Genomic DNA, 57,671 nt, shown 5'->3' with positions numbered 1-57,671 from the left:
TTTTCAGCGCGGAGGTTGGCCGGTGTTTGTGCATAAATATCAGGACCAGCCAGTGGTAATAGCAATTCAGCAATCTTATCGCCATTCACTTCTTTGTTGTATTCCAAGACATACGGCAAGAATAAGTTCATGCATAAGCCGTGGGGCAGGTGAGCGACTGCACCTAGCGCATGGCCTAATGAATGCACCAATCCAACCATTGAGTTTGAAAAAGCAATTCCTGCCATCGTAGAGGCTTGTGCAAGTTCTAAGCGTCCATGTGCATCGCTGGTATTATCTAATACACCAAATAAGCTATTGCTGATTTTCTTGATTGCGGCAGTTGCATAGGCATCTGAAATCGGGTTCGCCGCCATGCATGTATAGGCTTCAATGGCATGCGTCATCGCATCCATCGCTGTCATAGCCGTAAGATGAGATGGCAAAGTTTGCGTCATACGTGGGTCAAGAATTGCCGCATGTGGCATCAAATAATTCGATGCAAAGGCCATTTTTACATTCTTTTCAGGGTCAGAAACCACAGCGACCATAGTCACTTCTGAACCTGTCCCTGAGGTTGTTGGAATCACAAAAAATGGTTTTAAAGGTTTTGGTAAGTTGTGCGCACCTGAGTATTTCAGTAAGTCATCACCACCTTCAGATACCAAGATGTTGGTTGCTTTAGAGGTATCAATCACTGAACCGCCACCGACGGCAATAATGGCATCACATTGGTTGTCGCGGTAAAGTTGAGCCGCTTTACGTACGGTTTCTAGACTTGAGTCTGGCGGAACATCATCAAAAATATAGCCAATTACTGTCTCGGTACTTTCAAATGCCGCTTCAATCGGTGCAAGTAATTGATTACTGCGAACACCTTTGTCGGTAATGATCATGGGGCGTTTAGCACCCAAAGTAGACAGTTCGAATGGGATGTGTTCTAAAGCAGCATGGCCAGCAATCACTTTTACAGGACAGAAAAATTCGTAATATGGTTTAGCCATGTGTTATGCGCTCCGTTTTAAATAAGACTGGGCTACTTTTAAATAAATATTTGCAGCACCGCTCAGTTTTTCTTTTAGGCTTAAATGTGTTGGATATTCTTTGACAGCCAATTCAGCCACCAATTTAGGTAAAATTAACGCTTCCATTTTGTTGAGACAACGCACCAGTCGGATGGCATAAGACAAATCACCATCAGCGATCATGCGGTCATTGGCAAAGGCTTGTGCGGTACTTTCTTGAAATGAGAAGACCAAAAAGGCATGATTCAAATGCTTAAACGTAATGGTTAAGTCAGGCTTTTGAGTGCCGGGTGTGAGGAGTTTGAGTTGATGGTCTTCCGTGACTTGCGCGACAAATGCAGCACCATTAGGAAAAACATTCATAGATAAAATAAAATTAACTGGAAATTTAGCAACTTCTTGTTTAATTTCTTCATCGACCTGGCTCGCCATGACCAGACCTCTGCCAATCACATCCATCATGAGTTTGACATAGGCCTGCTGGAGCGCGGGTTTAACGGATTTAGTTGCAATCACGTGTACATCCCTTATCTATAATTATTAATTTAGAGCTTTTACTCTAAATTATTTTATTTGAGAAAGCAAAGTCTTTTATAGTTGTTTGACTGTTACGTCTTTAAAGTAACCACTGTTTTTCAAAGTATCAATGATATCGACGCATAAGTTTTCAAATTTAGGGTAATCTTGCACCAAATCTTGTATACGAACCATTTCTAATCCAGCATAGCCACATGGATTAATAGTATGAAAACCAAATAGATCACAATCGATATTCAGTGCCAAACCGTGATAACTGCGGCCTTTACGAATTTTAAAACCGAGAGAACCAATTTTGCGTTCTGCAACATAAACACCGGGTGCATCAGGCTTGGCATAAGCGTCGATGCCGTACTTTTTCAGCAGTTCGATCATCAAGTTTTCTGCATAGGAAACCAGCGTACGCACGTTCCAACCTAAGCGATTTAAGTCAAACATGAAATAAGCGACCAACTGACCCGGTCCATGCCAAGTGACTTGTCCACCACGGTCTGTTTGTACCACAGGGATGTTACTTTGCACCAAAATATGTTCAGGTTTGCCAGCTTGCCCCTGAGTTAATACATCGGGATGTTGCAATATCCACAGCTCATCGGGTGAGTATTCATCTCGCTGTTCAGTGAGAGTTTTCATCTCTAAAAAGCGGTCTGCATAAGGGGTAAGGTGGTTATATTGACGAATGATTAATTCGGGTTTTTGAACAGTTTCAGTCACGCGTGTTGCGTCCTTTATGGTCAAACATAGAGTTTTATTATAATGAATTGGCAGAATAATGGGGGCGTTGAACGGTTTGAGTTGTAATTTAATGCTCTATTTTCACATAAAAAAACACGCTCGAAAGCGTGTTTTTCAGTACTTACAGTGCTGTCTTAATTAATGGACAAGCTGCAAGGTCTGCATAAACTGCGTGAACTTGTTCAAGCTCTTCAAAACGAAGATTTGCTGTTACTGAATGGTATTTACCTGTACGTGAAGGCGTTACAGTCATTTCACTGCCGTCAAATTCAGGAAAATGTTTAACGAAAATATCATTTACTGCCTGACGGAGTTCCGCGCCTGCAAGACCAATCAGTTTAATTGGATAATCCATCGGGAACACCCAAAGATGCTCTTGCAATTCACGTGAAGGAGCGCGATTAGTCATATCAGTCATGGGACACCTCATTAGTAAAAATACCTGCAATGAGCAGGTATTTTGTATTGTTTTGCTACATGCTCATATTATGGGGGAGAACCCCCCATATTCAAGCCTGCATTATCCTATAGATAGATTAGTCATTCTCAAGGAAAGAACGTAAGTGTTCAGAACGAGAAGGATGACGTAATTTACGTAAAGCTTTTGCTTCAATCTGACGAATACGTTCACGTGTTACGTCAAACTGTTTACCCACTTCTTCCAAGGTATGGTCGGTTGGCATATCGATACCGAATCGCATTTTCAAGACTTTCGCTTCACGTTCAGTCAAGTTTTCAAGAACTTCACGTGTTGCTTCTTTTAAGCCTTCTGACGTTGCAGCGTCAATAGGAGAGGTGATATTACCGTCTTCAATGAAGTCACCAAGATGCGAATCTTCATCATCACCAATTGGTGTTTCCATTGAAATTGGTTCTTTCGCAATTTTAAGCACTTTACGAACTTTCACTTCGTCCATTTCTAAACGTTCACCTAATTCTTCTGGTGTCGGTTCACGACCCATTTCTTGAAGAAGTTGACGAGATACACGGTTGATCTTGTTAATCGTTTCGATCATGTGTACAGGAATACGAATGGTACGTGCTTGATCGGCGATCGAACGGGTAATTGCCTGACGAATCCACCAAGTTGCATAAGTAGAGAACTTATAACCACGACGATATTCGAATTTATCCACCGCTTTCATCAAGCCGATGTTACCTTCTTGGATCAAGTCGAGGAATTGCAAACCACGGTTGGTGTATTTTTTCGCAATCGAAATTACCAAACGTAAGTTGGCTTCAACCATTTCCTTTTTCGCACGGCGAGCTTTCGCTTCACCAATCGACATACGTTTAGAAATGTCTTTGATGCCTTTAACATCTAAACCAAGTTCTTTCTCGATGTCAGCGATTTTTTGTTGAAATGCAAGAACGTCAGGGCGGACTTTTTCAAGATAGCCTTTCATTTCTGCAGGTGCTTTAGCAATTTGTTCATCTAACCAAGCAAAGTTAGATTCTTGGCCTGGGAATGACGTACGGAATTGAGTACGGTCCATACGACCACGACGTACTGCATAGCGCATAACTTCACGTTCAGAAGTACGGATTTGGTCATGGGTATTACGAATCAAATCAGAGATGATGTCGAATAAACGTGGTGTGAATTTGAACATCATGAACACAGTTGCAAGTGCTTCAAGTGCAGCAGCAGCTTCTTTACTGTTACGACCATGTTTTTCAATTGCAGCTTTAGTCACTAACCATGCTTGTTCAAGCTCAGTGAAACGTGCTTTAGCAATTTCAGGATCTGGACCAGATTCGCCTTCAGAATCATCATCACCTTCAGACTCTTCTTCTTCATCGTCATCATCAAGTTTGACATCTTTAGTTGGCTTGCTGGTTGACGCTTCATCTTCATCGATCTCAGAATCATCTTCGTCGATCACTTCAGGGATGGCTTCGTCAGATTCTGGATCTAAATAACCAGAAAGAATATCAGCTAAACGGCGTTCACCCGCTTCATAATCTTTATATTCTTGCAATACAACTTCGACTGCATTTGGCCAATAAGCAATAGAATGTAAAACATCACGAATACCTTCTTCGATGCGTTTTGCAATGCTAATTTCGCCTTCACGTGTCAAAAGCTCAACTGTACCCATTTCGCGCATATACATACGCACAGGGTCAGTGGTACGACCGGGTTCATTTTCAACAGATGCAAGTACAGCAGCGGCTTCTTCTTCAGCAACTTCGTCAGTCGCTTCGCTGCCACCTTCAAACATTGTATCGTCAGTTTCTGGTGCACGATCATGTACCGGAATACCCACGTCATTCAACATCTGAATGATGTCTTCAATCTGTTCACTTTCAGTGATTGAGTCCGGGAGATGATCGTTAACCTCGGCGAAAGTTAGGTAACCTTGCTCTTTGCCTCGGCTAATCAGAGCCGCTACTTGAGAAGTAGGGGAAGTCATATCGCTCATCTTTGCTTACTCTTCGTTGAATCTGTGGCAGTAAAAAACCGTGCATTTTAGCACGATCGTCTCATTAAATCTTGTTAATAGCTGGCTTATCCCATTTGGACGGTACAGCATCAAGCTGTCCAATGAGATATTAAAAATTTAAATTCAGTAATTTAGGTGGGGCTGAAATTGTTGTTTTCAAGTTCATCCCATGCATCGATTATTTTACGAGTCATCTTTGACTGTCATAAAAATGAAGGACGCAGGGTGGATTATATCATGCCACAGGTTTTGGTAAGAAAAAAAGACCTATTTTTAAAGTTTAGTTGTTAAAAAAACAAATAAAACTTGACAATATTTTATATCCCATATAAATAGCGGCTAGACCCCTTCAATTTTTTTCATTATGAGGTAGTTTTGGTGTCTTCTACAGATTTTGAACTAGATGATAACTACGGTGATGATGATGTGAATTTCGATGAGGCCAGTGCAAAAACTAGCGCGAAAGAATCGTTAGAAAAGCGCCGACTTATTGATGACCTTCTGGCTCAGCGCCGTCTTGAACGTGAGCTTAAAGATTTTGATTACGACATCGACGATGACGATGATTTTGATGACGAAGAAGACTAAATAGCGATTTAGCATAGCGCTTGAAAATGCTATGCTTACGCATTAAGTTTCTAACTCTGGATTTGAAATGAGTGCTTTAGATTTAGACCTTTTGAGTGACTATCTAGACGGCGATGACAACGAGCATGGTCTAGATTTTGCAGCGACTCATGGTTTTTTATGTGCAATTGCAGTAGGCCCAGCTTTTGATAAATGGCTAGACGAACTTTTTGATAACAATCAGAAAAAAGTACCTGCTGAAATTATTGCACAAGTAAAAGCATGGCTCGAATCGATTCGTCAGAATCTTGCCAATGAAGATGGTATTGAATTTCCATTTGAAATTGAAGAAGCCGATGTTGAATCAAGTCTTGGTGACTGGAGTGTTGGCTTTGTGGATGCTATGTTCCTAAACGAAGATGCATGGTTCACCGACGAGTTTGAAGAACAATTGGTTGATTTAACTTTGCCAATCATGGTGTTCAGCGGCATTGATGAAGAAGATCCACAAATGGAATCTTTCCGTCGCAATGGTCAGTTGATGGATGAACTTGCAGAAGAAATCCCAACCAATTTGAACGAATTATATTTGATGTATCACACACCAAATTAATTTCGACGAAATTTAAAAAAAGCACCTTGGGGTGCTTTTTTTAGCGCTATACCTTTTCAATTCAAAGTTAGTCTAAATGCTTAACTACGTTTGGCTTTTAAGAAGCTCTTTGCCATCCATCCAAAAGATAAAGCCAACATGAGGTAATGGATGAATAAGGTAAAGCTGATAGCAAGCAGCCAGACCCAAGCGGGTAATTGCGTTAGCGCCATTTGAATAAAGGCTTGGGTTTCAGGGAAGATCAAGAGACAAATGACTGTAGCAATGACACTGATGAGAACCGAAGCTAAAATACAGCTCCAAATCAAAGTTCGCTTTTCTAACTTATTTGGCACTCGCTGATGGTCTTTAACAAAGCTGGATGCCGCAGCAAAACCGCCCACGATGAGACAGGTAATGGATGAACCACCGGGTAAATCAAAGAAAGATTCGATGGCTGCGACAGCAACCATGGCAAGGGCATAAGCAATGCTAAATGTGATGATGTATTTTTTCATTATTTAATGTTCATGTTTTCATTATATAAAGTGCGAGTATAACTTACCTGAAGTGTCTTCACTGAATTTTAACTTTCATTGAAGTGGTGATGATTTAAATTTTAACGCAATACATTGAAAAAATTTATAATTTTTTAGCGCAGTAGTCTGCATACCAACCGTAGGCAATATGAAATATCGTGCCATGAATGGCGACCAAACAAAGCATAATTACAGCAGTTAGCCCAATGCCTGCATTATCCACAGACTTCATAATGCTTTCGGCATTGGGATTCATCAGCACCAAGAACAGCACAAAAAAGCTACCAATGATGATTGCAACGGCACTGGAGCCCCAAACCAGTTGGATCTTTTCATGGTTGCTAGGCACACGTTGTTCTTTCTTTACAAAATGCCCAACGCTGATTAATGCACATGCCACCAATGTAGGAATTAATGTAATACCACCAAGATTTAATCCAAAAATTAATACGGTAATCAAAAGCACCAAGGCGATGCTATAAACAGCAGCAAAGTGTAGGAGATAGTGTTTCATTTAAGCCCCAAAAACAAAAAATTAACGAGGTCGACGTTGATGTCGACGGTACAAAATCCAAGCAATAATGATGACTGTGATTAGAATAATCACATGGCCAACTTTACTAAATATTTGCTGCATTAACTGCTGATTTTCACCTAAATAAAAACCCATACAAGCTAAAAAAGTGGTCCAAATAATCGTACCTAAACCACTATAAAACATAAACTTCCAAAATGGCATGCGGCTCATTCCAGCAGGAATACTAATGAGAGAACGCACAGCTGGAATCATTCGTCCGAAAAATACAATGCGGTGACCGTATTGCTCAAACCATGCTAGAGATTTTTTTACATCTGCCGATTTGATAAATAAATACTTTCCATAGCGATCGACGAAGTGAAAGATGGATTCATGCTTAAATTTATAACCAATCCAATATAGCAATGCAGCCGCCAGTAAAGAACCGACACAACCTGAAATAATGACACCAATGAGGAGTAGTTGACCTTGGGAGGCAGAATAGCCAGCCGAGGGCATGATGATTTCTGAGGGGATTGGGGGGAAGACATTGTCAAGGAACATGAGTAGGGCAATACCGAGATAACCCAATTGTTCCATGATTGAAATGATCCATTCAGTTAAAGTCATGGTAGCTAAGGCAGAGAAAAGGTGTATTTATCCTATGTTGAAAAGCGCAGTGGGTAAAGTTCCGTTTTAAATATTCCTGAAACCACCTAAGTAAAACAACAAATATTGAGTTCATCTTGTCTTAAGTAGCACGTAGGCCCAATGAGAAGGAAAAGTATGAATACGTGATGGCATTAAGCAATGCTGAATGATATAAGGTTGAATAATTGAAAGGCTTGGATCATAGTTTTTATAGTATTGAGTGTACGCTGTTCAGTTTGGATTTTATTTAGATTTCGGAGCTTTAGCAGCTTTAAAAATCGTTTTATGTACTGAACAGCGTAGGACAAAGTTGCAATAAGTAGCGTTGCAAGGTGCATAAATTAATCATCATGTTCCATATTTAATAGTGTGTGAATATAGACTTGGCGTAAGCTCAGAGATAAAGCAAATGGAATCACACAAAGTCCAAGAATGTTGAGCATAGTGGGTTGTAAGTGCAATGTATAAGCAATAAATAAGGCAAAAATTGCACCAATGCATGTAGCAACACTGACTATCAAAATATGCGACTGTTGGTTAAGGAGGTGTTTTAATTCTCCTACACTTTCTTTTACACGGGGAGCGGGTAAAGCAAGGCGCCTTGAGGTTGCAATTGGAGAGTTGATTAATTTTGGCATAATGCTTTCCTTTTCAATTATCTATAATGATTTTCTCGGATCAATTGATCAGAATAAGCATAAATGCGCGAACTGATTCTCGTAAATAACCAGATATAGTTATTTTGTCAAAAAAATTAAGTCACTGTTGAGAATGCGTAAAAAAAGCCCTAAAAATAGGGCTTTTATTTATATATCGTTACAACAAATTTTCCTTAGAGACGCTTACGTTTTGCTGCCACAATTTGTGATTGACGCATACGGAAGCCTGCTTTTTGCTGTTCAGTAGTTTTGTCGATACAGTATTTGCATGATACGCCGTGTTCGTAGCTCGGAAGTTCAACTTCAGCAGGAGCCAGTGGCCAACCGCATGCGTGACATTTGATATTTTCGCCTTCTTCCATACCGTGAGTGACAGCAGTACGACCGTCAAATACGAAACATTCACCTTCCCACATGCTTTCTTCAACAGGGGTTTCTTCTAAATATTTTAAGATACCGCCTTTAAGGTGATAAACCTCATTAAAGCCTTCTTGAAGTAAAAGTGAGGTTGATTTTTCACAGCGAATACCGCCTGTACAGAACATGGCAATTTTCTTATCTTTATGCTGCTCAAGCTCTTTTTTCACGTATTCAGGGAATTCACGGAAAGTCTCAGTTTTCGGGTCAATCGCACCCTTAAATGTACCTGCTTTGTACTCATAGTCGTTACGTGTATCAATTAGGATTACGTCATCACGTGTAATTAGTTCATTCCATTCTTTAGGATCAAGATAGTGACCGACTAAATCACGTGGTTTCACTTCCACACCTAAAGTCACGATTTCTTTTTTCAGTTTGATCTTCATTTTACGGAATGGTTTATCCGTACTATGCGATTCTTTGTATTCCATCGCATTGAAGCCTTCATTGAGAAGGAATTGATGGATGATATCTACAGATTTACGGTCACCGGCAACAGTACCGTTAATACCTTCACCTGCCACAATTAGAGTACCGCAAAGGTTGATGGTTTTTACCAAGTCTAAAAGACGTTGTTGAAGATCGGCAGGATCTTGAACTTCTTTGAATTGATAAAGTGCGGCAACAACCCAACCAGAGGTCGCTTGCTGTTCTACAGGTGCAAGCTGTTCTACAGTAGCGTTCATGGAGTACTCCAAATGAATAAACAGGATAAAAATTAAGGCGCACATTCTACCGTGATTTGGATGAATAAGCGAGTAAAGCGATGGCTTTTAACCACACATTTGATCATAACTTCATTTCAGTAGTTTTAGCGTGTATAGTCATGCCGAGTTGTTTTTATCCCATAAATATTGATTGAATGGAGCCGGTTTTGAGTACTGATCGTCGAATTGCCTCGTTAACCCCATGTGCAGGGCGTTGTTCTACGGTATTTGGTGATTCAGTCTGTCGTGGTTGCCGCCGCTTTAACCATGAAGTCATAAAATGGAATACCTATACAGCAGAGCAACACACGGCCATTTGGTGTCGTTTAGATGCACAATTAGATCAAATTTTAATACCGATGTTGCCGCAAGCAGATATCATCCATGTCGAAGGCTTTGTCTTGTCTAAGCGAGTTCGCTTACGTCCAGATGCAAGTAAAGGCCGTAAACTGTATCACGCACTCAAGCTCTGCGAAAAAAACCGTCATTTCACAGATGAAAGTGGACTCGGGATACATTACAAACAGGTGCGACCGTTGTGGGATGAATTTGAGCGTCGTGTTTTAGCACTCGCCACAGCCAGCTATGATTTGGCATTTTTAAGAGCAGATGCCATTCGCTTGCATTTATTGCAAAACATGGATGAAGAGGACTAAGTCCTCTTTTTTTATTTATGAAATTTATCGTGATGTAAAAAAATAAGTGAAGGAATCTCAGCGTGAATTATTCGGAGTACTTTTTATATTGTGTTGCAGTCATCGTGATGATTGCAACACCTGGACCTGTGATGCTGTTGGTCGCAAGTGCAGGTTTACAAGGCGGCTATAAAAAGGCATTTCAAACCATTGTCGGGACGAATTTTGCTTCACTGATTTTGATTGTGCTGTCAGTGTGTATTTTAAAAGGCATTTTAAATGTTAATGCGGATTGGCTCGATGGCATCAAAATACTGGGTTGTTTATATATTGCTTATATTGGTTTTGATATTTTAAAAGAAGTAACTATACAGCCCACTGCACAATCTCTGCAGTTAAAAGCAGCACAAGGGGGCTTTAAGAAAGGATTGATCGTGGGAATTTCAAATCCTAAGGATATTATTTTTTTCGCATCATTTTTTCCGCAGTTTGTAGGAATTACTCCTCATCTTAATCTGAGTTTAATTGTGTTGACCCTGAGTTGGATCGTTTTAGATTTCGCAACTTTGTCTTTGGTGTATTTGTCTTTTCATCGATTGTCGAAATCACGCTGGTATAAAAAATTGTTGGCACTGTGTGGGCTGATTTTAGTGGTAGTTGCTATCTACGGGATCTATAGCATATTCACGGTTTAATTCTTAACTTGAAATGTGCAGTAAAAAATAAAAAAGGCTGATTCAATCAGCCTTTTTATGAATGTGTAGAGCTTTAATTAATTCGCACTAGAGATTGTGCTGTAAACGATATTGCACAATCTCTTCAATGGTGAGTACAGTCAAATTATGGGTTTGTGCATACGCTAAAACTTGTACGCCATTGGCCATTGTGCCGTCTGGGTTGGTTAATTCACACAAAACACCTGCAGGTTTTAAACCGGCCAGACGTGCCAAATCAATAGTCCCTTCAGTATGTCCACGACGGGTCAATACGCCGCCTTCACGCGCACGTAAAGGAAAAACATGACCCGGACGGTTTAAGTCACTAGCCACAGCACCATCTTTAATTGCGGCTTTGACTGTAGTTGTTCGGTCTTTTGCTGAAACGCCAGTAGTAACACCTTCCGCAGCTTCAATGGTGACAGTAAAGGCAGTTTTAAAATGGCTAGAGTTATCAGACACCATGGGTGGAAGTTCTAAATGATTGGCTTGAGCATCGGTTAAACACAGGCAGACAATTCCTGAACCGTCACGAATCATACGTGCCATGGTTTCTACAGTGAGTGTTTCTGCAGCAACAATCAGGTCGGCTTCATTTTCACGGTCAAAATCGTCCATGACTAAAACAGGCTTGCCTTGACGAATGTCTTCTAAGGCTTGCAGCATGCGCTGTTCTGCAGGTGGAAGGGCAGAAAAGAAAATTTCGGGTTGAATTAAACTAGACATTGAAACGCTCGCGTAAATTTTAGATACGGTTGAACATTTCAGGACATGTGAAATAGTGGCGTTACGATATATATTGAAAATGATCAATGATATAGAGATGTGACGTCGTCTTCTTTCATCCGGACTATACCGTCGGCTCAGGTATTGCACCTGATCTGCGAATCGAGTTTAAACGATTGGCTCGTGGGCTTTTTGCAGGGCGTTCAACCCAGCAAATTTACCACCGGTGGGGAATTACACCCCGCCCTGAAGCGATGTGAAATGATTATAGACCTGTTCTAGGCTGAATAGGATGTTAATACTCGGAATCTTTTGCAAAATTTTAGATAAGTAAAGTTATAAGATTGGATTTGTAAGCATTTATATAAAGTGTGTCAAAGCATGCTATCGTGCCGATAAATCAACCATGATTGCATAATGATAAAAAATGACCGCTCCTCAGCATTCTCAGCAGCAGAATATAAAGCTGCATCGTTCACAGTTAGATCAAGAGTTTTCAACAGATCTGTTCCAAGATGTACAGGTCATTCGGTATCTGCAAGTGATTGGTGTTGCACTGATAGCTGCCAGTTTCGTGTATTTGATCGCGGCAAACTGGTTGATGTTGCCAAAATTCATTCAATTGGCAATTCCAATGTTGCTGTTGCTGCTGAGTGCTGTGACGAGTGTATATGTTGTAAGTCGTGTTTGGATTCAGCAAAGTTTAGATGCTTTAAGTGCTTTGTTGCTCGGATTGAGTTTGGCTGTGATTGGGCAGGTCTATCAAACAGGTGCAGACAGTTATCTGTTATTTTTAGTCTGGGCTTTGCTGCTTTTACCTTGGTTATATCGATCGAATATCGGAGTCTTTGCGTTACTGTGTTTGATCAGTCAATTGGCATTATTTTTATATTTTAAACAAAGCTATTTAATCGTTGATCATTCATGGTGGTATTTACTTTGCATGAATATATTGACGGCAATTTGTGTGACGTTTTGTTTGAAATATTATGCTGCGCTGCGCTTTGTATTTATTGCATTCATTACACTAATGTCGATGTATTGCATGTTTTTATACTGTGGAAATGGGGTAGAGCAGTATCAATGGCAATATTTAATTTTTGCATTGTTGCTTCCAATTTATCTGATTATCTATTTTTATCGACAACATCGTGCATTAGAAACCAGTTTACAAGCTGCAGGTCTCGCCGCGAGTTTCAGTATTTTGATTTTCCAATGGGCAGAACATATTTTATCTGACTCGAGTGCAGGATTGTTGGTTTTTGCCTTGCTGATATTTGCTTGGTTTGCGGTGATCAGTTGGGCACTGATGAAATTTCTGCCACAGACTAAATTTGCGGTTATTCCTTTAGCTATTGGGGCATGGTTGGCAGGCATTATTTTATCGAGCTTATTGCTGACCTATTGGAAAGCGTTTTCGATCGTCATGGGCTTAGTTTTTGTGGCTGTGGCTTGGTGGTTGATTCGAAGTGCTAAAAGTATCTTTAGTCGCCAATTTGCTTACTGCTTATGGGTATGTGGCCAATCTGCGGTCTTCATTCATACAGAGAGCTTAACCAATAGCATTTCGTTTATTTTAGTGCTGCAAATTGGCGTTATATTGCTCTGTTTATTTAGTCGAATGCATTGGTTTATTGTTTTTATTCAACTCATTGCAGGATACGGCCTTGCAGTGGTCACACTATTTGATGCCGATCTTTTTATGAGCGATGAACATGTCATCTTAGCTGTGACTGGATTGAATTATATTCTACTGATTTTCTTGCTCGGGAGTGCAACAGCTTGGTTGCACTCGATGTATCGAAAAAGTGTTGTGTTATGGATGTTATGCATCGTATTAGCGGGTGTGGTATTGCAAACTTTGTCAAATAACGTTCTACAGTTTGAACAGACCCAACATGGCGTTCTTGACCTGTTTATCGTTTATCTACTGCCTGTGGTTTGGCTTGGCCTTTACATCGCAAATCAGAAAAAACAGGCGGGGAGCGAAAAATGGCCGTTACTGCTATTGGGCCTTGTACTCATTGCGATGGGTTATTTTGAAATTTTCTTGTTATTGGTTTTATTGGCATGGGCGCAGGTTTATCAGCAATCTTTGGTTAAAGCCCTTTGCATCGTGTTGATCATTTTTAGCTTATGGATGCTGTATTACAATTTAGGTCTGAGTTTTTTATTAAAAAGTTTAACGATTTTGATCTCTGGTCTTTTGCTGCTTGGCATTACCAAGATGTTATCTACGATACAGCTTAAACAAGGGGGAGATGTGTGATGAACATACTCAATAAAAAAATACTTCCTATTGGTTTGGCTGTACTCAGTATTCTTTTATTTGTGCTGATGATTGCACGTCATGAATGGCATCTGGCAAACAGTCAGAGTATTTATGTAAAGCTGCAACCTGTCGATCCGCGCTCTTTAATTCAAGGGGATTATATGGCCTTGAATTATCAGCTCTATTTTGGTGGTCAGCCATCAAAAGAGCAATCTGCCAATGGGCAGGCTGCCAAAGCAAATACAGAAGAAAATGTACACCGTGACTATTTTGTCGATCAAAAAAGTATTGTGAGTTATGTGCAGCTTGATGCACAGCGTAGAGTGATTCGAACCAGTTTCAACCCAGAGTTATTAACGCAGTATTCAGGTTCATCCACAAAACTGGTGCTCAAAAATCCTGACAATAGATTTGAGGGTTTATATCCCGCTGCGAGCAGCTTTTTATTTGCTGAAGGCTTGGAGTCGTGCTATCGCGATGCGCAATATGCAGAGCTAAAGGTACAAGAAAATGGTCAGCCTTTGTTGGTGGGTTTGGTCGGAGAGCATTTACAGCCCTTTGATTGTAAACAAAACCAAGCATGGTGGAAGGGCCCGAGAGCAGGGGAGATAAGTTGAGCTGTTGAGTTATATGTAGTGATATGCGTCTAATACTGAATTTTTGCAGTCAATAATGCATAGTTCAGCCATAAAAAAGCCCGCAAATTTTGCGGGCTTTTTAGAATCTTTAAATGCTTGAATTAAGCGACTTGAACTGGAATACAGTTCGCTGTGTGGTTCACCGTGTTGTTTGGGTTCGCGTAGACTAAGCGTGGCTTATGTGCATTTGCTTCAGCTTCTGTGAAATCACCAAAAGTTGCGATAATCAACAAGTCGCCAATATCTGCTTGGTGAGCAGCACCGCCATTTACAGAGATAATGCCAGAACCTTCTTCACCACGAATGGCATAAGTGGTAAAACGCTTACCATTAGTCACGTTCCACATATGAATTTCTTCATACTCACGGATACCGGCTAAATCTAGAAGAATACCGTCAATTGCACAAGAACCTTCATAATGTAATTCTGCTTGTGTAACGACGCAACGGTGGATTTTAGCTTTTAATAAACGAGATAGCATGGCTAGCGTCTCCTTGGTAGACCTAAGATCGTATCTTATGGTGGAACAATCTCTTGAATGCTGGGTGAGCAGTCAAATGCAAGCGCATTTTGCTCTGAAATCATTCAGATGGCAATAAGTATTGTTCAACAATTTGTGGAATTGTCAGTTCTATTTGTAAGCGTTGATCTGGTTCATGGCTTGCTGAATCTCACCACTTACCAACAATTTAGTACGGGATAAGGCATGTGCAATAGCATCATCCATTAAGCCTTGTTCGCTACTTGGTGCTTTACCTAAGACATGGCCAGAGACACGTTCTTTAGAACCAGGATGACCAATACCAATACGTAAACGATGGAAATTTGGACCAATATGCGGGACGATATCGCGTAAACCATTATGACCACCATGACCACCGCCAGTTTTCAGGCGAATGACACCAGGGTTCATATCAAGTTCATCGTGTGCGATAAGCATTGCTTCGGGAGCAATTTGATAGAATTTGGCGAAGGGAACAACACTTTGACCAGAGAGGTTCATAAAGGTTGTAGGTAACAGCAGACGAACGTCTTGACCTTCGATATTACCACGACCACTGATGCCTTTATATTTAGGATCAGCTTTGAGTTGGATGCCATATTGTTCTGCAAGGCGTTCTACAAACCAGAAGCCTGCATTATGGCGGGTTTGGGCATACTCAGAACCTGGGTTACCCAAACCAACAATCAGTGAAAGTTTACTCACTCATTTACACCATTTGACACTTATGCGCGTTTGAAGTCAGCGTGCATAGGAGTGTTTTTAGCTGGGTGACGTTGTAAAGCTTGGATTTTAACGCTTTCAGCTTTACCGTCGATGTTGATTTCAACAACTTCTTCAAAGAAAGCGTTGTTTTCTAAAGCTTTAACAAGTTCGCGAAGCTCTAAAGTAACTGCTACAGGTTCAGCTGCACCACCGTAGATGATTGCTGGTACTTTATTTTGAAGACGAAGGCGGCGGCTCGAACCTTTCCCTTGTACTGCTTCTTCACGTGCTACTGCATTTAATACGAAGTTTGCCATGATAGACATTCCTATTTAAGTTTAATTGACTAGACCTTCGACCAGTCTAGTGATAGAAAGCCCCACCAAAAGGCAGGGCTTTTAAATTTAGCGCTATATTATAGATAAGAATCGAACATTGCGCTAATAGATTCTTCGTTGTTAATACGACGAATTGTTTCAGCAACCATACTTGCAACTGAAACTTGGCGAATCTTACCAAGAGCTTGAGCTTCTTCTGAAAGCGGAATGGTGTCTGTTACAACCAATTCGTCAATCACAGAGTTTTTCAAGTTTTCTAAAGCTTTACCAGAAAGTACTGGGTGAGTTGCGTAAGCAACAACTTTGCGAGCACCAAAAGTTTTTAGTGCGTCAGCAGCTTTACACAATGTACCTGCTGTATCCACCATATCATCAACGATGACACAGTCACGGCCTTTAACGTCACCGATCAAGTGCATTACTTGAGATTCATTCGCTTTTTGACGGCGTTTGTCGATGATCGCAAGATCGATATCACCCATTTGCTTAGCAACAGCACGCGCACGTACTACACCACCAACGTCAGGAGAAACAACCATTAAGTTGTCGTGTGACTGTTGACGAAGATCTGCTAAAAGCGCAGGAGTACCGTAGATGTTGTCTACAGGAATATCGAAGAAACCTTGGATTTGGTCAGCATGAAGGTCGATCATGACAACGCGGTCAATACCAACAGTTGTGAGCATATCTGCAACAACTTTTGCTGTAATTGGCACACGGCTTGAACGTGGACGACGGTCTTGACGAGCATAACCAAAATAAGGAATGACAGCAGTGATACGACCAGCACTTGCTCGACGCAAAGCATCAGCCATAACTAAGATTTCCATAAGGTTATCGTTAGTTGGAGCACAAGTTGGTTGTACGATGAATACGTCTTTACCACGAACATTTTCAGTAATTTCGACAGCGATTTCACCGTCAGAAAATTGACCTACAGATGCAGCACCTAGAGGGATGTGAAGGTGGCTAACGACTTTTTGGGCGAATTGTGGATGTGCAGATCCACTAAAAACGACAAGATTGGGCATGAAGCACCCTTGGCGGTTGGCAAATTGGAGAATTAGATGGCAGGGGCGGCTGGATTCGAACCAACGGATGCCGAGATCAAAACCCGGTGCCTTACCACTTGGCGACGCCCCTAATGCGGCAGAACTTTAATATTTTTACGGTATTTTGTCAAGTTGAAATAACAAAGATACTGCAAATTATGCTCTGTCTTTTTTGAAGTAAATGGCAGGGGCGGCTGGATTCGAACCAACGGATGCCGAGATCAAAACCCGGTGCCTTACCACTTGGCGACGCCCCTAAATTGATGAAATAGCGAATAAAGTAAATGGCAGGGGCGGCTGGATTCGAACCAACGGATGCCGAGATCAAAACCCGGTGCCTTACCACTTGGCGACGCCCCTAATACTTTACAGCAATTACATCTACAGGTGAAAAATGATGGCAGGGGCGGCTGGATTCGAACCAACGGATGCCGAGATCAAAACCCGGTGCCTTACCACTTGGCGACGCCCCTATATCAAACCTCAAAATGACGTAATGGTGATTCTTGCAAACTGCGAACCAAGTAAGATTTACATGGTGCATTTTTCAATATGTCATCAATATTCATATTTTCAGTCACTTCAGTAAATACACAAGCACCTGTACCTGTAAGCTTTGCTGTACCGAACTGATCTAAGTACCGCATTGCTTCATCGACTTCGGGATATAAGCTTCGTGCCACAGGCTCAAAGTTATTTCCAAAATCAGATGGCGTTTCCTGATAGCCGCAAAATTTAGTGGGCTTTGAGTCTCTTGTCAACGTTTTTTGTGAAAAAAGCAGTTGAGTGCTGATAAAACAGTCAGGTTTTAACACAATGTACTGTTTTTGAGCTAAATCTATGAATGTTAAGTGTTCACCGATACCTTCTGCCCATGCATTTAGACCATGTACAAACACGGGAACATCTGCCCCAAGTTGTAAGCCGAGTTCTGCAAGTTGTTCGGTATTTAGACCACATTTCCATAGTTGATTGAGCACGATTAGGGTGGTGGCTGCATTGGATGAACCACCACCGAGCCCTGCACCCATGGGAATATTTTTTTCAATGTAGATTTTTTGTGCAGTTAGTGCTTTAGCAAACGGTTTGAGTATTTGAGCAGCACGATAAATTAAATTTTGCTCTAGATTAACGCTGTTTAAGCCCTCAATTTGAATAAAATTTTCATCAGCAGAATTTGCAAGTGGGTGAAATTCCATCCAATCCGATAAATCGATGAGCTGAAAAATCGTTTGTAATTCGTGATATCCATTAGGACGTCGGCCAGTAATGTGCAAAAACAAATTGAGTTTTGCAGGAGAAGGTACACGAATCATGGAAGTCATAGTTCAGCTTTTAGGCAAATTAACGATTTTGAATCACCATTGTAATACGATTTTCCTGACCGGATTCAAGTGCTTGTTTTAAAATTAACTTGTTCGGTACCGTCGCAGTCTCGTTATAACTGAGGTCTACGGTCCAACCATCTTCAATAATCTGTTGTGGGCGCTGCGCAGTATCGCGTTGAATTTTTGCTTGTGTGGTTGCAGGGCGCGCCTGTACCCAGTCGATGAGGTGGGTAATGGGAGCTTGCCAACCGGTAGCACGCTCGAGTAATTCTTCTGGTGTTGCTGCTTCAATCAAACCGGTTTTTGCACTATTGAGTTGAACTTGACCGGGTTTACCGCTGATTTGAGTTTTTCCAACACCTAATATGCCACTCAGTTCAATGTCATATTCATTGCGGTCTTGAACCCAAGTAAAAAAAGCACTTCCTGACTGTTTTGGCGTGCGCACACCAATCTTACCTTGTAAGTTGAATTGATTTGCAGCGACCTCTTCAGGGCTAGGTTGAGCGGGTGTTTTAACATATTGCTGACAACCGGTGAAAAATAAAGCGCAGCAGGTCAGGGCAGATACCCCAAATTTTGAAGATACTTGCATAAAGTCTTTTTAACTCTTTTTCATGGGTTGGGGTAACAATAACGAATGTAGTTGCTCTAATTGCGGATCATTCGGATGTTTTTGTTGGAGTTGTTGTAACAATGCGTCAAATTTATTCATATCACCTTGCATGAAGACTGATCGTGCGTAGCGAATGCCAATTTTTAAACTATTACTCAGTTCATACGCTTTGGCCAAAACAGATGCAGATGTACTAAAATCATTTTGCAAATAACAAATATAACCGAACGTATCTAAAATTGAGGCTTGCTCAGGAGCATATTCTAAGGCATGTTCGACGTATTTTCGGGCTTCATCTAAGCGTCTATTTTGTACCGCCAAGGTATAGGCATATGCATTTAAATAGGTCGGGCTATTGGGTTCAATTTCAAGTAATTGTTTTAGTAATTGGTCGAGTCTATCTTTATCTTGATGGGCGTCGAGCAGAAGAACTTCGGCATAAATGAGCTCAGGATCTTCGGGCAAGTTTTTTACCGCTTCATCAAGCAAACGGACTGCTGCTTTTTTATTGTTCATGCGTTTTAAAATATCTGCCTGAGCAAGATATAAGAAACTGGCATGTTGAGGATAATTAACCCGCTCTTGGGTTAAAAAGCGCAGTGCATCATGCAGCTTATTTTGCTGGCTAAAAATGCTGATCATATTGCGCCGTGAAACTGTATAAAGACTGCCATCAACAAGGCGATAATAGGCTTTTGCCGTTTCATAATGCTGTTTGCGTTCAGCATTTACTGCGAGATAGTAATACGCTTCATTTTGGTATTTGCTCGAATAACGTAACTCCACCAAATACTTTTCGGCTTTTTCATAAAGCTCTAAGTCAATACTGGTCAAACCTGCCATAAATAGCGGTTCTTCAGCAGATGGCCATTTCTTTAGTATATCTTCGAGTTTTTCTAGACCTAATTCTGACTGATTGATTTTAATTAAATATTTTGCTTCTGCTAAGCGAACTTCCATATTTTTGCGGTGTTTACGGCTGGATTTTTCGAACCATTTTAAGGTTTCTTCTTCATCGCCTAACGACATAAGTAAATTGGCTTTCATTAAGATATAGCCAGTCACTTTCGGGCGTTTTTTCAGTGCTAAATTAATGGTGTCTAAGGCATCAGCAAAGGCACCATTTTGAGCTTGTAAACCTGCGACTAAGACCAAAATAGAAGGGTTGGTTTTTTCCTTGCTAGCGGTCAGTGCTTGAATCAGATAAGCGCGATCTTCCTCTGATTCAGGGGAAATACCCGCCAAAATTTGTTCTAAATCTGCATTTGGGTCAATGGTTAAAATTTTATCAAGTGTTTCGGCAGCAAGCTCATATTCATGGGCTTTCAAAGCAATATGTGATAAATAAAATAATGCTGGTACATCTTCAGGTTCTTGCACAACCCAATGTGTAGCAATATCTAAGGCTGCTTGTAAATCATTTTGCTCAATAGCAACGTTTAAAGCACGCTGTTTGACCATGGTGGATTTACTTTTGATTGCAAGCACGGTGTAATTATGAAGCGCGGTTGGGATGTCGTTATAAGCTAAGGCAAATTCTGCAATCATACTTTGTTTAATTGCATCATATCCTGAATTTGCATGGTAAACTTCTCCCACGGCCCGAATTGGGGCAGTAGAAGCCATGCTACCAACAAGTAAGAATGTGGTAGAATACTGCTTTATTGTCTGGCCGTTCAGTCGGCTATTTGTTAGACGCAATTTTTCTTGATCCAAGTAATGCTTTTTATGACGCCGATAATGCACAATAGCATAAATTTAGCGAAATGATGATCTGATATGTCTTTCTTTGCATTGGGTGTCAACCATCAAACCGCCTCTGTAGAACTGCGCGAACAGATTGCATTTAACCCTGAAAAGTTAACAGCGCTGCTTGAACAGCAAAGCCATGCACCTGAACTCAATGACATGGTGGTGGTATCTACATGTAATCGTACTGAAGTCTATGCGATGTCTGAAAATGCAGACATGGTATTGAATTGGCTTGCCCAATCAAATGGTATTGATGTAAAGCAATTGTCAAATCATGTGTATCGTTATGAAAATGCACAGGCGGTGACACACCTCATGCGTGTGGCTAGCGGTTTGGATTCGCTCATGCTTGGTGAGCCTCAAATCTTAGGTCAAGTTAAGACGGCTTTGTCCTTAGCCAAAGATGCCGAAACTGTCTCCCCAAATTTAAACCGTATTTTTGAATATGCCTTTTATGCGGCAAAACGAGTGCGTTCTGAAACAGCCGTAGGAAGTCATGCAGTGTCGATGGGCTATGCCGTTGCTCAGCTAGCTTTACAGGTTTTTAGTCAGCCTGAAAAATTGACGGTCATGATTGTTGCTGCTGGTGAAATGAATAGCTTGGTTGCAAAGCATTTGGCCGAAATGGGTGTGGGCAGAATTATTATCTGTAACCGTACACGTGCCCGTGCCGAAGCTTTATCCCAAGAGATTGCTCATCGTGTAGAAGTTGAAATAATTGATTTTGCAGATTTGGCAGACAATTTACATCGCGCAGATGTAATTTCAAGTTGTACCGGAAGCTTACATCAAGTGATTTATTTTGCGGATGTTAAAGCAGCACTGAAAAAACGTCGTTATAAACAAATGCTGTTGGTTGATTTGGCTGTACCACGAGATATTGAAGCCAAAGTTGAAAGTTTAGATGGTGTTTATTTATATGGTGTCGATGATCTGCAAACAGTCATAGAAGAAAACTTGGCTCAGCGTCGTCAGGCGGCAGTTGAAGCCGAAGTGATGGTTAATCAGCTTGCGACAGATTTAATCACACAGCAAAAAGTGAATTTGGCTGGCTCGACAATTCATGCATACCGTGAACATGGGGAGTCATTGCGTCAAGAAGAGCTGGCTTTGGCCTTGAATCGTCTACAAAAGGGCGAAGATGCTGCGAAGATTATGCAAGAAATGTCACATCGTTTAACCCAAAAGCTGTTGCATCCAACCTCTATCGTGCTGCGCAATGCTGCGATGGCGGAAGATCCGGCTTATTTTGAAATGTTAGAACAAGATTTAGTAAATGTGGCTGAAAATCGCCGTAAACCAAAGAAATAAATAAAGCTATTCATTGAATAACGGTCATTCACAGTTTGAACTTGAAATTAAAACTTAATCTTCAAGGAGCGTGAGTGATCTTTTTTTATCAATATCATAAATACGTTGTTTTAAATTACGCATTTCTGCAAGGCTAGAAAACTTATTCGACTTGATCTTGAGTTGTAAGAATTGATATTGCAATTTTGTCGATAAATCTGCTGCAAGTTTATCTGCCTGTTCAGGTGATGACGTATAATCGCTGATATTGGCATGCTCTAAAATATGTTGTAATTCATGATGATGAGCTGCACAAGCACCGAGTACATAATAGGTCGATAACTCTGGGTCATCAGGCAATTCATCAAAAATCATATTGAAAATATTTAACACATGATAAAGCAAGAGATCTTGTGAAACTAAGGCGCGTAAAGGCTCAAAATGAATGTAAAGATAAGGATGATTGATCAAAATCGCAATCACATATTCTTCAGCATCAATTTTTGTACTAAAGCTCAGAGACGCATCATTATTGACTTGAGGCTGCCACTTTCGGCTGAACCCTAATTTTTCACGGAAATATTGTTGTAGCAAATAACGATATGAACCACCTTTCGGCAACAGTTCAGTGAGCTGTCTGAGTTCACCCATCACCTGACTTTTACCTTCAGGTGAACTGACATCATGATTTTGCGTTAAATGTGCAAAAACAAATTCAGAAAGAAGCGGTGAGGTGTGCAGTAACCGTCGAAAATTTTCAATACCTTCACGACGGATCAATGAATCTGGGTCATGGTCATTCGGCAATACAAAGAATTTAAGTTCACGTCCATCATTCAGTAATGGCAGTGCAATTTCGAGCGTACGTCGAGCTGCTTTTTGACCTGCGGCATCTCCATCAAATGCAATGGTAATACGGCTATTTTGCTTAAATAAAATGTTTAAATGTTCAGTATTACTGGCTGTCCCTAAAGTCGCTACAGCGCCATGAATGCCATATTGCTGTAGGGCAATCACATCCATGTAGCCTTCGACCATTAACCAGTCTTGTGCTTTTTGTTTACGGCCTTCATATAAACCATAAAGTAACTGGTTTTTATGGAAAACTTCAGAGTCTGGAGAGTTGATGTATTTTGGTTTGATTTCATCATTTAAGGCACGACCACCAAAACCGACCACACGACCTTTCGCATCTCGAATCGGGAAAATCACCCGCTCGCGCAGTAGGTCAAAGTCACGACCACTGTCACTGGTTCGAATCAAACCGAGAAGTTTGAGTCCTTCGATATCTTGTGGAAAGGCTTTTTCCAGATGTTGCCAATCTTCGGGAGCATAGCCTAAACGCCAATAGGCAATGGTGTCTGCACTGAGACCCCGTTGTTTAAAATAAGCTTGACCAATTGGACTGAGCGGCAGTTGTTGCTCATAAAACTGTGCGACATTTTCCAGCAAGTCATATAAGTTTCCGTCTTGCGGCACATCTTCAAAACCACTTGTAACTTGGTCAAAGTGAGCAAAGGGATCGTTCCCATAAAAGGCATCTTCGTTATTTTGAAACTCAGCAAATGGGTCGTGTTCGAAATTTACTGCAGCAGGATTTGTATCGGTTTCGCCTGTTTTGGGTGGCAGAGCTTTTGCTTCGATTGGAGGTTTTTGTACAGGTTTGGGTTTAGATTCGCGTTTATATTTGAGTTTATTAGAATCGTTATTGTCTTTCGGTAGTTCAATCCCTGTTTGGCTTGATAAATCCTTCATCACTTCGATGAAGTTACGGCTACCAATATCCATTAAAAAACGGATGGCATTACCATTGGCCTGACAACCAAAGCAGTGAAAATATTGTTTATCACGATAGACATGGAAAGATGGCGATTTTTCCTGATGGAATGGGCAGCATCCTGAGTAGGTGCGTCCAGTCTTTTTCAATTTCACAAATTGACCAATCACATCGACAATATCGGTGCGATCTAAAATTTGATCAATTGTATGTTGAGGAATGGCCATGCTGTTTTATCTGTCTATCTATTGAATTTGGGCAGTTCGTGAAATATGTTGAAATCAGCAATGCTGTAAGTTCAGGTGGAGATGCAGTACAGCATCGTCCATCGAACTATTGTATACCTTTTAATCTAACCGAATCTGTAGATCCTGAAAAGATAAAAGGGCAAGTATTCTAACTTGCCCTTTGTGAAAAATCGACCTTCGTTGCGACTATATTATTCAGCTTATTCTGACGACTCAGTTTTTTCGCTATGAGGACGATCCAATAAGCCAAAGCTTAAACGATTGGTTAAACTGCGTTTTTCTTCATCGGTTTCAACTACGTCTGTAGAGGTTTGCTCAGACATCGTCTGTGCTTCTTTACCGAAAATACCCAAAGTTGCACGGTTAAGGAAGCTGCCTTCACTACGTGCAGCACGCATATTGACCGTACCGTCTGACTTCACAAGTTTTGGATAGTTCAGTTTAAGTACTTCAATGTATTGCTGAGACGTGGTTTTATCACCAAGTTTGTCGTAACCATAGGCTACAGTCGCTAGAGCTTCTGGAACTTGCGGTGCTTGCGGATAATGTTCGATCACCCAAAGTGAACGTTCAACAGCAGCTAACCATGCTTTACGCTTCACATTAAAACGCGCCGCATTCATTTCGCTTTCAGCCAATTCTTGACTGATGAACTTCATACGTTGTGCGGCATCGACTGCATATTCGCTCGATGGATAGCGACGGATAAAGTCGACAAAGTTTTGATAAGCCACTTTGAGATAGCTCACATCACGATGCGATTGCTTTAAAGAAGTATAGCGAAGCAAACCATTGTAGTTTTGCTCCATGTTTGAAACACCACGCACGTAGTACGCATAATCAACTTGCGGATGTTGTGGGTTCATACGAATAAAACGGTCTGCAAGAGCAATCGCACCTTCATAGTCTTTTTGCTGAAACTTTACATACAATAGTTCAAGTTGTGCTTGCTGCGCATAGTTACCTGTAGGGTAGTAGGTCTCTAGAGCTTCAAGGTGTTTTGCTGCATCTGTATATTGGTTACGTTCAAGCGCTTTTTGTGCTTTTTCGATATAAATCTGTTCGCTTGATTGTGGACCTGTGTCGACCACTTCTTTCTTTGGATTACTGCTACAGCCTACCATTGCCGATGCAATGCCTATTGTTAGAGCAAGCATTGTCATTTTATATTTTGGTAGCGACATAAAAATTCCTCTGTTAATACGGGCAATGAGCTACAATTGAACTATTAAACCACTTTTGTCTGAATGAGCAAATGAGTCAAGCACAATCTTCCAATTCTAATTTCCCTGAAACTGATTTCAATTTACTTGAAGATTCTGAGGATGCAGATAACCATACTTCAGACTCAACTGCAACACGTTTATCGTTGCAATTTCAATTGGATGAAAGCTATTTAGGACAACGTATTGATCAGGTTTCAGCACTGGTTTGGACTGATTTTTCTCGTGAAAAGCTAAAACAGTGGCTCAAAGAGGGCCATTTGTTGGTCAATGGTAACACTGTGAAACCAAAGTACAAATGCGAAGGCACAGAGTTACTGACTTTAGACGTCGAGTTAGAAGCACAAACCCGTAGCTTACCTGAAGATATTCCACTTAATATTGTCTATGAAGATGACGATATTATGGTGATTAATAAACCTGTCGGTATGGTTGTTCATCCAGGCGCTGGAAACAGTACAGGCACATTGGTGAATGCAATTTTGCATCACTACCCAAAATCTTCAGAGTTGACCCGTGCAGGTTTGGTGCATCGTATCGATAAAGATACCTCAGGTCTGTTGGTGGTTGCGAAAAACCTCGAATCCCAATTTTCTTTAAGTAAACAATTGGCGAAGAAATCGGTTTACCGTATTTACGATTTGATTGTATATGGCAACATTATTGCCGGCGGTACAGTCGATGAACCAATTAAACGTCATCCTGTCGATCGCATTAAAATGGCTGTCTTGCCGGGCGGTAAAGATGCAGTGACTCACTATAATGTGAAAGAACGTTTCCAAAACTTTACCCGCGTTCAAGCACGTCTAGAAACGGGTCGTACCCATCAAATTCGTGTGCATTTTACTTATATCGGTCATGGTCTTGTGGGCGATCAAGTGTATGTACCACGTGTACGTATGCCTGCAGGCGCGTCGATGTTATTAGATGACACTTTACGTGGCTTTAAACGTCAAGCCTTACATGCGGTTAAATTGGGTCTCGTTCATCCACGTACAGGTGAAGACATGATGTTTGAAGCACCATGGCCTGAAGACTTTAACCAATTGGTTGAAGTTTTACGTAGCGAAAACAAAGCGTATTAAGTTTTAAACTGATTTACACGCCATAGATATAAAAGGACGGCAACATGCAATTTGTTCAGGGACTTCCACAGGGTGTTTTTGTGGGACAAACTCGAGTTCATCATGATCAGACGCAACCCGCTGAACAACCTGAACTGGCAGGATTTAATCTGGCATTGCATGTAGGAGATGATGCAGCGCGTGTGCAAAAGCACCGGATGCAATTGCTCAAAGACTTTGCTAAATATGGCGTGAATAAAATCAGCTGGATGAACCAAACGCACAGTACGCTATGCCATCGCATTGATGAACAGATCAACTTTGTTGCACCCGAAGGCGATGGTATGGTCACGCAGTCTAAACATCATGCCCTGATGATGATGACCGCAGACTGCTTACCCGTGGTTTTGGGTAATGCTGACGGGACAGAAGTTGCCAATCTGCATGCAGGTTGGAAGGGCTTGGCTAATGGTATTGTGGAAAACACCATTGCAGCCATGCACACTCAGCCAACATGGGCTTGGTTGGGGGCAGCCATTTGTCAAGAGAGTTTTGAAATTGGCGCAGAAGTCAAAGCTGCCTTTTGTTCCAAATATCCAGAACTTGAAAGTGCATTTAAAGCTGGTGTAAAGGAAGGCAAATATTATGCTGATCTTTATGCGATAGCGCGTTATATTCTTGCATTACATGGGGTTAAAGCTGTAACCGGTGGCGACCAATGTACCTTTTTGCAAACTGAAGAATATTTTTCATATCGCCGAGAAGCGAAAACAGGACGTATGGCAACATTCGTCTTTATGCTTTGAAAATGCTAAACTTGACTGAATCTATCGACTTTTAAATGTTATGTCTTTGACTGCTAAATCTCTTGCTGTTGTTTACCACAGTCCCTATGGGCACACTGCCAAAGTGGCGAATTTCATTGTACAAGGTGCAGAAAAAGCCGGTGTAAAAGTTCATCTCATGAATGTAGAGCATGTGGATTGGGATGAATTGGACAGTGCAGATGCCATCGTTTTTGGATGCCCAACCTATATGGGCAGTATGAGTGCGGCAATGAAATTATTCATGGAGCAATCATCTAAACGCTGGTTAGCACGGACATGGCAAGGCAAGTTAGCCGCTGGTTTTACCAATGGTGGCGGCTTAAGTGGAGATAAATTGGCAGTATTGCAGCAAATCAATTTATTCGCCATGCAGCACGGCATGTTGTGGAGCGGTCTTCCATTGATGCCAACTGGACGAAGCACAACAGATTTAAATCGGATGTCGAGCTTTTTAGGTTTAATGACACAATCGGATAATGCGCCTGTTGAAGTCACGCCACCTGCGGGTGATTTAGAAACCGCTATTTGGTTTGGTGAATATCTGGGACTGTTGTTAAATAAAGTTAATTAATTTGTAAATAAATCGTTTGAACTATCATTTATAAATCTTTGAAAACACTAGTGATGGAAATATTACTGGGGTTTTTATTGGCCTAAAATTCGTGAAAATTGGCATTTTGTATAATTGAGTTGTGATGCGTGTCACAAATTGCCATTCATTTACGCCAACGCTATTGATTTAATCTTCTCATAAATTTCACTCGGGATGAGTGACGAATATTAAAAAGGATTAAATAATCGTGAAAAAAACAATAGTCGCAATGGCATTGACCTTATGTGTTTCTGACGTTGTTTTTGCAGCAGAAGGATTGGTGGGATTAGCCGATGAAGAATTGTCTGCCATCAATGGTGCTGCATTGATGAATATGTCCTATACCGATCCTATTTTGGTCAACCAACAAATGGTCGATGAAAATATTGGTTTTTACAAACTCAGTTTAGATGCCGTCATGGATCTAAATGTCAATGTCAAAAGTTTGCAACTCGGCTGTGGTGGGGTAAATGGGTCAAATGGCTGTGATATTGATATTCGTCATCTGGCGTTGAGTGGTAATGCAACGTCGACCGATGCCAATGGTAATCCCGTCTTTAATGGTGATCGAGCGTCAACAAGTGCCGAACTGAAAAATCCGTTTATTGAATTTGCAATTAAAAACCCAAAACAAGCGGCTTTACGTGAAGTTAAAGGCTTCCGTGTCAGTGCTGAATCAATTACAGGTTTATTGACCACAGGTATTCAAAACACGGGTGCGCCGACAGATGGGATTAAGTCACTGAGCGGTTATATGAAAATTGCACCGACTACAGGGATAGCAAAGACCCAAGCAGCGATTTTTGGTGATAGCAGCAGTGAGACTTTATCCGGTAACTTGGTGATTAATACGATTTGGAACAATGATCGTAGCTTTGTCAGCCAACCTGAAAATAGTAAGGGTTTAAAAATTCCTTCAATGAATGTGCCATTTACCGTCCCTGAAATTACCATCAACGGAAAACGACAAACTCAAGCCGTTGCCAAAAATATCAGTGCGACTGTACCGTCGATTCAACTCAACCGTGATAGTGGTAGTTTGCAGGTCAAACTTGACCGTAATTTGTTATGGGTAGAAGGGGCGCAGTTCTTTATGGATTCGGGTTCATCAATTGATGGTTTGAAAATGAACATTACCTTTGAGCAAGCCTTAAATATGATTCATAACATTCCACTAAATGGCACAGCCGGTTATTTATCGCTTCAATCTCAAGATATTAGTTGGCCAGATGCCAATGCCGATGATATTGCACGTACAGGTTGGTGGATGTCATTTAAAGACCCGATCAATATTGGCAAATTGAATCCAACATCTGAAGTGGATATCTCAGGCGTCTTGCCACAAGTTGCTCAAAAAGTATCGCAAATTTTAACCAATGAACCAATTTATATTCCGTTAGGTTCTGCTGTTGGTGCAGCATTTGGTCTGCCAATTTATAAAAATGTAGGTTCAATTAACCTCAGTAATGCAGGTGCGGCCAATTTAACTTTAAAAAATCAGGTCTTGGGGAATCAGGAAGTTCGGACTAACTGTTTTGGTGGGTTGAAATTCTGCTAAATCTGCAATTTAAAAATAAAAAAACCTCCAAGATGGAGGTTTTTTTATTGAACTTATTTATGAAAAATACGGGCTTTATCGCGCTGCCAATCACGGTCTTTTTCCGTTGCACGCTTGTCGTGAAGCTGTTTACCTTTTACTAGGGCAATTTCAAGTTTGGCATGAGGACCTTTCCAGTAACATGCCAAAGGCACACATGAATAACCTTTTTGGTTAATTGCACCTTGTAGTTTTTCAATTTCACGGCGGTTCAGCAATAATTTACGAGTACGTGTTGCTTCAGGCACTACATGTGTCGAAGCACTCAGTAAAGGTTGCACTTGAGCGCCGAATAAAAATGCTTCACCATTTTTAAACGTAATATAGCTCTCTACGATAGTCATACGACCCGCACGCATTGATTTGACTTCCCAGCCTTGTAATGAAAGACCCGCTTCAAATTTTTCTTCAATGAAATAATCGTGACGCGCACGCTTATTTAGGGCAATCGTACTGCTACTATTTTTTTTAACTACTGCTTTCGTCATAATCAAAAACTTCCAAACTTAGCACTATTGTACCCGAACTTTGAATAAGATGAAGTTTTTAAATTTACAAGCTGACTTCACCTATAAATCAAGATTTTGTTAAAATACCCGTCTACAAAATAACAGAGTACAACTGGATGTCTAAAACTCGTGTAATTTATCCGGGCACATTCGATCCAATTACTAATGGTCATATCGACTTAGTGACACGTGCATCACGCATGTTTGACGAAGTTGTCGTGGCAATTGCAATTGGACATCACAAAAACCCTGTGTTTAGTCTGGAAGAACGTGTTGCACTAGCGCAAGAGTCTTTAAGTCATTTGTCAAATGTTGAGTTTGTAGGTTTTGATGGGCTGTTGGTCAACTTCTTTAACGAGCAAAAAGCAACAGCCGTGTTACGTGGTTTACGTGCAGTTTCAGATTTTGAATATGAATTTCAATTGGCAAATATGAATCGCCGTTTGGACAGTAAATTTGAAGCCGTGTTCTTAACCCCATCAGAGCAATATTCGTTTATTTCATCTACGCTCGTGCGTGAAATTGCACGTTTAAATGGTGATGTCACTCAGTTTGTACCACAAGCTGTTGTGGAAGCCTTTAAGCGTAAACAACAGCAAGGTTGGTAGAGTGTCTTTATATATCACTGATGAATGCATCAACTGCGATGTCTGTGAACCTGTATGCCCCAATGAGGCGATTTTCATGGGGGAACTCATTTATGAGATTAACCCTGATTTGTGTACGGAATGCGTTGGGCATCACGATAAACCGCAGTGTCAGTTGTTCTGTCCGGTGGACTGTATTCCATTGGATCCGGCACATCCTGAAACTCAGGAACAGCTTCAACAAAAGTACGAAAAACTAACTGCTCAAAAAACATCAAGCAATTAGTTCTCAGATTTGTTAGAATGCGCCCCGAAGTGAACCAGACGATCGCTGCTGTGTATAGGTCTCCGTGACTAAAGCAGGGGAGGAAAGTCCGGGCTTCATAGGGCAAGGTGCCAGGTAACGCCTGGGCGGCGTGAGCCGACGGAAAGTGCAGCAGAGAGTAGACCGCCTTCATTATGGTTTTGAGCAATCGAAATCGGAGGTAAGGGTGAAAGGGTGCGGTAAGAGCGCACCGCGTGTCTGGTAACAGTTCACGGCATGGTAAACCCCACCGGAAGCAAGACCAAATAGGGATCCTTTAGGCATGGCCCATGCTGGATCCGGGTAGGTCGCTTGAGCGTATGAGTGATTGTACGCCTAGAGGAATGATCGTCCTCGACAGAACCCGGCTTATCGGTTCACTTCAACAAATTTTGATCAAATACGCGCATTATGGGCTTGACGATATTTAAATATACCTCCATAATGCGCGCACAGTTTAAGGCTATGTAGCTCAGTTGGTTAGAGCACCGCACTCATAATGCGGGGGTCACAAGTTCAAGTCTCGTCATAGCCACCATATTCAAAAAAGACCACTCCGATTGAGTGGTCTTTTTTTATGTCTAAATCTTCCAAATTTAAAAAATTAACGATAAACAAAACGACGCATGCCTGCACGTAAGGCAAATGCGCCATGCATATATACGCCGCCGAGCCAATACGGCACATTGTAAATATCTTCATAGCGATATTTAACTAAAGCAAACTCAGCCAATAGTCCTTCAAAGAACGTGCCGCCAATGGCAAGCATAATGGCTAATATCAGTAGCCATGTACGCTCATAGCTAAATAACCAGCGAATAAAAAAGCTAATATAGAAAATCCAGCACAATGCTTCAGGGTGGAAGTTACCAAAACCACTGAGTATGTAGACAATCGCAAAGAGTACTAAAGCCTCAACTAATGGAGCTGTACCATCGTGATGGCAACTGAGCTGAGTCATTACATAGTGTTTAAGTCGTTGTGTAAGTTGAATATAGCTAAATGCCATGAAAGCAAAGGCAATAAAAAAGCCAGGGAATACCCACCAAGCTTGATGGAAAAATAATGGGTTGGGATAACTAAGCGTCTGGGTATAGACATGAATCGCATCGCAAAAAGTTGCGACGACTGCTGCCAGCAGGGCAAGTATAAATATGCCTGAGAATTGAGTGGTTCTCGTCATCATTCATCCTGAAAAGTAGTGATCTTTTTATTTTGTGAGTTCTTTATAGAATGAATTTGGAGAAAAGGCTATGACAAGTTACGAGATGCTCATGTGTTAAATGTTAATTTATAGCGCTACTGCTATACTCAATACATAGTTAACTTTATGAATATAAATAGAAATGATAGATAACCAATTAAACTGGCCTAAAGATAATTTTGAGAATATTGAAACTGCATGGGAAGGTGATCTTTGGGATCGCCGTCGTTTAGGGGAGCAACTTACAAATTACGTCGATCGTTTAAACTGCGGTGCTGTTCTTGCTTTGGATGCACGATGGGGTGAAGGCAAAACGTGGTTTGTTCGTCACTGGGCGAAACATTTAGATGATTCTCAGCATAACGTGATTTACCTAGATGCTTTTGCTAATGATTATTTGGATGATCCTTTTTTGGTAATTGCATCTGAAATTGCTTCAAAGTTAGATAAAACAGCCGAAAATAAGCCCTTAGTGCATAAATTTAAGAAAGCAACGGCAGTTATGCAGCAAGGACTTTTAACTCTAGCTCCAACACTTATTGCTTCAATGATTAGCTGTGCATTAACGGGTGGGATTATTCCACTTATTAAAATTGATAGTGAGCAAATCACAGATAAACTTGATGATGCAATTGATAAAGTGACTGAAAATATTGGAGAAAAAGTTACAGAAGCAATTCAAGCTAAGATTGATAGCTATGAAGAGGAAAAACAATCTTTGCAGGCTTTTAAAAGTACATTAACTGAGTTAGCTGCAAGTTTAGAAAATCCCTTAGTTTTTATTATTGATGAGTTGGATCGTTGTCGTCCTGATTTTGCGATACGATTAATTGAAAGGGTTAAACATTTCTTTGATATTCCTAAAATTGTTTTTGTTTTGGTGATGAATAAGCCACAATTATCACAGTCAGTTCAGAATTTTTATGGTTATGAAGCAGAGATAACAGCTGATTATTTTGAAAAATTTATAGATTTAACAATTAAATTTCCAAATTTGGAACCTTATATTAACTATGAAAATGTATTGAAGGAAGAACTTTATAGAATTGGTGAGATGGAGCATAAAGAAGCTTTAAATGAATTCTTTTTTTTGGTATTAGCATTACAAAATTATAAAAACTTCAACTCACGTGAATTAAAAAGAAAAATTAATCAATATGCTATTTTGAAAACTAATGATTTTAGAAAAAACCTAATATTAATTGCGTTTGTATTTGGTGTGGAATTTTCAAAAGATTTGAAAATATTTCGTTTAGTTTTAAGTAAGTTAGTTGAAAAATTTAATTTGTCTTTTAGTGACAGTAAATTTCTTGGAAATATTATTATCAGTAAACTACGAACTGAATATTTCATTGATGAATTTCATATAGGAAATTTATATAATAAACAAGTAACATTGAATGAAAAATATGTATCAGTGGGACAACAAGATGCCAAAGAATTGTATATGCTGGAAACTTATACTCCCTTTGCTATCCAGAAATTAAAACACTCCGATGATTTTATAATTGATTGGAAAAACTATGTTGAATCGGGATTTAATCTAGATATTTGATTAATGTATCAACATCATCCGTCTGCAATTTTTCCCGCATCTTTAAAAACTGCTTTTCATCTAAGTCATAGAGCTTAAGGGAAAGCAGTTTTTTGATATCTTCTTCAGAAAAGCGATATTTAATAATTTGAGCAGGCACGCCGCCTACAACAGCATAAGGTGGTACATCTTTAGTTACCACAGCGCCTGTAGCCACCACAGCACCTTCACCGAGTGTAACGCCTTGCATAATCATGGCGCGTGAGCCGATCCAGCAGCCATCACCAATGATTGTATCACCCGCAGGGACAAAACTCCGTGTATCAAACGGAAAGGCTGAAATCCAGTCTGTTCGGTGGAGTTGGTTACCGCCCATCATAATCACGCATTCTGCGCCAAAGCAGACAAAATTACCGATATGTAGCTGGTCTATCGGCTTCTCTGGGGTCGCAGGTTTGTCGTGCAAATAACGCACCACACAGCGCTCAAAACCCTGATCCCAATATGCAGAATAATATGAATAATTACCTTTGATGTGAATATTAGGGTTCTTCACTGTTTTAGAGATGAACTCAAACTCACACCAATGTTTGACAGGTGAATTAATCAATTTTTCAGACATAACTGGGATACAAAAATAGGGAATGTGCCATTATACCGAATAGATCTTTACGCTGGTGAACAATCCAATTCCACAAATGAACTGATGGCAAAACTAAGTTTTTAGGTGGTTTTAGATTGTTGAGGAATACGGGCAATGACCTTAATTTCAAAATCAAAACCCGCCAGCCAATTCACACCAATCGCTGTCCAGTTCGGATAAGGCTTTTGGGTAAATACCTGATTTTTGACTTTCATAATGCTTTCAAATTGCTGTTCAGGATCAGTATGAAAGGTGGTGACATCAACGATATCATCAAAAGTACAACCAGCAGCTGCCAATGTTGCAGCCAGGTTTTCAAAAGCCCGTTCTACCTGTTTCTCAAAATCAGGTTCAGGAGAACCATCCTCACGGCTACCAACCTGACCTGATACAAAGAGTAAATCTTCCGATTTGATGGCAGCCGAGTAACCATGCTGTTCATACAAAGCATGCCGATCTTGGGGAAATATTGCAGTTCTTGTCATGACTATTCTCGCTTAATGTTAAATTTAAAAAAATATTTTTAAAAACGGCATAAGTTTTCACATACGCTTCGTATGTAAACATAATTGACATACGGGCCGTATGTCAATTAAAATTTTGGTAAGGATGAGGTAAGCAAAGCAATGTCTGTTCGTGAACAAAAAATGGCGGCAACCCGCAAGAAACTGATTGAAGTGGCACGTCGTGCATTTGCTGAGTATGGTTATGCAGACACGTCCATGGATAAACTCACGGCAGACGCGGGGCTGACCCGTGGCGCGCTGTACCATCATTTTGGCGACAAACGGGGCTTATTTGCTGCTGTGGTCGATCAAATTGATTCAGAAATGGCTTCATCTGCCCAGCAGCATCTGGAGCAGCCTGAAGATCTTTGGGAAGGGCTGATGCTTGAAGGGCAAGCCTATATTGAAAATGCTTTGAATCCTGAATTTCAGCGTATTGTACTGCGTGATGGGCCAGCTGTATTGGGAGATCCTGCACATTGGCCCAGTCAAAACAAATGTTTGCAGTCTACCCGTGAGTGCGTACAACAGTTATTGGCAGTAGATCGAATTAAAGCAGTAGATCCTGAAGCGGCTGCCGTATTTTTAAATGGCGCTGCCATGAATGCCGCACTTTGGGTCGCCTCCAGTGAGCATTCTGAACAGGCACTCCCAGAAGCATTACATGCCTTTCAAGTCTTTGCGTCAGGATTGTTAAAAGAAGGATAGAGTGGGGTTGTTGATAATCAATTGTCTGAATATAAAAAACCCCTCAAAAGAGGGGCTTAAAATTGCTTATCTTAATGAATTAAAGATATTCAACTTTAGAAATTTCATACTCAACTTCACCTTGTGGTGTGTTGATTTTTACATCGTCGCCTTCGTTTTTACCCAAAAGACCACGCGCAATTGGTGAATTCACAGAGATTTTATTGATTTTAAAATCTGCTTCGTCATCACCAACGATTTTATAAGTCTTTTGTTCTTCAGTATCTAAGTTTTCAATGGTCACAGTCACACCGAAAACCACACGGCCATTTTGCTCAAGTGATTTAACATCAATTACTTGGCAAGCACCCAATTTACCTTCGATATCTTGGATACGGCCTTCACAGAAACCTTGTTGCTCGCGAGCAGCGTGGTATTCAGCGTTTTCTTTCAAATCCCCATGTTCACGCGCTTCAGCAATTGCTGCAGTAATACGTGGACGATCAACACTTTTAAGTTGCTGTAATTCTTTCTCTAGGGCAATTTTGCCTTCGGGAGTCATAGGATAACGTTGCATTGTTGTCCCTCATGTTTGTAAAAAGAAAAAATCAGTAAAATTTTTACTGACCTAGAAATGAAAAAAAGCCCGCCACCGAGAGGTGGCGGGACTTCTCGGTAACTTAATTAACCTTTAGTAAGGTCTTGTAAGCGGTATACATCCATTGGCAATTTGATTGCTAAAGCTTGGCATACTGCATCAGCACCGTTAAGGGTAGTTGTGTAATACACTTTACCTTGTAATGCAGAGCGGCGGATCGAGAATGAATCTTCTTGAGCCTGTTTGCCTTCAGTTGTATTGATAATGAGGTGAACTTCGCCATTTTTCAAGCGGTCTACGATATTAGGACGGCCTTCAGTCACTTTGTTCACACGTTCACATTCAATACCAGCATCTTTAATCACATCATAAGTACCGCCAGTAGCGATCACTTTAAAGCCAAGATCTGTCAACTGTTTCGCAATACCAACAGCACGAGGCTTGTCAGAATGACGAACAGATAAGAATGCATGTTTTACTTCGCCTTCCGTTGGTAGGCCTGGTAAACGGTCATTAGAGCCTAACACAGCTTTATAGAACGCTTCACCAAATGTTTTACCTACACCCATCACTTCGCCTGTAGATTTCATCTCAGGGCCAAGAATTGGGTCAACACCAGGGAATTTGTTGAATGGGAACACAGCTTCTTTTACAGAGAAGTGTTCAGGAATAATCTCTGTAGTGAATCCTTGAGATTCTAGAGATTGACCTGCCATACAACGCGCAGCAACTTTCGCTAAAGATTCACCAATGCACTTAGATACGAATGGAACAGTACGTGATGCACGTGGGTTTACTTCTAGAATGTATACGTCAGTACCTTTAACCGCAAACTGAACGTTCATCAAACCAATTACGCCAAGCTCTTTCGCCATAGCGATGGTTTGACGGCGCATTTCGTCCTGAACTTCTTTAGATAAAGAGTAAGGAGGAATAGAACATGCTGAGTCACCTGAGTGAATACCAGCTTGTTCGATGTGCTGCATGATACCGCCGATCACAACGTCTTTACCGTCAGATACGCAGTCTACGTCAACTTCAATCGCATCATCTAGGAAGTGGTCAAGAAGTACTGGCGCTTCGTTAGATGCTTGAACCGCATCACGTAAGTAACGTTTCAATTCTTCGTCGTTGTACACGATTTCCATCGCACGGCCACCAAGGACATAAGAAGGACGTACTACAAGTGGGTAGCCAACTTTAGCTGCTTCAGCCATACCTTCTTCAGCAGATTTAACGATGCTGTTGTTTGGTTGACGAAGTTGCAGACGTTGAATCATTTGTTGGAAACGTTCACGGTCTTCCGCACGGTCAATCGCGTCAGGTGATGTACCGATAATTGGCGCACCTGCTTCTTCCAAAGCACGAGCCAATTTAAGCGGAGTTTGACCACCGTACTGAACGATAATGCCTTTAGGCTTCTCGATACGTACGATTTCAAGTACATCTTCCAAAGTGATTGGTTCGAAGTACAAACGATCTGATGTGTCGTAATCCGTAGAAACCGTTTCAGGGTTACAGTTCACCATGATAGTTTCATAGCCGTCTTCACGCATTGCAAGGGCAGCGTGTACACAGCAGTAATCGAATTCGATACCTTGACCAATACGGTTAGGACCGCCACCGATGACCATGATCTTGTCGCGAGTAGACGGATTCGCTTCACATTCTTCATCGTAAGTTGAGTACATGTAAGCTGTATCAGATTCGAATTCAGCCGCACATGTATCTACACGTTTGTAAACAGGGGTCACGCCCAAGTTCCAACGGTGTTTACGGAATTGTTTTTGTGAAATACCCATCAATTTCGCAATACGAAGGTCAGATAAACCTTTGCGTTTGAACGAACGGATGTTGTCAGCGTTTAAGTCACCAAAACCTAAAGATTTGATTTTTTCTTCAGTTTTGATGATGTCTTCGATTTGGATCAAGAACCAACGGTCAATATTCGTCGCAGCGAACACTTCATCTAACGTGAAACCATGACGGAATGCATCGCCAACGTACCAAATACGCTCAGGACCAGGTACTTTAAGTTCTTGAAGGATTTTCTCTTTCGCACCTTCAGTACCCACTTCGATTTTTTCATCAAAGCCAGCAGTACCCACTTCAAGACCACGAAGCGCTTTTTGTACTGACTCTTGGAAGTTACGGCCAATTGCCATGACTTCACCCACAGATTTCATCTGTGTAGTTAAAGTTGCATCAGCTTGTGGGAATTTCTCGAAGTTGAAACGAGGAATCTTAGTCACAACATAGTCAATCGCAGGTTCGAATGATGCAGGAGTTGTACCGCCAGTGATGTCATTTTTCAATTCATCAAGGGTATAACCGACTGCCAATTTCGCTGCAATTTTTGCAATTGGGAAACCGGTTGCTTTAGATGCCAAAGCAGATGAACGAGAAACACGAGGGTTCATCTCGATCACAACCATACGGCCATCTTTCGGGTTAATACCGAACTGAACGTTCGAACCACCCGTTTCTACACCAATTTCACGAAGTACTGCTAAAGAGGCATTACGTAAAAGTTGGAATTCTTTGTCTGTTAATGTTTGTGCAGGGGCAACAGTGATTGAGTCACCTGTGTGCACGCCCATTGGGTCAAAGTTTTCAATGGTACATACAATGATACAGTTGTCGTTTTTGTCACGAACAACTTCCATTTCGTACTCTTTCCAACCAATCAATGATTCATCAATTAAAAGTTGGTGAGTAGGAGAAAGGTCGAAACCGCGTTCACAGATCTCGATAAATTCTTCTTTGTTGTATGCGATACCACCGCCTGAACCACCCATCGTAAATGATGGACGGATAATCACAGGGAAACCGAAGCGTGCTTGAATTTCTAACGCTTCTTCCATTGATTCAGCGATGTCAGCTTTTGGACATTCAAGACCAATTTTACGCATTGCTTGGTCGAAGAGTTTACGGTCTTCGGCTTTTTCAATTGCTTCTTTAGTCGCACCGATCAATTCAACATTGTATTTTTCTAAAATGCCGTGCTCATCAAGGGCGAGGGCACAGTTCAATGCAGTTTGACCACCCATTGTTGGAAGAACTGCATCTGGGCGTTCTTTCTCAATGATCGCTGCAACAGTTTGCCACGTAATCGGTTCGATATACGTTGCATCTGCCATTGCAGGGTCAGTCATAATCGTTGCAGGGTTAGAGTTAACAAGAATAACTCGGTAACCTTCTTCACGAAGGGCTTTACATGCTTGCGCACCTGAGTAGTCAAACTCACATGCTTGACCGATCACAATCGGACCAGCACCAATAATTAAGATGCTTTTAATGTCTGTACGTTTAGCCATGATGCTTCCTTAATTACTTCTTAGATGCTTCGATAAGTTCGATGAAATGATCGAACAGTGGTGCGCAGTCATGTGGACCAGGGCTTGCTTCTGGGTGACCTTGGAAACTGAACGCAGGTTTGTCTGTACGATGAATCCCTTGAAGGGATTGGTCGAACAGTGATTTATGCGTAGCTTTCAAGTTTGCAGGGAGTGTTTCTGCATCTACTGCGAAGCCGTGGTTTTGAGAAGTAATCATCACTGTACCGTTTTCTAAGTTTTGTACAGGATGGTTAGCACCGTGGTGACCGTGAGGCATTTTCACAGTTTTTGCACCTGATGCAAGTGCAAGAATTTGGTGACCTAAGCAAATACCGAATACAGGTACATTGCGTGCGTCTTCTACAATTGTTTTTACAGCTTCAATTGCATAATCACATGCTGCTGGATCGCCGGGACCGTTCGATAAGAACACGCCATCTGGATTCAGCGCAAGTACATCAGCAGCAGGAGTTTGCGCAGGCACGACAGTCAATTTACAACCGCGGTCTGCGAGCATACGTAAGATGTTGGTTTTGACACCGTAGTCGTATGCTACAACATGGAATTTAAGTTCTGGTTGAGCGAAACCTTTACCAAGCGCCCAAGAGCCTTCAGTCCACTCGAAACCGGTCGGATCACAGCATTCTTTTGCAAGGTCTAAACCATTAAGACCACCAAAAGCACGTGCTTTAGCTAACGCTTCTTCTTCAGTCGCGTTTTCACCAGCAAGGATACAACCGTTTTGCGCACCTTTTGATCGCAGAATACGCGTTAATTTACGAGTATCAATATCTGCGATAGCAACAACATTGTGTTGTTTAAGGTAATCACTTAGTGATTGCTCAGCACGGAAGTTGCTATGCAATAAAGGTAGGTCACGAATGATCAATCCGTTGGCCCATACTTTATGAATTCGACCTGACTCAGCGTCTTCATCATTACAACCTGTGTTACCGATATGTGGGTAAGTTAGGGTCACAAGTTGTTGTGCATAACTTGGGTCAGTCAAAATTTCTTGATAGCCAGTCATGGCAGTGTTGAAAACGACTTCACCAGTCGTACTACCCGATGCGCCAATTGAAGTACCTTTAAAAATAGTACCATCGGCAAGGGCTAAAATTGCTGGGGTGCTCAAACCAAAGCTCCTGAAATTTAGGCTGTAAAAAAGCGAGAAGACGAAAAAAAAGGAAGGCTGCTTAAAAACCTACCCTCCTTACATCTGCTCGCTTGAACTTAACACGGCATTATACGCAGAAAGCCACTGAAAGTCCATTGTAAATATTAGGAATAAAGCAGATAAAGCGCTTGCATTTTAGAATAAAGTTTGGTTTTGCAAAATCGTAGAAAAATGTAAGCAATTAATTATTGTCAGACAAATCATAAATTAAAATTTATCAATAAGCGCTATTGTGGTTCGGTCAGCAAAAACTATAGGTACAAAGTCATGGCAACACAACAAAAACAAACAGCGGCTAAATCCTCCCTGAAAGAAGTCGTTATCGAAGGTGCTGAAAAGCTTGAACAAGTTGCAAAAGAAGCGAGTGTCCAAGCCACAGAAGCGGTCACTGAAAGCAAAGAAAAGATCGGAGCAGAGGCAAAGCAGTTGAATGCCAGTGTGCAAGATCAATTGCGTCAGTTGAAGCAAGATGTGTTGAATAAACTTGATCAGCTAAAAGTTCAATTTGGTTCATCGCAAAAAGATTTTAGTGAACTCAAAGAATTTGTGAAAACTGAGTTTAATACGGTTATTGATGATCTTTCAAAACTTGGAAAAGAGCTGAAAGAAGATGTGACCCAAATTTCAGGAAAACACAAAGATCATCTAACAGAAACATTTAAGCGTTCTAAGGAACATACTTTAGAAGCGTGGAAAAAAATTTCACCAGTGAAAGCTGAAGTTACGGATCAAACCACAGATCTTAAAAGTTAATTGTGAATGACATGAATTTTAAAGCGCTTAAGCTAAGTCTAGTCATTCCAGGGAGCTGGATTGGGTGAGAGCGAATTAAACTTAAAGTTAACGCTATATATGCATAAGGGAGCCATTAATGGCTCCCTTATTGTGAATAGTACATTTAAGTACAAAGCACTTATTTAAAAATAAGCAGGCAATAAAAAAGCAAAAGATCGTACTTTTGCTTTTTATCGAAGATCAAAACATTAAAAAGTTTAGAACTGATGTAGCCAATCACGTTTGTTGTGAAAGTCAGCATTTGGACTACTATGCTGCATGGCATAGTACTGTTCACCTTGAGGGGTTTTCAGTACAGCAGTTAGACCAATATAGAGATCTTCCCATTTAAGTTTGTACTTCAGCATAAATTCTGTCAGATCAAGACTGACATTTAAGCCATAGTGCGTCCGTTTCAACTGATTCAGTTCGATATCGTAAGCAGCTTGTGGCGGCATATCTTCTGGATAGCGATATTCTTCAAACTGGTAAACCTGCCAAGCTTGTGAAGGGGAGAGGTTGATTTCACGATAAAAGTCTTCGTTGCGTACACCAATAAAAACTTCTAAGCAGGTCTGTTCCCACAAAAAATCGATTCGTGGGTGAGATGATACCAATTCTGGCCATTGAATCAGTTGGTTTGGGTCTCGAATCCAATAACCCACATTTAAAGTATATGGGCTTTGTTGTTCGATAGCACCAACGACTGATACAGCCTGAAAGCGACGATCAAAAGCGCTGAGTTCGAAACTTGCCATAAATGCTTAGTTAGACAGGTGTGCGTAGCGAACAAGGTTAGACAGTTTTGCATTTTGTTTTGCCGCTTTGCGGTAAATCAAAGCAATCTTACCAATCGTTTGAACAACTTCAGAACCTGAAACAGTCGCAATTTCAGTAATCATTGCAGCACGAGCTTCACGGTCTTCTGCCACAACTTTCACTTTAATTAACTCATGGTCGTTTAACGCACGGTTTAATTCTTCAACAACGCTTTCTGATAAGCCTTTGTCCGCAACCATTACAACTGGGTTTAGGGTGTGACCAATTTGACGTAAGCGTTTACGTTCTTGAATAGATAAAGCCGCCATAAATATAACCTAATTTTAAAAACGACCTAGTATAGCAAAATCAAAGTTGAAGCGCTGTATTTAATCGGCATTTTCTCGATGAAGATTATTGAAAAAAACATGATTTAAGATGCTTTTTAGATACACATGTCTACTGCAAAAGTGCTGAATTTCACGTACAATCAAGACTGAGAAGTTTTTTTTATTTAGAGAGTTATGGCTACCCGCATTACTAACCAGAAATTATCCAAAAGTAGTCGTGACTGGATGCGCGAGCATCTTGATGACCCCTTTGTGAAAAAAGCACAAAAGGAAGGATATCGTGCGCGTGCCGCTTATAAATTGCTTGAAATTCAAGAAAAATACAAATTGATCAAGCCAGGCATGACCGTTGTCGACTTAGGTGCTGCACCAGGTAGTTGGTCGCAAATTGCCGGTAAACTTGTTGGCGACAAAGGTTTGGTGATTGCTTCTGATATTTTACCAATGGATGCTTTACCCGATGTGACCTTCTTGCAAGGTGACTTTCGTGAACAAGAAGTGTTCGATGAATTGTTAAAAATTTTAGATGGACGTACTGTAGACGTTGTAATTTCAGATATGGCCCCCAATACATCAGGTAATAAGGCTGTAGATCAACCGCGTCAGATCTATCTTTGTGAATTAGCAATCGACTTTGCTCAAAAGGTTCTTGGACCAAATGGACAATTTGTTGTTAAAGTGTTCCAAGGTGTTGGATTTGATGAATACCGTAAGCAAGTTGTAGACACATTTGATGTGCTGAAAACAGCAAAACCGGCGGCTTCACGTGCTCGATCTAAAGAAGTGTTTTTAATCGGGCAGGGACGTAAGAAAGCTTTCAAGTAAAGTTTACTTGCCAACTCGTTAAAAATTGTGCATTTTGTACGTTTTTAAATTATTGCGAAGCTACTCTGCAGCGTAAGTATTAGAGTCACCCATGTAAATGGGATTGAACGAATTAGATAGAAATGGGAATAAAGCTTTGAGCGATCTTTTTAAGAATGCCGTGTTGTGGCTGGTTATCCTAGGCGTGCTGGTTTTAATCTTCAGCAACGTCAGTGACCGCAATCAACCGACCGCGATGAACTATTCTGAGTTCGTGGCAGCCGTAAATGCGGGTCAGATTAAACAAGTCACCATTGATGGCGAAAGAATTCGTGGCGAAAAATCAAACGGTTCAGAGTTTGAAAGTATCCGTCCTGCGGTTCAAGATCCTGAACTTATGCCGAACCTGATCAAGAACAATGTTGTTGTTGAAGGTACAGCGCCACAGCGTCAAAGTATTTTGATGCAACTTCTGATTGCAAGTTTCCCTGTTCTTTTAATCATTCTGTTATTCATGTTCTTTATGCGCAACATGGGTGGTGGAGCTGGTGGTAAGAATGGCCCAATGAGTTTTGGTAAGTCAAAAGCAAAAATGCTGTCCGAAGACCAAATCAAAGTGACATTTACTGATGTTGCGGGCTGTGATGAAGCTAAACAAGAAGTTGTTGAAATCGTTGACTTCCTAAAAGATCCATCTAAGTTCAAACGACTTGGTGCAAGCATTCCAAAAGGCGTGCTTATGGTTGGTCCTCCGGGTACGGGTAAAACTTTACTTGCTAAAGCGATTGCGGGTGAAGCGAAAGTACCGTTCTTTAGTATTTCGGGTTCTGACTTTGTTGAAATGTTCGTGGGTGTGGGTGCGTCTCGTGTCCGTGACATGTTTGAACAAGCAAAGCGTCATGCGCCATGTATCATTTTCATCGATGAGATCGATGCCGTTGGTCGTCACCGTGGTTCAGGCACAGGTGGTGGTAATGATGAGCGTGAGCAAACATTAAACCAAATGTTGGTTGAAATGGATGGCTTTGAAGGCAACGAAGGTATTATCGTTATTGCTGCAACAAACCGTGCTGACGTATTGGATAAAGCTTTACTTCGTCCGGGTCGTTTTGACCGTCAAGTGATGGTATCTCTACCGGATATTAAAGGTCGTGAGCAAATCCTGAATGTACATTTGAAAAAATTACCTTCTGTGACTGGTGTAGATGTCAAAGTCTTAGCACGTGGTACACCGGGCTTCTCGGGTGCACAGTTGGCTAACCTTGTAAACGAAGCGGCACTGTTTGCTGCACGTCGTAACAAGAACACGGTCGATATGCATGACTTTGAAGATGCAAAAGATAAGCTTTACATGGGTCCTGAACGTAAATCGATGGTGATTCGCGAAGAAGAACGTCGTGCGACGGCTTATCATGAAGCAGGTCATGCAATTGTTGCTGAAATATTGCCGGGTACAGACCCTGTGCATAAAGTGACAATCATGCCGCGTGGTTGGGCATTGGGTGTGACTTGGCAGTTGCCTGAACATGACCAAACCAGCCATTACAAAGACAAAATGTTGAATGAACTTTCAATTTTGTTTGGTGGTCGTATTGCAGAAGAAGTCTTCATTAACCAAATGTCGACTGGTGCTTCAAATGACTTTGAACGTGCAACGAAAATGGCACGAGCAATGGTTACTAAATACGGTATGTCCGATAAAATGGGCGTCATGGTTTACGAAGATGATTCACAGCAGTCATTCATGGGTGGTTTAGGAAGTCGTGTGATTTCCGAAGCAACGCAGCTTGAAGTTGACCGTGAAGTTCGCCGTATTTTAGATGAGCAATATAAAGTTGCTCGCGATATTCTTGAAAATAACAAAGATATCGCACATGCCATGGTGAAAGCATTGCTTGAATGGGAAACCATTGATCGTGATCAAATCCGTGACATTATGGAAGGTCGTGAACCTCAACCACCAAAAGTGTACATCGCTGAAAATCCAGTGATTGATGTTACACCAACGGATGGTCCAGATGTTCCACCACCATTACCGTCATTGCCAAAAGCATAAAATTTTAAAACCACCTTCGGGTGGTTTTTTTATATGAAAATAAATGCATGTGAGCGCAATGCTGAGCAAACTTAGCGTTAAAATAAGCGCAGCAAAATCTGGGATGTGTACTATGAAGTTGGTGTCTTTGCCTAATAAAATTTTAAACTGTGGTAATTTGCAATTAGATTTATCAGAGCCACATGTGATGGGGATTTTAAATGTCACACCGGACTCTTTTAGTGATGGTGGCAAACATAATGGTAAAGACCAAGCTATAGCACATGCCTTACAAATGATAGTGGATGGCGCGACAGTGATTGATGTCGGTGGTGAGTCAACACGTCCGGGTGCATCTGTTGTTGAGGTTGAAGAAGAAATTCGACGGGTCGTACCCGTCGTTGAAGCATTATCCAAACACAATGTGGTGATTTCTATCGATACCTCGCAACCTGAGGTGATTGAGGCAGCGGTTCAAGCAGGTGCGCATATCTGGAATGATGTACGTGCATTAACTCGGCCGAATGCCTTAGAAACCGCTGCAAAACTGGATATTCCAGTGATCATTATGCATATGCGTGGAGAACCCACCACGATGAATAATCTAGATCAGTATCAAGATGTCGTTGCTGACGTCATCGATGAATTAAAGCAACGTGTGCAAGATGCATTGGACGCAGGCGTCCGTGCAGAAAATATTATGATTGATCCGGGTTTTGGTTTTGCTAAAAATGCGCAGCAAAACTTAAAGCTTTTACAGCAATTCTATCAATTGAATAACATGGGCTATCCGATCCTGTCTGCATTATCACGTAAGCGTTTTATCGGTGAAGCACTTGGCGGTGCAGATGCACAAAATCGCGCTGTAGGCTCGGTTGCAGCGCATTTACTCAGCATTCAACAAGGTGCATGTATGGTTCGCGCACATGATGTCAAAGCGACGGTAAATGCGATTCGTGTTTGGCAAGCCATGCAGAATGCAGTGTGATTTGAAAATACTGAATCCCAATAAATTTGGTGAATTGTAGTATTTGTGTTATATAAGCGCCCTGAATGTTTTGTGATAGAGTTTCGTATGTTTGCAGATTTACTGCTACCCATGTTTGATGATGAATATTACCCAGATGTGTTGGTTGCAGAGGTGAAGTTATTGGTTGTTCAATTTGCGAAGAAAATCGCAAAAGCAGATTTAAGTTCAACTGATATCTACCATTTTGCCAATGAAACGGTTGCACAGCTCAATAAGATGAAACCTCAATTTGAAGATTTAGATTCGTCTTTGGATGATACGGCTGCAGATTATATTGCAGAAGCCATGATGATGGTGCTGCAAGACGAAGGCCATATGGATATTGAAATGGAAGAGTTGGTTGCTAACCGAGAATGGTAATTGAACTTTAAAAAAAGCCCTGTAGTGACAGGGCTTTTTTGTGTTTAGGGATTTAAAAAAGTCATTGAGCATTGTCTAAAAAATCTTTAAATGATAATTTGATCGATGCTGATAGTTTTTGTTCTTCATGCATGGCTTGTATTTGTTCTTCATGCATGGCTTGTAAATGTAGGGCGTAGAAATACGATTGATGTTCTTTTTGTTTTAAAGATTGTTGATAAGACCAAAATGCCAGTTGGCGAAGCTTTTGTAGTTTTACCCGTTCAATGGCGCTGCTCTCAGGTTTATAAAATAATTCAGTAAATACACATAAAAACAGACTGAAAAAAAGTCCACAGAGACTGATGAGGTTTAATACATCTGTTTGTAGATATTTAAAGTTAATAGCGAGGATAAGTGTGAATCCCCCAAGGAGATACAGTTGTATTTGCAGACGTTGAACTGCGGACTTGCTGCTAAAACGTGCTTGATAATGTGCATACCAGACATAGCAATAGTTCAAAGGAAGAATAATCAATATACCAAGATTGAACGCCATGTTTGTGTCGTGAATTGAAAGTGCCGTTGATAGCATCTGGCCAAGTACAGCGCTGCCAAGCGAGATTAAAAGTATCAGGCAAAAGCTAAAGATTAAAATAGGTGCAGTGGGTGTGAGATTGATAATTTTGAAATGCGCAAACAGCAATCGTTGATAAAAGGCATCGGGATGCTTGAGTTGTATTGCAGGGAAATCAAAATCTGAAGGTATTGGCATTGAATAATAATAGATTTATAAATTTTAGGCATAAAAAAACCAGCAAATTGCTGGATCTTTTATTGCACCAATCTTAGAAGTATAAGAATGGTGCCCGAGGCCAGACTCGAACTGGCACGCTTTGTGGGCGGGGGATTTTAAATCCCCTGTGTCTACCGATTTCACCACTCGGGCATGTGCGCAATAATAGAGGACGAAATGAAGCTTGGCAAGTGTATTTGATGGTGTTTGTTTTAAAATCAATCAATTCATGCATATAAGTTGAAAATATTCAAAAATATTGATGTATGGAATGACATTTTGAGCAGTGAATTAAAGTTTTTTTCAATACACCAAAGTCGACTTATTTCATTAACTCATCAAGATAATGTTCAACATTTTGGTGCTTTAGCTTTTTACACAGCTGATTTTCCTGGTGCAGCATTTGTATGTGTAAATTTTGGAAATGGGTAAAGCGCTCAGATAACTGTTTATGATTTGCTTGATTTGGATTGCTGAGTGTTAAACGTAATTTTGCTTTAAGCATTTGTTTATACGACCAATAAGCAATACGACGTGTCTCTTGCAGAAAATAGTATTCTTGGGTGTTACTTCCACCTTTGAATAGATTTTCTTTATAAAAACGCACAAAGCCGAAACTCATGGCGAAAAAGAACAATACAGATTGAACGAAGGTGCTTTGTAAAAAGGCGATATTGAGTAATTGTAATAAAATCACGATCGCAAGTCTGAACGGCGTATTCTTCAAACTTTGATACAGGGACATTGAACTGTGTTTGATTTGCTTGATGACTAAGGGCACAACCAGCATGAAAAACAGCATAATACTCAGTACAGCAATACCATGAGCTCGAAACTCACTCATATCAGGAAAATACAGTTGCACTGCATGACCAATACTCATGCTCAAAGAAATAAAAATCATCGCCGCCAAAACCCAAGGAATAAGCTCTTTGAGTTCGTCTAAAATGCCTTGAGTTTTCAGTTGGCTATAAAATAAATAATTATGTTTAAAGGCTGCTGGATATTGCTGTTTCAGTTGTTGAAGGTAAAGCGCAGCCTGTTTCTTTTGAGTCATATTGTGACGTTAATATTAAAGCGTGAAAATAATATAGTTGATTTCGATATTTTTGACAGAATTTTTTTCTAAATCATGTTGTATATCTGAACATTATAAGAGAAAACGCAATTTCTATAGTGAAGGTCGCAGTTTTCATGCTGCTTTTATGCGAAAATATATGATTATTGAATATTAAGTTTTTATAGGCAGTTTATGACTGATCATTCTCCTGAAACATTAAGCGATATCGAAATTCTAGACTTTCTTCAGTCGATGAAATCAGATGTTTTAAATACTGAAGCAAATGAAGTGATTCGTAGTGGGGGGAAAGCTGGTCGTCAAGAGGCTCATAAACAAGCTTTGGTGAAATTAAATCAAGCATTTGAAGATAAATTTGTTGAAGCTGTGACTTTGGCTTTAGGCTTAAATGAAGGCCAAAGTAAAAAAATTCGCTATAAGAAAGACCGTATCCGTATTTTGAAAGTTCGTGGTATCGATTATTTAGCGATTGATGGTGCTGAAACTGCACAAGTATTGTCACAAGTTGCACAAGCAATTGTACGTGAAGACGCAACGGTGACTCATGACCTGCATAATATTTTCCCATTTTGGAAAGAAGGCTGGCCAATGGTGCAATTCGACAATGTCTATAAAATTTTAGAAGATGACATTCGTATTCATTATGAAGCTGTTCTAGAAGCATTAATTTCAAAGCATTAATCACTACAAATGAACCTGTGAGTGTAAAACACTTGCCAGTTTCGTAATGTTAAGCATAAAAAAAGCACCATCAGGTGCTTTTTTTATCTTTAACTTTTTAAGTTAAGCTCGAATAAAACGGAAACATTCCAAAGATTAGACCCGCTGCTAACATGACAAAACACGTGATTACAGCCCAGATAATGGTAAATTTCTGATGTTGTCCAAACTCGATACCCGCAAGTCCACAGAGTAAATAGGTCGAAGGGACAAGTGGAGAGAGTAGGTGTACAGGTTGCCCTACGATGGAGGCACGTGCCATTTCTACAGGTGCAATTCCATAATGAGCTGCTGCATCTGAAAGAATTGGCAAAACCCCAAAATAGAAAGCATCATTCGACATAAAGAAAGTCATCGGCATACTGATGACAGCGGTAATCGGTGCTAAATAGGGACCCATACTTTCAGGGATAATTCCCACAAGTTGTTTGGACATGGCTTCTACCATGCCTGTTCCAGCTAAAATTCCGGTAAAAATACCTGCAGCAAAAATGATACCGACCACGTTTAAAGCACTACCTGCATGGTGTGCGATTAACTTTTTTTGCAAGTCGACATTTTTGTAGTTGACGACTAGCGCAATACATAAAGCCACCATGAATAAAATAGGCATAGGTAAAATACTAAAAACCAGACAAATCATCAGAACGACGGTTAACAGTGCATTGAACCAACGTAGATCTGCACGGTTGGCTTCTGGATTATCTGAGATTTGAATGTTTTCACCATGACTGATATCCAATTGGACAATTCCCAGACGCTTTCTTTCCATTCGACCATACATGGTTCCCAAAAAGTACAACCAGCCGATGGCAAATAGCATTGGTAAAACCATCGGAACAAAAACATCACTTGGGTCGACATGAAGTGCGCTGGCGGCGCGGGCTGTAGGCCCACCCCATGGCGTAAGGTTCATAATGCCGCTAGAGAGCATAATCAAACATGCCATAATCAATGGGCTCATACCTAAGCGCTTATAGAGTGGTAGCATGGCAGCAACACAGATCATATAGGTTGTAGAACCATCTCCATCCAAAGAGACAATTAACGTCAGGGTAATGGTTCCAAGAACGACTTTTAAGGGATCACCTTTGACCATTTTTAAAATAAATTTCACCGAAGGGTCGAACAAACCTGTATCAATCATGATGGCAAAATACAGAATCGCAAAAAGCAGCATGATGCCAGTCGGTGCAAGTTTTTTTACACCTTCAATCATCATGTCGCCAATTTCATTTATTTGTATGTGTGACAAGCTGTCAAAATAAAAACCAAGTAACCACGCAATCAAGGCAAAAAGTAAGGGAATTAAAGTCAGTGCGACAAGTGGGCTTAAGCGTTTCGACATGATCAAATACATAAAGCACAAGATCATGCCCAAACCGAGTACGGTTAACATGGTTCATTCCTTTGAAATATAAAGCTGTTTTTAAATCCAAGGGCAGAGCATAAAGAGAAATTTCATCAGTCAAAACAAAGGTGAGAAAATGTGAAATACATCACTATTTTGATGAAAAATAGTCATTAATAATGAAGGTATTAGGGAAGAGGGATTTTTTGATTTATTTTAATTTTTATTCAAAAAAGTGGTCTGTTTACATTTATTCAACATCTGTAGAGAACTGTAAATGCTGTGCAGATCCAGTTTAATCACAATAAGTCTTAAGCAAAAATAGACAGTAGCGTCCGAATCGGCCAACTAAAAAATCGGAACCAAAAAATTAAGGGATTATAAAAAAACAGACCAAAACGCATGGTTTCGTCATATTGTTGTCGACCGCGTTCATAAGGATAAGGCGTTAAAAACCAAGCAGTGACGATCAGTGCAACACCGAGCAATAGAAATAAAGGTTGTGGATGAGCTTTGAAAAAATAATAGACTAAATAAGCCCCAGTATAAAAACTAAAGCAAGTCAAAATCGCTTTAAGTGAAAAAGACATCGTTGTTATTCCATCGTATTTTTATTTTATTGTTTAAAAAAAGAAGAATCGAATTAATCCGATTCTTCTGGTGTATCCAGTTCAGTCTCAGCCTGTTGTAAGCGGGTCACTAATAATTGGTCAATTTTAAAGTGGTCTACATCCACAACTTCAAATTTGTAGCCATGATATGTAACAAAGTCCGCTGGACGTGGAATTTTACGTAGTTTAAACATCATAAAGCCCGCAAGGGTTTCATAGTTTTCTTCATCCGGCATTTCATCTAGAGCGAGTGCATGTTTTAGATCTTCGATTGGTGTACTGCCATCGATAAGCCAAGAATCTGCATCTCGTTTAATAATTTGTTGCTCTGCTTCAATCGGTGTTACCCAGTCGCCCATCACGGTAATCATAATGTCGGAGAGGGTAATAACGCCGACAACCAACGCATATTCGTTAATTACAACGGCAAATTTTTCTTTGGTTGAGCGGAAGCGATCGAGTAACTCGGACAGTGTTAAGGTATCTGGAATCGTGAGAACATTACGAATAGTATTTTCGTTGAGCTGTAGAAGTGACTGATTGTTGAGGATTCGAACCAAAATATCTTTGGCATCCACATAGCCAATCACGTCATCAATATTTTCACTACAGACCAAAAACTTAGAATACGGAAATTCAGCGAGTTTTTGACGAATACTGGCTTCTGATTCTTTTAGGGTAAAGTACACCACGTTTTCACGTGTAGTCATACTTGAAGGGACGTTACGTTCTTCCAGCTCAAATACGTTTTCAATAAAATGGTGTTCTTGTTTTTGAAGTACACCAGCTTGAGCACCGGCATCCATCACGGCTGAAATGTCGTCAAAGGTAATATTGTCATCACGTGTTGTATTCACTTTGAATAAACGAAACAACAAATTGGCAATGGCATTAATCACCCACGCCATTGGCTTACACACCTTAATAAAGATTTGAATCGGGTCAACAACAGCAACGGCAATTTTTTCAGGTGCAATCATCGCCAAACGTTTTGGCATCAAATCAGCAAATAGAATGAATAAGGATGTGACTAAAGTAAACGACAGAGTGAAACCGATAGTTTCAGTCCACTGGCCCTGATAAAAACGAGTGACTAAGCTAATGAAATAAGGACGAAAAGCACCTTCACCCAAAATACCGCCAAGAATTGCCACGGCATTTAAGCCAATTTGTGATGCGGCGAAAAAGTCTGCTGAGTTGGCTTGTAAGTCAAGCACACGTTGTGCACGTGAATCTCCAGATTCAGCCAAAATTTTAAGTTTTACTTTTCGTGCACCCGCAAGGGCAATTTCTGTTAATGAAAGAAAACCTGCACCGACGATCAGGAGAATAATAATGACAATATTTTGGAAAAGGCTCACGAATACACCTGTTTGTGATTCATTCTATTTTTCTGTATTTCTAACACAAAAATGGGCAAGGTAGTAGTCTTAACTACTACCTATATAGTGACAGTATACGTTTGAATTAATAAGGAATTAAAGAATTAATTACTGATACTGTGAAAACTGAGAGTTATTCATTAAGTATTCGCGGTTTTCTTCTTCAATCATTTGACGTGCAACATACAAGATAAGTTGACGTAACCAGCGATGAGCGGGGTGATGATGAAGTAATGGACACCAAGCCATTTTTAATTCAAATTCAGGAATATAGAATGGTGGATCACGAAGTAACAGGTTTTGACTTTTGGCTTGAAGTCGAGCAATACGGCTTGGCAGAGTTGCAACCAAGTCAACATTCGAGGCCAATAAGCCCGGCATTTGATAATGACGAGTAAAAACTGAAATTTTACGTTTTTGGCCAATACGTTCTAAGGCTTGATCAATCCAACCTAGACCCGCTTGTTTTTCAGGATTGACACCAAAACCGACACCCATACCTGTTTTAGATACCCAAATGTGTTGTGCATCTAGATAGCTTTTCAGGTTTAAATTATTTGCAGCAGGATGCTTGGCATTTAAAAGGCATGAAAAACTGTCACGCCAGACCAAAACTTGGTGGAAACTTTGCGGAATTTCATTAAAGCGGTTAATCGCCAAGTCGACTTTACCTTGTTCCATATCTCGATAAGACACATCACTAGGCGTTAAAAAGTCCAGAACCACATTGGGTGCTTCTGAGCGCAAAGCTTTTACTAGGCGCGGCACAAGTGTTGCTTCAGCATAATCTGAAGTCATGATGCGGAAGACACGATTTGAGGTGTAAGGGCGGAACTCGGTACGGGGTTCCAAAATCATCGAAAGGTCAGAAAGTGCGTCACGGATACGTGGCTGTAATTCAAGCGCACGTTCTGTAGGTGTCATACCTTCTGAAGAACGAATAAGAAGTGGATCATTAAATAAGTTGCGTAGACGACGTAAAATATTACTCATCGCGGGCTGAGTTACACCCAGTTGCTCGGCAGCACGAGTCACATTTTTTTCACGAAGAAGTACATCAAGATAAATTAATAGATTGAGATCGACCCGCTCCAGATTCATAAAATAAATACCGATAATAAAATCATGAAATTTATCTGATTATGCCATAACTACTAAGGCTTGTGTAAAAAATGGATGAAAAAATGACGTGTACTTTTGTACTAAAATTCGGCAGTTTTAAGACAAATTTGTTGAAGTCCCAGCGCATATTTCTTAAATACTTATTACCTTTTTAGACCGATATTTTTAAATAAATATAATAAAAATACGGAGCAATTTTGATTATGCGAAGTGATGTTCATAAAACTCAAAAGTAAGATGAAATATCTCATTTACATGATCATTTGAGGACGGAATAACCATGCATTTAGTTTGGTAAGTTTGGGCAAAAATGGCGTAAAAAATGCTGTTTTTTTTTAAAAGTGAATGCTCAGTCGACTTAAGTCTAATGAAGAATAATTCATCAAAATGTTTGAAAAATAGACAAAAAAATTAGCAAAATATATTAATAAAAATATTTAAATACAAATACTTATAAATATTGGTTAATTATTATAATACGACTTTAATCTACATATTTTTTAAATAAATACTGAAAATTAATGCAGAATATTGGATTAATTTTTTTAGTCAATCTACTCTGTGTCTATCGCAACGAAGTGTTCTAAATCTGAACAATCATTCGAGGGTATGATTTTAGCCTTACGTTGCAGAAAAATCCTAATATTATTACAGGAACATATCATGTCTACATACTTAACAGCGATTGATGCAATCCGTGAATTAAAAGCAAAATTCGGAAGCACTTGGCGCGATATTAGCCCAGAAGATGCTGCACGTATGCAAATGCAAAACCGTTTCAAAACTGGTTTAGACATTGCGAAATATACAGCTGCAATTATGCGTCGTGATATGGCTGCTTATGATGCTGATTCTAGCAAATACACTCAATCATTAGGTTGCTGGCACGGTTTTATCGCACAACAAAAAATGATTGCGAACAAAAAATACTTCGGTACAACTGAACGTCGTTATATCTACCTTTCTGGTTGGATGGTTGCAGCTCTTCGTTCAGAATTTGGTCCACTTCCTGACCAATCTATGCACGAAAAAACTTCAGTTCCTGCATTGATCGAAGAAATCTACACTTTCCTTCGCCAAGCTGATGCGAAAGAATTAAACGACTTATTCCGTGCGCTTAAAAAAGCAAACGAAGCAGGTGATACTGCTAAAGCTGCAGAAATCACTGCTCAAATCGACAACTTCCAAACTCACGTTGTGCCAATTATTGCGGACATCGACGCTGGTTTCGGTAACGAAGAAGCGACTTACTTACTAGCTAAGAAAATGATCGAAGCGGGTGCTTGTGCACTACAAATCGAAAACCAAGTATCTGACGCTAAACAATGTGGTCACCAAGCTGGTAAAGTTACAGTTCCACACGAAGACTTCATCGCGAAAATCCACGCTCTTCGCTATGCATTCTTAGAAATGGGTCTTGATGACGGTATCATCGTTGCTCGTACTGACTCTGAAGGCGCTGACTTGACTCAAAAAATCCCAGTGGTTAAAGAGCCAGGCGACATCGCTTCTCAATACATCAGCTACTTAGACACAACTGAAATTGACATTTCAGAAGCTCAAGAAGACGAAATCCTAATCAAGCGTAACGGTAAACTTCACCGTCCAAAACGTCTTGCTTCTGGCTTGTACCAGTTCCGTCCAGACACGCAAATCGACCGCGTTGTACTTGACTGTGTATCTAGCCTTCAAAATGGTGCTGACCTTCTTTGGATCGAAACTGCGACTCCAAACGTTGAAGAAATTGCTCACATGGTTAACCGTGTACGTGAAGTTGTTCCAAATGCGAAACTTGTTTATAACAACTCTCCATCATTCAACTGGACATTAAACTTCCGTCAACAAGCTTACGACCGTTGGGTTGCTGAAGGTAAAGACGTATCTGCATACGACCGCGCTAAATTAATGAGCGCTGAGTACGATAACTCTGAATTAGCTGCTGAAGCTGACGAAAAAGTTCGTACATTCCAAGCAGATGCTTCTCGTGAAGCGGGTGTGTTCCATCACTTAATTACACTTCCGACTTACCACACAGCTGCGCTTTCTACACATGAACTTGCTCAAGGTTACTTCGGTTCTGAAGGTATGTTGGCTTATGTTGCTGGCGTACAACGTAAAGAAATCCGCGGTGGTATTGCATGTGTGAAACACCAAGCAATGGCTGGTTCAGACATTGGTGACGACCACAAAGAAATCTTCGCTGGTGACAACGCGCTTAAAGCGGGTGACGATGCGAAAAACACAATGAACCAATTCGCTGCTCACTAAGCATTGAACTGATTCGAAAAAAAGCCCAGCGAAAGCTGGGTTTTTTTATGGCTTTAAAATCTTCTTAAATCCATTTATTGAAGTGTGTCGATATAAAAAAGCAGGGCATAACCCTGCAAATATAATGAGACCCCCTTTATTTAAGGCAAAAGGATAATTAACCAAGTAAAAAAAATAATTGCTAAAGCGACAAATTGAGCGGCACTTCCCATATCTTTGGCAATTTTAGAAAGTGGATGCTTGTCTAGAGATACCCGGTCGACCACGGCTTCAATAGCAGAATTGAATAACTCAACAATTAAGGCAAATAAACACACCACTACCATAAGAGCATGTTCAACACGACTCACATCGAGTAAGCAACTGGTGGGAATAAGCACAATATTCATCCAGACAATTTGGCGAAATGCAGCTTCATTTTGATAAGCAGCTTTGAATCCGTCGAGGGAATATTGCGTTGCATTAAAAATTCGTTTAAGTCCAGATTTACCTTTAAACGGGGAAATTTCACTCATAGTACTGTACAGACGTATAGATTTAAAAACTGGCGAAAATATAGCATGCCAAGCTTAAAGTTTTCTTGCATTCAGCTTTTATTTTATTAGGCCTAAAAGTTTAGGATGATTTACATATGCCTGTATCAAGTTAGTGCTAAGTTTATCCAGTATGAGACTTAAAATTTGCCTGAATTTCAGGCACAATACAGACGTTTAAAATTTTTAATTTTGAAGCATTTGCTTCATTGCATGAAATAATAAAAGTGATATAGGTCAACAATGAAAAACTTTAGTTTTGCTGTGCTTGCAGCAACACTTTTAACCAGCCAGTTTGTCAGTGCAGAGCCGGCATTTATTCAAACGGAAATCAAAACGAATGTGACTCAGCCCGTGGGATTTTATTCTTTCCAAGTGGGTGCGTATAAAGTCATTGCTTTAAAAGATGGGACACTCGAATTAAGTCCTGATTTGTTTAAACAAAACTTAACTCCAGAAGAAGTCAGTGCCTTATTTCAAAAGCTTGCGGTTGATCAGAGCAAAGGCATACAAACCAGTGTCAATGCCTACCTGATTGATGATGGACAAGGCGGCATCAGTCTTGTCGATAGTGGTGCAGCCAGTTGTTTTGGTCCGAACTTAGGTTCTATTGCACAAAATATTGAAGCAGCTGGCTATAAGCTTAATCGTGTACGCAGTGTATTCTTAACCCATTTACATCCAGATCATGCATGTGGCATTGCGAAACAAGGTAAGGCCGTATTTCCAAATGCAACGATCTACGTCAATGAACAAGAAAGTCAGTATTGGTTAAGTGAAAACACCGTTGACACTTTAGCTGCCGAAAAACGTGACGGTTATTTAGCAACTGTTGCAAAAATTAAAGCTGCGATTGCGCCTTATCAGACCATGCGGAGTTTTAAGACTTTTAGCGTTGGTTCTGTGATTAATGGATTAGAAGTACTACCGAGTGTTGGGCATACACCAGGGCATTATTCTTTTATCTTAAAGTCGCAAGCTAAAAGTTTTGCTATCCTCGGCGATGTGGTTCATTCGTATCATTTACAGTTTGAACAACCCAAGTTATCTGTTGATTTTGATGTCGATCCGGTCAAAGCCAGTGAAACTCGTTTAGCAATTTTTAAACGTTTTGCTCAAGAGCAAACCTTTGTTGCATTTGCACATTTACCATTTCCCGGTATTGGTAAAATAAGTGAAATGAATGATGGTCAGTTCCGTTGGAACCCGCTAAATTTAGCTCCGACAGCTCCGACAGCTCCGACAGCTCCGACAGCTCCGACAGCTCCGACAGCTCCGACAGCTCCGACAGCTCCGACAGCTCCGACAGCTCCGACAGCTCCGACAGCTCCGACAGCTCCGACAGCTCCGACAGCTGC

At 40.6% G+C, this 57,671-nt stretch carries 58 protein-coding genes, 6 tRNA genes, 1 other RNA gene, 2 pseudogenes and 1 riboswitch (1 of these 68 running past the window's edge); of the genes and pseudogenes, 26 read left to right on the top strand and 41 right to left on the bottom strand.

The features are described from left to right. The 5 genes from FTU02_RS05335 to rpoD all read right to left on the bottom strand — a co-directional run. A protein-coding gene (locus tag FTU02_RS05335; RefSeq protein ID WP_180156184.1) for an iron-containing alcohol dehydrogenase crosses the window boundary here: on the bottom strand, positions 1–983 show its 5' portion. It extends 202 nt beyond the left edge of the window; only the first 983 of its 1,185 coding nucleotides appear in the window; it begins with the start codon at positions 981–983; its stop codon lies off the left edge, out of view. Positions 984–986: 3 nt separating this feature from the next. Next, positions 987–1,520, bottom strand: a complete 534-nt coding sequence (locus FTU02_RS05330; protein WP_180011534.1) for a hypothetical protein — start codon at positions 1,518–1,520, stop codon at positions 987–989. 75 nt (positions 1,521–1,595) lie between these two features. Next, a complete protein-coding gene (gene lipB, locus FTU02_RS05325) occupies positions 1,596–2,255 on the bottom strand; it encodes a lipoyl(octanoyl) transferase LipB (RefSeq protein WP_180023222.1) in 660 nt (219 codons plus the stop codon). 142 nt (positions 2,256–2,397) lie between these two features. Beyond that, positions 2,398–2,685, bottom strand: coding sequence for a YbeD family protein (locus FTU02_RS05320; RefSeq protein ID WP_078192402.1), 288 nt, complete (start codon positions 2,683–2,685; stop codon positions 2,398–2,400). Positions 2,686–2,812: 127 nt separating this feature from the next. Next, a complete protein-coding gene (gene rpoD, locus FTU02_RS05315; RefSeq protein WP_180156182.1) occupies positions 2,813–4,702 on the bottom strand; it encodes an RNA polymerase sigma factor RpoD in 1,890 nt (629 codons plus the stop codon). A 399-nt stretch (positions 4,703–5,101) separates the two neighbouring features. Between rpoD and FTU02_RS05310 the strand changes: the two genes are divergently transcribed. Then, positions 5,102–5,311 (top strand): PA3496 family putative envelope integrity protein, encoded by a 210-nt coding sequence (locus FTU02_RS05310; protein WP_078191373.1) that lies wholly within the window; start codon positions 5,102–5,104, stop codon positions 5,309–5,311. A gap of 67 nt (positions 5,312–5,378) precedes the next feature. Further along, positions 5,379–5,903 carry a YecA family protein gene (locus FTU02_RS05305; protein WP_078191372.1) on the top strand — a complete coding sequence of 175 codons (525 nt, stop codon included), beginning with the start codon at positions 5,379–5,381 and terminating at the stop codon, positions 5,901–5,903. 80 nt (positions 5,904–5,983) lie between these two features. Here FTU02_RS05305 and FTU02_RS05300 read toward each other — a convergent pair whose 3' ends face one another. The 5 genes from FTU02_RS05300 to FTU02_RS05280 all read right to left on the bottom strand — a co-directional run bounded on the left by FTU02_RS05300 (position 5,984) and on the right by FTU02_RS05280 (position 9,354). Next, complete coding sequence (locus FTU02_RS05300) at positions 5,984–6,400, bottom strand: ABZJ_00895 family protein (protein WP_180156180.1); 417 nt, start codon at positions 6,398–6,400, stop codon at positions 5,984–5,986. Positions 6,401–6,524: 124 nt separating this feature from the next. Beyond that, on the bottom strand, positions 6,525–6,935 hold the full coding sequence (locus FTU02_RS05295) for an ABZJ_00895 family protein (RefSeq protein ID WP_180156179.1): 411 nt from the start codon (positions 6,933–6,935) through the stop codon (positions 6,525–6,527). A 21-nt stretch (positions 6,936–6,956) separates the two neighbouring features. Further along, positions 6,957–7,568, bottom strand: coding sequence for a DedA family protein (locus tag FTU02_RS05290; RefSeq protein WP_111885305.1), 612 nt, complete (start codon positions 7,566–7,568; stop codon positions 6,957–6,959). A 362-nt stretch (positions 7,569–7,930) separates the two neighbouring features. Next, positions 7,931–8,227, bottom strand: a complete 297-nt coding sequence (locus tag FTU02_RS05285) for a hypothetical protein (protein ID WP_180023226.1) — start codon at positions 8,225–8,227, stop codon at positions 7,931–7,933. 194 nt (positions 8,228–8,421) lie between these two features. Further along, positions 8,422–9,354 carry a rhodanese-related sulfurtransferase gene (locus tag FTU02_RS05280; protein ID WP_111885306.1) on the bottom strand — a complete coding sequence of 311 codons (933 nt, stop codon included), beginning with the start codon at positions 9,352–9,354 and terminating at the stop codon, positions 8,422–8,424. A 188-nt stretch (positions 9,355–9,542) separates the two neighbouring features. Here FTU02_RS05280 and FTU02_RS05275 point away from each other — a divergent pair, with 188 nt between their 5' ends. Then, positions 9,543–10,031 (top strand): DUF1289 domain-containing protein, encoded by a 489-nt coding sequence (locus tag FTU02_RS05275; protein WP_168378110.1) that lies wholly within the window; start codon positions 9,543–9,545, stop codon positions 10,029–10,031. A gap of 62 nt (positions 10,032–10,093) precedes the next feature. After that, the gene (locus tag FTU02_RS05270; protein ID WP_180156178.1) at positions 10,094–10,705 is read left to right on the top strand and encodes a LysE family translocator; all 612 of its coding nucleotides are present in this window, start codon (positions 10,094–10,096) and stop codon (positions 10,703–10,705) included. Positions 10,706–10,792: 87 nt separating this feature from the next. Here FTU02_RS05270 and ribB read toward each other — a convergent pair whose 3' ends face one another. Beyond that, a complete protein-coding gene (gene ribB, locus FTU02_RS05265) occupies positions 10,793–11,452 on the bottom strand; it encodes a 3,4-dihydroxy-2-butanone-4-phosphate synthase (RefSeq protein ID WP_180156175.1) in 660 nt (219 codons plus the stop codon). Positions 11,453–11,555: 103 nt separating this feature from the next. Then, positions 11,556–11,709, bottom strand: a riboswitch (FMN riboswitch). 170 nt (positions 11,710–11,879) lie between these two features. On the opposite strand from ribB, the gene FTU02_RS05260 reads away from it, so the two are divergent. Together FTU02_RS05260 and FTU02_RS05255 are read left to right on the top strand one after the other, a co-directional pair. Further along, positions 11,880–13,721 carry a DUF2157 domain-containing protein gene (locus tag FTU02_RS05260; RefSeq protein ID WP_180156172.1) on the top strand — a complete coding sequence of 614 codons (1,842 nt, stop codon included), beginning with the start codon at positions 11,880–11,882 and terminating at the stop codon, positions 13,719–13,721. After that, positions 13,721–14,341 (top strand): GDYXXLXY domain-containing protein, encoded by a 621-nt coding sequence (locus FTU02_RS05255; RefSeq protein ID WP_180156171.1) that lies wholly within the window; start codon positions 13,721–13,723, stop codon positions 14,339–14,341. The genes FTU02_RS05260 and FTU02_RS05255 overlap by 1 nt, the downstream gene beginning before the upstream one ends. Before the next feature lie 122 nt (positions 14,342–14,463). On the opposite strand, the gene panD is transcribed toward FTU02_RS05255, so the two are convergent. The 11 genes from panD to FTU02_RS05200 all read right to left on the bottom strand — a co-directional run bounded on the left by panD (position 14,464) and on the right by FTU02_RS05200 (position 20,605). After that, positions 14,464–14,844, bottom strand: coding sequence for an aspartate 1-decarboxylase (panD, locus tag FTU02_RS05250; protein WP_078191363.1), 381 nt, complete (start codon positions 14,842–14,844; stop codon positions 14,464–14,466). A gap of 150 nt (positions 14,845–14,994) precedes the next feature. Next, positions 14,995–15,570, bottom strand: a complete 576-nt coding sequence (gene pth / locus FTU02_RS05245) for an aminoacyl-tRNA hydrolase (RefSeq protein WP_168378106.1) — start codon at positions 15,568–15,570, stop codon at positions 14,995–14,997. Positions 15,571–15,590: 20 nt separating this feature from the next. Then, positions 15,591–15,887, bottom strand: a complete 297-nt coding sequence (rplY, locus tag FTU02_RS05240) for a 50S ribosomal protein L25 (RefSeq protein WP_078192179.1) — start codon at positions 15,885–15,887, stop codon at positions 15,591–15,593. Positions 15,888–15,985: 98 nt separating this feature from the next. Then, on the bottom strand, positions 15,986–16,939 hold the full coding sequence (locus tag FTU02_RS05235; protein WP_078191360.1) for a ribose-phosphate pyrophosphokinase: 954 nt from the start codon (positions 16,937–16,939) through the stop codon (positions 15,986–15,988). Positions 16,940–16,976: 37 nt separating this feature from the next. Then, positions 16,977–17,051 (bottom strand) — tRNA-Gln (locus FTU02_RS05230). Positions 17,052–17,142: 91 nt separating this feature from the next. Next, positions 17,143–17,217: transfer RNA gene (locus FTU02_RS05225), tRNA-Gln, on the bottom strand. A 28-nt stretch (positions 17,218–17,245) separates the two neighbouring features. Beyond that, positions 17,246–17,320, bottom strand: a tRNA-Gln gene (locus tag FTU02_RS05220). A gap of 38 nt (positions 17,321–17,358) precedes the next feature. Next, positions 17,359–17,433 (bottom strand) — tRNA-Gln (locus FTU02_RS05215). 3 nt (positions 17,434–17,436) lie between these two features. After that, positions 17,437–18,276, bottom strand: a complete 840-nt coding sequence (gene ispE / locus FTU02_RS05210) for a 4-(cytidine 5'-diphospho)-2-C-methyl-D-erythritol kinase (protein ID WP_180089155.1) — start codon at positions 18,274–18,276, stop codon at positions 17,437–17,439. Positions 18,277–18,304: 28 nt separating this feature from the next. After that, entirely contained in the window at positions 18,305–18,883 is a 579-nt protein-coding gene (gene lolB / locus FTU02_RS05205; protein WP_180156169.1) for a lipoprotein insertase outer membrane protein LolB, read from the bottom strand. A 9-nt stretch (positions 18,884–18,892) separates the two neighbouring features. Next, entirely contained in the window at positions 18,893–20,605 is a 1,713-nt protein-coding gene (locus tag FTU02_RS05200) for a hypothetical protein (protein WP_180156167.1), read from the bottom strand. Between the two features lie 78 nt (positions 20,606–20,683). Here FTU02_RS05200 and hemA point away from each other — a divergent pair, with 78 nt between their 5' ends. Beyond that, the gene (gene hemA, locus FTU02_RS05195) at positions 20,684–21,967 is read left to right on the top strand and encodes a glutamyl-tRNA reductase (RefSeq protein WP_180083775.1); all 1,284 of its coding nucleotides are present in this window, start codon (positions 20,684–20,686) and stop codon (positions 21,965–21,967) included. A 54-nt stretch (positions 21,968–22,021) separates the two neighbouring features. On the opposite strand, the gene FTU02_RS05190 is transcribed toward hemA, so the two are convergent. Together FTU02_RS05190 and FTU02_RS05185 are read right to left on the bottom strand one after the other, a co-directional pair. Next, on the bottom strand, positions 22,022–23,950 hold the full coding sequence (locus FTU02_RS05190) for a DNA primase (RefSeq protein WP_180156165.1): 1,929 nt from the start codon (positions 23,948–23,950) through the stop codon (positions 22,022–22,024). A gap of 221 nt (positions 23,951–24,171) precedes the next feature. Continuing rightward, the gene (locus FTU02_RS05185) at positions 24,172–25,155 is read right to left on the bottom strand and encodes an outer membrane protein assembly factor BamD (protein WP_180065829.1); all 984 of its coding nucleotides are present in this window, start codon (positions 25,153–25,155) and stop codon (positions 24,172–24,174) included. Positions 25,156–25,226: 71 nt separating this feature from the next. Between FTU02_RS05185 and rluD the strand changes: the two genes are divergently transcribed. The 4 genes from rluD to FTU02_RS05165 all read left to right on the top strand — a co-directional run bounded on the left by rluD (position 25,227) and on the right by FTU02_RS05165 (position 29,235). Next, positions 25,227–26,279 (top strand): 23S rRNA pseudouridine(1911/1915/1917) synthase RluD, encoded by a 1,053-nt coding sequence (gene rluD, locus FTU02_RS05180; protein ID WP_078191355.1) that lies wholly within the window; start codon positions 25,227–25,229, stop codon positions 26,277–26,279. Between the two features lie 44 nt (positions 26,280–26,323). Continuing rightward, a complete protein-coding gene (pgeF, locus tag FTU02_RS05175; protein ID WP_180117823.1) occupies positions 26,324–27,064 on the top strand; it encodes a peptidoglycan editing factor PgeF in 741 nt (246 codons plus the stop codon). A gap of 40 nt (positions 27,065–27,104) precedes the next feature. Further along, the gene (locus tag FTU02_RS05170) at positions 27,105–27,656 is read left to right on the top strand and encodes a flavodoxin family protein (protein ID WP_078192171.1); all 552 of its coding nucleotides are present in this window, start codon (positions 27,105–27,107) and stop codon (positions 27,654–27,656) included. A 229-nt stretch (positions 27,657–27,885) separates the two neighbouring features. After that, a complete protein-coding gene (locus FTU02_RS05165) occupies positions 27,886–29,235 on the top strand; it encodes a hypothetical protein (protein ID WP_249708367.1) in 1,350 nt (449 codons plus the stop codon). Between the two features lie 53 nt (positions 29,236–29,288). Here FTU02_RS05165 and smpB read toward each other — a convergent pair whose 3' ends face one another. Next, on the bottom strand, positions 29,289–29,762 hold the full coding sequence (gene smpB, locus FTU02_RS05160; protein WP_078191351.1) for an SsrA-binding protein SmpB: 474 nt from the start codon (positions 29,760–29,762) through the stop codon (positions 29,289–29,291). Positions 29,763–29,899: 137 nt separating this feature from the next. Here smpB and coaD point away from each other — a divergent pair, with 137 nt between their 5' ends. From coaD to FTU02_RS05140, 4 genes are all read left to right on the top strand, one after another. Beyond that, complete coding sequence (coaD, locus tag FTU02_RS05155) at positions 29,900–30,391, top strand: pantetheine-phosphate adenylyltransferase (RefSeq protein ID WP_078191350.1); 492 nt, start codon at positions 29,900–29,902, stop codon at positions 30,389–30,391. A 1-nt stretch (position 30,392) separates the two neighbouring features. After that, the gene (locus FTU02_RS05150) at positions 30,393–30,656 is read left to right on the top strand and encodes a YfhL family 4Fe-4S dicluster ferredoxin (RefSeq protein WP_078191349.1); all 264 of its coding nucleotides are present in this window, start codon (positions 30,393–30,395) and stop codon (positions 30,654–30,656) included. Between the two features lie 26 nt (positions 30,657–30,682). Beyond that, positions 30,683–31,062: RNase P RNA component class A (gene rnpB, locus FTU02_RS05145), an RNA gene on the top strand. Between the two features lie 73 nt (positions 31,063–31,135). Further along, positions 31,136–31,212: transfer RNA gene (locus FTU02_RS05140), tRNA-Met, on the top strand. Between the two features lie 66 nt (positions 31,213–31,278). Here FTU02_RS05140 and FTU02_RS05135 read toward each other — a convergent pair. After that, on the bottom strand, positions 31,279–31,857 hold the full coding sequence (locus FTU02_RS05135) for a hypothetical protein (protein WP_180083784.1): 579 nt from the start codon (positions 31,855–31,857) through the stop codon (positions 31,279–31,281). Positions 31,858–32,020: 163 nt separating this feature from the next. On the opposite strand from FTU02_RS05135, the gene FTU02_RS05130 reads away from it, so the two are divergent. Beyond that, positions 32,021–33,433 (top strand): P-loop NTPase fold protein, encoded by a 1,413-nt coding sequence (locus FTU02_RS05130; protein ID WP_180156163.1) that lies wholly within the window; start codon positions 32,021–32,023, stop codon positions 33,431–33,433. Here the strand turns inward: FTU02_RS05130 and FTU02_RS05125 are convergent. Both FTU02_RS05125 and FTU02_RS05120 read right to left on the bottom strand, forming a co-directional pair. Further along, complete coding sequence (locus FTU02_RS05125) at positions 33,417–34,034, bottom strand: CatB-related O-acetyltransferase (RefSeq protein ID WP_180156161.1); 618 nt, start codon at positions 34,032–34,034, stop codon at positions 33,417–33,419. The genes FTU02_RS05130 and FTU02_RS05125 overlap by 17 nt on opposite strands. Positions 34,035–34,135: 101 nt before the next feature. Further along, on the bottom strand, positions 34,136–34,540 hold the full coding sequence (locus FTU02_RS05120) for a RidA family protein (protein WP_078192166.1): 405 nt from the start codon (positions 34,538–34,540) through the stop codon (positions 34,136–34,138). 141 nt (positions 34,541–34,681) lie between these two features. Here FTU02_RS05120 and FTU02_RS05115 point away from each other — a divergent pair, with 141 nt between their 5' ends. Continuing rightward, positions 34,682–35,269 carry a TetR/AcrR family transcriptional regulator gene (locus tag FTU02_RS05115; protein WP_180156159.1) on the top strand — a complete coding sequence of 196 codons (588 nt, stop codon included), beginning with the start codon at positions 34,682–34,684 and terminating at the stop codon, positions 35,267–35,269. A 79-nt stretch (positions 35,270–35,348) separates the two neighbouring features. Here FTU02_RS05115 and greA read toward each other — a convergent pair whose 3' ends face one another. The 3 genes from greA to carA form a co-directional block, all read right to left on the bottom strand. Continuing rightward, positions 35,349–35,825: a transcription elongation factor GreA gene (greA, locus tag FTU02_RS05110; RefSeq protein ID WP_078192164.1), complete on the bottom strand. Its 477-nt coding sequence runs from the start codon at positions 35,823–35,825 to the stop codon at positions 35,349–35,351. 107 nt (positions 35,826–35,932) lie between these two features. After that, the gene (gene carB / locus FTU02_RS05105) at positions 35,933–39,163 is read right to left on the bottom strand and encodes a carbamoyl-phosphate synthase large subunit (protein WP_180156157.1); all 3,231 of its coding nucleotides are present in this window, start codon (positions 39,161–39,163) and stop codon (positions 35,933–35,935) included. Between the two features lie 13 nt (positions 39,164–39,176). Continuing rightward, positions 39,177–40,319: a glutamine-hydrolyzing carbamoyl-phosphate synthase small subunit gene (gene carA, locus FTU02_RS05100; protein WP_180156155.1), complete on the bottom strand. Its 1,143-nt coding sequence runs from the start codon at positions 40,317–40,319 to the stop codon at positions 39,177–39,179. A gap of 309 nt (positions 40,320–40,628) precedes the next feature. Between carA and FTU02_RS05095 the strand changes: the two genes are divergently transcribed. After that, positions 40,629–41,114: a hypothetical protein gene (locus tag FTU02_RS05095; protein WP_078192161.1), complete on the top strand. Its 486-nt coding sequence runs from the start codon at positions 40,629–40,631 to the stop codon at positions 41,112–41,114. Positions 41,115–41,353: 239 nt separating this feature from the next. On the opposite strand, the gene FTU02_RS05090 is transcribed toward FTU02_RS05095, so the two are convergent. Together FTU02_RS05090 and FTU02_RS05085 are read right to left on the bottom strand one after the other, a co-directional pair. Then, positions 41,354–41,893, bottom strand: coding sequence for a DOMON-like domain-containing protein (locus FTU02_RS05090; protein WP_111883891.1), 540 nt, complete (start codon positions 41,891–41,893; stop codon positions 41,354–41,356). A gap of 6 nt (positions 41,894–41,899) precedes the next feature. Then, positions 41,900–42,223: a YhbY family RNA-binding protein gene (locus FTU02_RS05085; RefSeq protein ID WP_078191340.1), complete on the bottom strand. Its 324-nt coding sequence runs from the start codon at positions 42,221–42,223 to the stop codon at positions 41,900–41,902. Between the two features lie 195 nt (positions 42,224–42,418). On the opposite strand from FTU02_RS05085, the gene rlmE reads away from it, so the two are divergent. From rlmE to FTU02_RS05065, 4 genes are all read left to right on the top strand, one after another. Next, positions 42,419–43,069, top strand: a complete 651-nt coding sequence (rlmE, locus tag FTU02_RS05080) for a 23S rRNA (uridine(2552)-2'-O)-methyltransferase RlmE (RefSeq protein WP_078192159.1) — start codon at positions 42,419–42,421, stop codon at positions 43,067–43,069. A gap of 136 nt (positions 43,070–43,205) precedes the next feature. Continuing rightward, entirely contained in the window at positions 43,206–45,104 is a 1,899-nt protein-coding gene (ftsH, locus tag FTU02_RS05075) for an ATP-dependent zinc metalloprotease FtsH (protein ID WP_078191443.1), read from the top strand. A gap of 112 nt (positions 45,105–45,216) precedes the next feature. After that, complete coding sequence (folP, locus tag FTU02_RS05070) at positions 45,217–46,071, top strand: dihydropteroate synthase (protein WP_078192158.1); 855 nt, start codon at positions 45,217–45,219, stop codon at positions 46,069–46,071. A gap of 87 nt (positions 46,072–46,158) precedes the next feature. Beyond that, a complete protein-coding gene (locus FTU02_RS05065) occupies positions 46,159–46,473 on the top strand; it encodes a DUF5713 family protein (RefSeq protein WP_078191338.1) in 315 nt (104 codons plus the stop codon). Between the two features lie 61 nt (positions 46,474–46,534). Here FTU02_RS05065 and FTU02_RS05060 read toward each other — a convergent pair whose 3' ends face one another. From FTU02_RS05060 to FTU02_RS05050, 3 genes are all read right to left on the bottom strand, one after another. Next, positions 46,535–47,011, bottom strand: coding sequence for a hypothetical protein (locus FTU02_RS05060; protein WP_180156153.1), 477 nt, complete (start codon positions 47,009–47,011; stop codon positions 46,535–46,537). Positions 47,012–47,315: 304 nt separating this feature from the next. Next, positions 47,316–47,401, bottom strand: a tRNA-Leu gene (locus FTU02_RS05055). A 169-nt stretch (positions 47,402–47,570) separates the two neighbouring features. Next, entirely contained in the window at positions 47,571–48,305 is a 735-nt protein-coding gene (locus FTU02_RS05050) for a hypothetical protein (protein ID WP_180114841.1), read from the bottom strand. 195 nt (positions 48,306–48,500) lie between these two features. Between FTU02_RS05050 and FTU02_RS05045 the strand changes: the two genes are divergently transcribed. Next, positions 48,501–49,007, top strand: a complete 507-nt coding sequence (locus FTU02_RS05045) for a hypothetical protein (RefSeq protein ID WP_180114843.1) — start codon at positions 48,501–48,503, stop codon at positions 49,005–49,007. Positions 49,008–49,104: 97 nt separating this feature from the next. Here FTU02_RS05045 and FTU02_RS05040 read toward each other — a convergent pair whose 3' ends face one another. The 4 genes from FTU02_RS05040 to FTU02_RS05025 all read right to left on the bottom strand — a co-directional run bounded on the left by FTU02_RS05040 (position 49,105) and on the right by FTU02_RS05025 (position 53,491). Next, complete coding sequence (locus FTU02_RS05040) at positions 49,105–50,445, bottom strand: CitMHS family transporter (protein WP_180114845.1); 1,341 nt, start codon at positions 50,443–50,445, stop codon at positions 49,105–49,107. A gap of 263 nt (positions 50,446–50,708) precedes the next feature. Continuing rightward, positions 50,709–50,987 (bottom strand): hypothetical protein, encoded by a 279-nt coding sequence (locus FTU02_RS05035; protein WP_078192154.1) that lies wholly within the window; start codon positions 50,985–50,987, stop codon positions 50,709–50,711. A 53-nt stretch (positions 50,988–51,040) separates the two neighbouring features. Continuing rightward, positions 51,041–52,369 (bottom strand): hemolysin family protein, encoded by a 1,329-nt coding sequence (locus FTU02_RS05030; protein WP_180156151.1) that lies wholly within the window; start codon positions 52,367–52,369, stop codon positions 51,041–51,043. A 129-nt stretch (positions 52,370–52,498) separates the two neighbouring features. Next, positions 52,499–53,491: a LysR family transcriptional regulator gene (locus FTU02_RS05025; protein WP_078191331.1), complete on the bottom strand. Its 993-nt coding sequence runs from the start codon at positions 53,489–53,491 to the stop codon at positions 52,499–52,501. A gap of 684 nt (positions 53,492–54,175) precedes the next feature. Between FTU02_RS05025 and FTU02_RS05020 the strand changes: the two genes are divergently transcribed. After that, on the top strand, positions 54,176–55,780 hold the full coding sequence (locus FTU02_RS05020) for an isocitrate lyase (RefSeq protein ID WP_078192152.1): 1,605 nt from the start codon (positions 54,176–54,178) through the stop codon (positions 55,778–55,780). Positions 55,781–55,920: 140 nt separating this feature from the next. Here FTU02_RS05020 and FTU02_RS05015 read toward each other — a convergent pair whose 3' ends face one another. Further along, a complete protein-coding gene (locus FTU02_RS05015; RefSeq protein WP_180083798.1) occupies positions 55,921–56,295 on the bottom strand; it encodes a diacylglycerol kinase in 375 nt (124 codons plus the stop codon). A 261-nt stretch (positions 56,296–56,556) separates the two neighbouring features. On the opposite strand from FTU02_RS05015, the pseudogene FTU02_RS05010 reads away from it, so the two are divergent. Both FTU02_RS05010 and FTU02_RS16320 read left to right on the top strand, forming a co-directional pair. Next, positions 56,557–57,399: pseudogene (locus FTU02_RS05010) on the top strand (MBL fold metallo-hydrolase); the annotation flags it as partial. 132 nt (positions 57,400–57,531) lie between these two features. After that, a pseudogene (locus tag FTU02_RS16320) lies at positions 57,532–57,671 on the top strand (hypothetical protein); the annotation flags it as partial.

This window comes from Acinetobacter sp. YH12045, assembly GCF_013419925.1.
In the GTDB taxonomy this organism is placed as follows: Bacteria; Pseudomonadota; Gammaproteobacteria; order Pseudomonadales; family Moraxellaceae; genus Acinetobacter; species Acinetobacter amyesii.
This window is presented reverse-complemented; position numbering and strand designations above follow the sequence as displayed.

Bases quoted from the DNA above. Each gene is read 5' to 3' on its own strand.
- FTU02_RS05320 (WP_078192402.1), bottom strand. From the start codon at position 2,685: ATGACTAATCGCGCTCCTTCACGTGAATTGCAAGAGCATCTTTGGGTG.
- rpoD (WP_180156182.1), bottom strand. From the start codon at position 4,702: ATGAGCGATATGACTTCCCCTACTTCTCAAGTAGCGGCTCTGATTAGC.
- FTU02_RS05305 (WP_078191372.1), top strand. From the start codon at position 5,379: ATGAGTGCTTTAGATTTAGACCTTTTGAGTGACTATCTAGACGGCGAT.
- FTU02_RS05300 (WP_180156180.1), bottom strand. From the start codon at position 6,400: ATGAAAAAATACATCATCACATTTAGCATTGCTTATGCCCTTGCCATG.
- FTU02_RS05295 (WP_180156179.1), bottom strand. From the start codon at position 6,935: ATGAAACACTATCTCCTACACTTTGCTGCTGTTTATAGCATCGCCTTG.
- FTU02_RS05290 (WP_111885305.1), bottom strand. From the start codon at position 7,568: ATGACTTTAACTGAATGGATCATTTCAATCATGGAACAATTGGGTTAT.
- FTU02_RS05285 (WP_180023226.1), bottom strand. From the start codon at position 8,227: ATGCCAAAATTAATCAACTCTCCAATTGCAACCTCAAGGCGCCTTGCT.
- FTU02_RS05280 (WP_111885306.1), bottom strand. From the start codon at position 9,354: ATGAACGCTACTGTAGAACAGCTTGCACCTGTAGAACAGCAAGCGACC.
- ribB (WP_180156175.1), bottom strand. From the start codon at position 11,452: ATGTCTAGTTTAATTCAACCCGAAATTTTCTTTTCTGCCCTTCCACCT.
- FTU02_RS05260 (WP_180156172.1), top strand. From the start codon at position 11,880: ATGACCGCTCCTCAGCATTCTCAGCAGCAGAATATAAAGCTGCATCGT.
- FTU02_RS05255 (WP_180156171.1), top strand. From the start codon at position 13,721: ATGAACATACTCAATAAAAAAATACTTCCTATTGGTTTGGCTGTACTC.
- panD (WP_078191363.1), bottom strand. From the start codon at position 14,844: ATGCTATCTCGTTTATTAAAAGCTAAAATCCACCGTTGCGTCGTTACA.
- rplY (WP_078192179.1), bottom strand. From the start codon at position 15,887: ATGGCAAACTTCGTATTAAATGCAGTAGCACGTGAAGAAGCAGTACAA.
- FTU02_RS05235 (WP_078191360.1), bottom strand. From the start codon at position 16,939: ATGCCCAATCTTGTCGTTTTTAGTGGATCTGCACATCCACAATTCGCC.
- ispE (WP_180089155.1), bottom strand. From the start codon at position 18,276: ATGATTCGTGTACCTTCTCCTGCAAAACTCAATTTGTTTTTGCACATT.
- lolB (WP_180156169.1), bottom strand. From the start codon at position 18,883: ATGCAAGTATCTTCAAAATTTGGGGTATCTGCCCTGACCTGCTGCGCT.
- hemA (WP_180083775.1), top strand. From the start codon at position 20,684: ATGTCTTTCTTTGCATTGGGTGTCAACCATCAAACCGCCTCTGTAGAA.
- FTU02_RS05190 (WP_180156165.1), bottom strand. From the start codon at position 23,950: ATGGCCATTCCTCAACATACAATTGATCAAATTTTAGATCGCACCGAT.
- FTU02_RS05185 (WP_180065829.1), bottom strand. From the start codon at position 25,155: ATGTCGCTACCAAAATATAAAATGACAATGCTTGCTCTAACAATAGGC.
- rluD (WP_078191355.1), top strand. From the start codon at position 25,227: ATGAGTCAAGCACAATCTTCCAATTCTAATTTCCCTGAAACTGATTTC.
- pgeF (WP_180117823.1), top strand. From the start codon at position 26,324: ATGCAATTTGTTCAGGGACTTCCACAGGGTGTTTTTGTGGGACAAACT.
- FTU02_RS05170 (WP_078192171.1), top strand. From the start codon at position 27,105: ATGTCTTTGACTGCTAAATCTCTTGCTGTTGTTTACCACAGTCCCTAT.
- smpB (WP_078191351.1), bottom strand. From the start codon at position 29,762: ATGACGAAAGCAGTAGTTAAAAAAAATAGTAGCAGTACGATTGCCCTA.
- coaD (WP_078191350.1), top strand. From the start codon at position 29,900: ATGTCTAAAACTCGTGTAATTTATCCGGGCACATTCGATCCAATTACT.
- FTU02_RS05135 (WP_180083784.1), bottom strand. From the start codon at position 31,857: ATGACGAGAACCACTCAATTCTCAGGCATATTTATACTTGCCCTGCTG.
- FTU02_RS05130 (WP_180156163.1), top strand. From the start codon at position 32,021: ATGATAGATAACCAATTAAACTGGCCTAAAGATAATTTTGAGAATATT.
- FTU02_RS05125 (WP_180156161.1), bottom strand. From the start codon at position 34,034: ATGTCTGAAAAATTGATTAATTCACCTGTCAAACATTGGTGTGAGTTT.
- FTU02_RS05120 (WP_078192166.1), bottom strand. From the start codon at position 34,540: ATGACAAGAACTGCAATATTTCCCCAAGATCGGCATGCTTTGTATGAA.
- FTU02_RS05115 (WP_180156159.1), top strand. From the start codon at position 34,682: ATGTCTGTTCGTGAACAAAAAATGGCGGCAACCCGCAAGAAACTGATT.
- greA (WP_078192164.1), bottom strand. From the start codon at position 35,825: ATGCAACGTTATCCTATGACTCCCGAAGGCAAAATTGCCCTAGAGAAA.
- carB (WP_180156157.1), bottom strand. From the start codon at position 39,163: ATGGCTAAACGTACAGACATTAAAAGCATCTTAATTATTGGTGCTGGT.
- FTU02_RS05095 (WP_078192161.1), top strand. From the start codon at position 40,629: ATGGCAACACAACAAAAACAAACAGCGGCTAAATCCTCCCTGAAAGAA.
- FTU02_RS05090 (WP_111883891.1), bottom strand. From the start codon at position 41,893: ATGGCAAGTTTCGAACTCAGCGCTTTTGATCGTCGCTTTCAGGCTGTA.
- FTU02_RS05085 (WP_078191340.1), bottom strand. From the start codon at position 42,223: ATGGCGGCTTTATCTATTCAAGAACGTAAACGCTTACGTCAAATTGGT.
- rlmE (WP_078192159.1), top strand. From the start codon at position 42,419: ATGGCTACCCGCATTACTAACCAGAAATTATCCAAAAGTAGTCGTGAC.
- folP (WP_078192158.1), top strand. From the start codon at position 45,217: ATGAAGTTGGTGTCTTTGCCTAATAAAATTTTAAACTGTGGTAATTTG.
- FTU02_RS05065 (WP_078191338.1), top strand. From the start codon at position 46,159: ATGTTTGCAGATTTACTGCTACCCATGTTTGATGATGAATATTACCCA.
- FTU02_RS05060 (WP_180156153.1), bottom strand. From the start codon at position 47,011: ATGGCGTTCAATCTTGGTATATTGATTATTCTTCCTTTGAACTATTGC.
- FTU02_RS05050 (WP_180114841.1), bottom strand. From the start codon at position 48,305: ATGACTCAAAAGAAACAGGCTGCGCTTTACCTTCAACAACTGAAACAG.
- FTU02_RS05045 (WP_180114843.1), top strand. From the start codon at position 48,501: ATGACTGATCATTCTCCTGAAACATTAAGCGATATCGAAATTCTAGAC.
- FTU02_RS05040 (WP_180114845.1), bottom strand. From the start codon at position 50,445: ATGTTAACCGTACTCGGTTTGGGCATGATCTTGTGCTTTATGTATTTG.
- FTU02_RS05035 (WP_078192154.1), bottom strand. From the start codon at position 50,987: ATGTCTTTTTCACTTAAAGCGATTTTGACTTGCTTTAGTTTTTATACT.
- FTU02_RS05025 (WP_078191331.1), bottom strand. From the start codon at position 53,491: ATGAATCTGGAGCGGGTCGATCTCAATCTATTAATTTATCTTGATGTA.
- FTU02_RS05020 (WP_078192152.1), top strand. From the start codon at position 54,176: ATGTCTACATACTTAACAGCGATTGATGCAATCCGTGAATTAAAAGCA.
- FTU02_RS05015 (WP_180083798.1), bottom strand. From the start codon at position 56,295: ATGAGTGAAATTTCCCCGTTTAAAGGTAAATCTGGACTTAAACGAATT.